The 52,982-nt window shown below is 65.6% G+C and carries 48 protein-coding genes (1 of these 48 cut by a window edge); 24 read left to right on the forward strand and 24 right to left on the reverse strand.

Translation table 11 applies throughout. The features are described 5' to 3' along the window. The 7 genes from pcaG to mdlC all read right to left on the reverse strand — a co-directional run. A protein-coding gene (gene pcaG / locus AC0Z35_RS27945; protein ID WP_104144173.1) for a protocatechuate 3,4-dioxygenase subunit alpha crosses the window boundary here: on the reverse strand, nt 1–217 show its beginning. 392 nt of this gene lie to the left of the window's left edge; 217 of the gene's 609 nt are visible here — the first part of the coding sequence; it begins with the start codon at nt 215–217; the stop codon falls past the left edge of the window. Nucleotides 218–226: 9 nt separating this feature from the next. After that, a complete protein-coding gene (pcaH, locus tag AC0Z35_RS27950; RefSeq protein WP_082134649.1) occupies nt 227–1,012 on the reverse strand; it encodes a protocatechuate 3,4-dioxygenase subunit beta in 786 nt (261 codons plus the stop codon). Continuing rightward, nucleotides 1,009–1,980, reverse strand: coding sequence for a ketopantoate reductase family protein (locus AC0Z35_RS27955; RefSeq protein WP_485133057.1), 972 nt, complete (start codon nt 1,978–1,980; stop codon nt 1,009–1,011). The genes pcaH and AC0Z35_RS27955 overlap by 4 nt, the downstream gene beginning before the upstream one ends. After that, nucleotides 1,977–3,434 (reverse strand): MFS transporter, encoded by a 1,458-nt coding sequence (locus tag AC0Z35_RS27960; RefSeq protein WP_104144176.1) that lies wholly within the window; start codon nt 3,432–3,434, stop codon nt 1,977–1,979. The genes AC0Z35_RS27955 and AC0Z35_RS27960 overlap by 4 nt, the downstream gene beginning before the upstream one ends. A gap of 31 nt (nt 3,435–3,465) precedes the next feature. Next, nucleotides 3,466–4,695 carry a 4-hydroxybenzoate 3-monooxygenase gene (locus tag AC0Z35_RS27965; RefSeq protein ID WP_485133056.1) on the reverse strand — a complete coding sequence of 410 codons (1,230 nt, stop codon included), beginning with the start codon at nt 4,693–4,695 and terminating at the stop codon, nt 3,466–3,468. A gap of 95 nt (nt 4,696–4,790) precedes the next feature. Continuing rightward, the gene (locus AC0Z35_RS27970) at nt 4,791–6,323 is read right to left on the reverse strand and encodes an aldehyde dehydrogenase family protein (protein WP_485133055.1); all 1,533 of its coding nucleotides are present in this window, start codon (nt 6,321–6,323) and stop codon (nt 4,791–4,793) included. A gap of 66 nt (nt 6,324–6,389) precedes the next feature. Beyond that, nucleotides 6,390–8,036 carry a benzoylformate decarboxylase gene (gene mdlC / locus AC0Z35_RS27975; RefSeq protein ID WP_223264861.1) on the reverse strand — a complete coding sequence of 549 codons (1,647 nt, stop codon included), beginning with the start codon at nt 8,034–8,036 and terminating at the stop codon, nt 6,390–6,392. Nucleotides 8,037–8,177: 141 nt separating this feature from the next. Here mdlC and AC0Z35_RS27980 point away from each other — a divergent pair, with 141 nt between their 5' ends. After that, nucleotides 8,178–9,092 (forward strand): LysR family transcriptional regulator, encoded by a 915-nt coding sequence (locus AC0Z35_RS27980; RefSeq protein WP_046807282.1) that lies wholly within the window; start codon nt 8,178–8,180, stop codon nt 9,090–9,092. A gap of 35 nt (nt 9,093–9,127) precedes the next feature. Here AC0Z35_RS27980 and AC0Z35_RS27985 read toward each other — a convergent pair whose 3' ends face one another. The 5 genes from AC0Z35_RS27985 to AC0Z35_RS28005 form a co-directional block, all read right to left on the reverse strand. After that, nucleotides 9,128–10,822 carry a long-chain-fatty-acid--CoA ligase gene (locus AC0Z35_RS27985; protein WP_485133054.1) on the reverse strand — a complete coding sequence of 565 codons (1,695 nt, stop codon included), beginning with the start codon at nt 10,820–10,822 and terminating at the stop codon, nt 9,128–9,130. 40 nt (nt 10,823–10,862) lie between these two features. Then, the gene (locus AC0Z35_RS27990; protein WP_319304795.1) at nt 10,863–12,038 is read right to left on the reverse strand and encodes an acyl-CoA dehydrogenase family protein; all 1,176 of its coding nucleotides are present in this window, start codon (nt 12,036–12,038) and stop codon (nt 10,863–10,865) included. Continuing rightward, nucleotides 12,035–12,859, reverse strand: a complete 825-nt coding sequence (locus AC0Z35_RS27995) for an SDR family NAD(P)-dependent oxidoreductase (protein ID WP_046807280.1) — start codon at nt 12,857–12,859, stop codon at nt 12,035–12,037. Before AC0Z35_RS27995 ends, AC0Z35_RS27990 begins: the two co-directional genes overlap by 4 nt. 88 nt (nt 12,860–12,947) lie before the next feature. Continuing rightward, nucleotides 12,948–14,132 carry a lipid-transfer protein gene (locus AC0Z35_RS28000; protein WP_485133053.1) on the reverse strand — a complete coding sequence of 395 codons (1,185 nt, stop codon included), beginning with the start codon at nt 14,130–14,132 and terminating at the stop codon, nt 12,948–12,950. A gap of 195 nt (nt 14,133–14,327) precedes the next feature. Continuing rightward, the gene (locus tag AC0Z35_RS28005; protein WP_485133052.1) at nt 14,328–15,392 is read right to left on the reverse strand and encodes an AraC family transcriptional regulator; all 1,065 of its coding nucleotides are present in this window, start codon (nt 15,390–15,392) and stop codon (nt 14,328–14,330) included. A gap of 193 nt (nt 15,393–15,585) precedes the next feature. On the opposite strand from AC0Z35_RS28005, the gene AC0Z35_RS28010 reads away from it, so the two are divergent. Both AC0Z35_RS28010 and AC0Z35_RS28015 read left to right on the forward strand, forming a co-directional pair. Then, a complete protein-coding gene (locus tag AC0Z35_RS28010; protein WP_485133051.1) occupies nt 15,586–16,755 on the forward strand; it encodes a CaiB/BaiF CoA transferase family protein in 1,170 nt (389 codons plus the stop codon). A gap of 111 nt (nt 16,756–16,866) precedes the next feature. Continuing rightward, entirely contained in the window at nt 16,867–17,865 is a 999-nt protein-coding gene (locus AC0Z35_RS28015; RefSeq protein WP_485133050.1) for a tripartite tricarboxylate transporter substrate binding protein, read from the forward strand. A gap of 57 nt (nt 17,866–17,922) precedes the next feature. On the opposite strand, the gene AC0Z35_RS28020 is transcribed toward AC0Z35_RS28015, so the two are convergent. From AC0Z35_RS28020 to AC0Z35_RS28040, 5 genes are all read right to left on the reverse strand, one after another. Next, on the reverse strand, nt 17,923–18,297 hold the full coding sequence (locus AC0Z35_RS28020) for a tautomerase family protein (RefSeq protein ID WP_006220931.1): 375 nt from the start codon (nt 18,295–18,297) through the stop codon (nt 17,923–17,925). Nucleotides 18,298–18,442: 145 nt separating this feature from the next. Next, complete coding sequence (locus tag AC0Z35_RS28025) at nt 18,443–19,696, reverse strand: quaternary amine ABC transporter ATP-binding protein (protein ID WP_120156559.1); 1,254 nt, start codon at nt 19,694–19,696, stop codon at nt 18,443–18,445. Next, nucleotides 19,693–20,550, reverse strand: a complete 858-nt coding sequence (locus tag AC0Z35_RS28030; protein ID WP_046807274.1) for an ABC transporter permease — start codon at nt 20,548–20,550, stop codon at nt 19,693–19,695. The genes AC0Z35_RS28025 and AC0Z35_RS28030 overlap by 4 nt, the downstream gene beginning before the upstream one ends. A gap of 273 nt (nt 20,551–20,823) precedes the next feature. Next, nucleotides 20,824–21,825: an ABC transporter substrate-binding protein gene (locus AC0Z35_RS28035; RefSeq protein ID WP_046807273.1), complete on the reverse strand. Its 1,002-nt coding sequence runs from the start codon at nt 21,823–21,825 to the stop codon at nt 20,824–20,826. A 477-nt stretch (nt 21,826–22,302) separates the two neighbouring features. Beyond that, nucleotides 22,303–23,598, reverse strand: a complete 1,296-nt coding sequence (locus AC0Z35_RS28040) for a class I SAM-dependent methyltransferase (protein WP_485133049.1) — start codon at nt 23,596–23,598, stop codon at nt 22,303–22,305. Between the two features lie 206 nt (nt 23,599–23,804). Here AC0Z35_RS28040 and AC0Z35_RS28045 point away from each other — a divergent pair, with 206 nt between their 5' ends. The 6 genes from AC0Z35_RS28045 to AC0Z35_RS28070 all read left to right on the forward strand — a co-directional run bounded on the left by AC0Z35_RS28045 (nt 23,805) and on the right by AC0Z35_RS28070 (nt 29,744). After that, a complete protein-coding gene (locus tag AC0Z35_RS28045; protein WP_104144188.1) occupies nt 23,805–24,953 on the forward strand; it encodes a Bcr/CflA family multidrug efflux MFS transporter in 1,149 nt (382 codons plus the stop codon). Between the two features lie 337 nt (nt 24,954–25,290). After that, complete coding sequence (gene rpmB / locus AC0Z35_RS28050; protein WP_006385639.1) at nt 25,291–25,527, forward strand: 50S ribosomal protein L28; 237 nt, start codon at nt 25,291–25,293, stop codon at nt 25,525–25,527. A 37-nt stretch (nt 25,528–25,564) separates the two neighbouring features. Beyond that, nucleotides 25,565–25,732, forward strand: coding sequence for a 50S ribosomal protein L33 (gene rpmG / locus AC0Z35_RS28055; protein WP_003810296.1), 168 nt, complete (start codon nt 25,565–25,567; stop codon nt 25,730–25,732). Nucleotides 25,733–25,879: 147 nt separating this feature from the next. Further along, on the forward strand, nt 25,880–27,109 hold the full coding sequence (locus AC0Z35_RS28060; RefSeq protein WP_120157585.1) for an ABC transporter substrate-binding protein: 1,230 nt from the start codon (nt 25,880–25,882) through the stop codon (nt 27,107–27,109). Continuing rightward, nucleotides 27,109–28,986: an ABC transporter permease gene (locus AC0Z35_RS28065; RefSeq protein ID WP_120156561.1), complete on the forward strand. Its 1,878-nt coding sequence runs from the start codon at nt 27,109–27,111 to the stop codon at nt 28,984–28,986. The genes AC0Z35_RS28060 and AC0Z35_RS28065 overlap by 1 nt, the downstream gene beginning before the upstream one ends. Next, on the forward strand, nt 28,983–29,744 hold the full coding sequence (locus AC0Z35_RS28070; RefSeq protein ID WP_485133048.1) for an ABC transporter ATP-binding protein: 762 nt from the start codon (nt 28,983–28,985) through the stop codon (nt 29,742–29,744). Before AC0Z35_RS28065 ends, AC0Z35_RS28070 begins: the two co-directional genes overlap by 4 nt. On the opposite strand, the gene AC0Z35_RS28075 is transcribed toward AC0Z35_RS28070, so the two are convergent. The 4 genes from AC0Z35_RS28075 to AC0Z35_RS28090 all read right to left on the reverse strand — a co-directional run bounded on the left by AC0Z35_RS28075 (nt 29,720) and on the right by AC0Z35_RS28090 (nt 34,456). Then, on the reverse strand, nt 29,720–31,525 hold the full coding sequence (locus tag AC0Z35_RS28075; RefSeq protein WP_485133047.1) for a SulP family inorganic anion transporter: 1,806 nt from the start codon (nt 31,523–31,525) through the stop codon (nt 29,720–29,722). The two genes, AC0Z35_RS28070 and AC0Z35_RS28075, sit on opposite strands and share 25 nt — an antisense overlap. 205 nt (nt 31,526–31,730) lie before the next feature. Further along, complete coding sequence (locus tag AC0Z35_RS28080) at nt 31,731–32,603, reverse strand: phosphonopyruvate hydrolase (protein WP_485133046.1); 873 nt, start codon at nt 32,601–32,603, stop codon at nt 31,731–31,733. A 115-nt stretch (nt 32,604–32,718) separates the two neighbouring features. Further along, a complete protein-coding gene (locus tag AC0Z35_RS28085) occupies nt 32,719–33,267 on the reverse strand; it encodes a hemerythrin domain-containing protein (protein ID WP_485133045.1) in 549 nt (182 codons plus the stop codon). Nucleotides 33,268–33,295: 28 nt separating this feature from the next. Then, nucleotides 33,296–34,456, reverse strand: a complete 1,161-nt coding sequence (locus tag AC0Z35_RS28090) for a D-alanyl-D-alanine carboxypeptidase family protein (RefSeq protein WP_082134647.1) — start codon at nt 34,454–34,456, stop codon at nt 33,296–33,298. A 288-nt stretch (nt 34,457–34,744) separates the two neighbouring features. Between AC0Z35_RS28090 and AC0Z35_RS28095 the strand changes: the two genes are divergently transcribed. From AC0Z35_RS28095 to AC0Z35_RS28135, 9 genes are all read left to right on the forward strand, one after another. Next, a complete protein-coding gene (locus AC0Z35_RS28095; RefSeq protein ID WP_046807265.1) occupies nt 34,745–35,203 on the forward strand; it encodes an HU family DNA-binding protein in 459 nt (152 codons plus the stop codon). A gap of 144 nt (nt 35,204–35,347) precedes the next feature. Then, a complete protein-coding gene (locus AC0Z35_RS28100; protein ID WP_046807264.1) occupies nt 35,348–35,866 on the forward strand; it encodes a MarR family winged helix-turn-helix transcriptional regulator in 519 nt (172 codons plus the stop codon). 132 nt (nt 35,867–35,998) lie between these two features. After that, a complete protein-coding gene (locus AC0Z35_RS28105) occupies nt 35,999–37,231 on the forward strand; it encodes an MFS transporter (RefSeq protein ID WP_485133044.1) in 1,233 nt (410 codons plus the stop codon). Nucleotides 37,232–37,331: 100 nt separating this feature from the next. Next, a complete protein-coding gene (gene leuS, locus AC0Z35_RS28110; protein ID WP_485133043.1) occupies nt 37,332–39,989 on the forward strand; it encodes a leucine--tRNA ligase in 2,658 nt (885 codons plus the stop codon). A gap of 11 nt (nt 39,990–40,000) precedes the next feature. Further along, on the forward strand, nt 40,001–40,663 hold the full coding sequence (locus tag AC0Z35_RS28115; protein ID WP_485133042.1) for an LPS-assembly lipoprotein LptE: 663 nt from the start codon (nt 40,001–40,003) through the stop codon (nt 40,661–40,663). Nucleotides 40,664–40,666: 3 nt separating this feature from the next. Further along, a complete protein-coding gene (gene holA / locus AC0Z35_RS28120) occupies nt 40,667–41,722 on the forward strand; it encodes a DNA polymerase III subunit delta (RefSeq protein WP_485133041.1) in 1,056 nt (351 codons plus the stop codon). A gap of 106 nt (nt 41,723–41,828) precedes the next feature. Beyond that, a complete protein-coding gene (locus AC0Z35_RS28125) occupies nt 41,829–43,109 on the forward strand; it encodes a glutamate-5-semialdehyde dehydrogenase (protein WP_485133040.1) in 1,281 nt (426 codons plus the stop codon). 159 nt (nt 43,110–43,268) lie between these two features. After that, a complete protein-coding gene (locus AC0Z35_RS28130) occupies nt 43,269–43,649 on the forward strand; it encodes a hypothetical protein (RefSeq protein WP_185975433.1) in 381 nt (126 codons plus the stop codon). Nucleotides 43,650–43,653: 4 nt separating this feature from the next. Then, nucleotides 43,654–44,439 (forward strand): 2-keto-4-pentenoate hydratase, encoded by a 786-nt coding sequence (locus tag AC0Z35_RS28135; RefSeq protein WP_485133039.1) that lies wholly within the window; start codon nt 43,654–43,656, stop codon nt 44,437–44,439. A gap of 30 nt (nt 44,440–44,469) precedes the next feature. Here AC0Z35_RS28135 and AC0Z35_RS28140 read toward each other — a convergent pair whose 3' ends face one another. Together AC0Z35_RS28140 and AC0Z35_RS28145 are read right to left on the reverse strand one after the other, a co-directional pair. Then, complete coding sequence (locus AC0Z35_RS28140) at nt 44,470–45,897, reverse strand: amidase family protein (protein WP_485133038.1); 1,428 nt, start codon at nt 45,895–45,897, stop codon at nt 44,470–44,472. Nucleotides 45,898–45,991: 94 nt separating this feature from the next. Beyond that, a complete protein-coding gene (locus AC0Z35_RS28145; protein WP_046807806.1) occupies nt 45,992–46,861 on the reverse strand; it encodes a LysR family transcriptional regulator in 870 nt (289 codons plus the stop codon). A gap of 165 nt (nt 46,862–47,026) precedes the next feature. On the opposite strand from AC0Z35_RS28145, the gene AC0Z35_RS28150 reads away from it, so the two are divergent. The 4 genes from AC0Z35_RS28150 (at nt 47,027) to AC0Z35_RS28165 (ending at nt 50,261) form a co-directional block, all read left to right on the forward strand. Beyond that, a complete protein-coding gene (locus tag AC0Z35_RS28150) occupies nt 47,027–48,424 on the forward strand; it encodes an MFS transporter (protein WP_485133037.1) in 1,398 nt (465 codons plus the stop codon). 67 nt (nt 48,425–48,491) lie between these two features. Next, nucleotides 48,492–49,439, forward strand: coding sequence for a 3-hydroxyacyl-CoA dehydrogenase NAD-binding domain-containing protein (locus AC0Z35_RS28155; protein ID WP_046807807.1), 948 nt, complete (start codon nt 48,492–48,494; stop codon nt 49,437–49,439). 128 nt (nt 49,440–49,567) lie between these two features. Beyond that, nucleotides 49,568–49,840 carry a GNAT family N-acetyltransferase gene (locus AC0Z35_RS28160; protein ID WP_046807808.1) on the forward strand — a complete coding sequence of 91 codons (273 nt, stop codon included), beginning with the start codon at nt 49,568–49,570 and terminating at the stop codon, nt 49,838–49,840. Nucleotides 49,841–49,859: 19 nt separating this feature from the next. Continuing rightward, entirely contained in the window at nt 49,860–50,261 is a 402-nt protein-coding gene (locus AC0Z35_RS28165; RefSeq protein WP_319304839.1) for a YchJ family protein, read from the forward strand. A gap of 10 nt (nt 50,262–50,271) precedes the next feature. Here the strand turns inward: AC0Z35_RS28165 and AC0Z35_RS28170 are convergent, their stop codons facing one another. After that, complete coding sequence (locus tag AC0Z35_RS28170; protein WP_485133036.1) at nt 50,272–51,150, reverse strand: LysR substrate-binding domain-containing protein; 879 nt, start codon at nt 51,148–51,150, stop codon at nt 50,272–50,274. A gap of 110 nt (nt 51,151–51,260) precedes the next feature. Between AC0Z35_RS28170 and AC0Z35_RS28175 the strand changes: the two genes are divergently transcribed. Together AC0Z35_RS28175 and AC0Z35_RS28180 are read left to right on the forward strand one after the other, a co-directional pair. Continuing rightward, entirely contained in the window at nt 51,261–51,974 is a 714-nt protein-coding gene (locus AC0Z35_RS28175) for a haloacid dehalogenase type II (RefSeq protein WP_485133035.1), read from the forward strand. 70 nt (nt 51,975–52,044) lie between these two features. Then, nucleotides 52,045–52,785 (forward strand): aldolase, encoded by a 741-nt coding sequence (locus AC0Z35_RS28180; protein ID WP_485133034.1) that lies wholly within the window; start codon nt 52,045–52,047, stop codon nt 52,783–52,785. Nucleotides 52,786–52,982: the final 197 nt, after the last annotated feature.

The raw sequence follows: 52,982 nt of genomic DNA on the forward strand, positions 1-52,982 counted from the left end.
CCACCAGTGCGTCCGACACCGGCATGCCATCGCCGTCCAGCACACGGCCTTCCAGGCGCATGCGCGTACCGCGCGCCTCGTCATCCGCCAGCACGGTGTCAAAGGGCTGATCGAAGTCGTAGCCGTACTGCGCCGCCGTCAAGCCGTACGCGAAATACGGGCCGACCGTCTGCGATGGCGTCTGCCCAAAATTGTCTTGCAAGCCTTGCATCAACATGACCCCTCCTTAGCCGTTTTCAAACGGCGTGCAACGCGCCCCGCGCAGCACGATGTCGAACTGATATCCCAACGCAAAACCTTCTTCGGTCAGGCCCACGCTGAAGTCCGCGATCAGCCGGCTGCGCGCCGCTTCCGGCGTACCGTTCAGCATCGGGTCGAAGGCATGCAACGGGTCGCCCGGAAAGTACATTTGCGTGACCAGCCGTGTACCGAAGTGCTGGCCGAAAAGGGATAGATGAATATGCTGCGGGCGCCAGGCGTTGGGATGGTTGCCCCAGGGATAGGCGCCCGGCTTGATCGTCAAGAAGCGGTATCGCCCGTCCGCATCGGTCAGGCAGCGGCCCGCGCCCAGGAAGTTCGGGTCCAGCGGCGCGTCGTGGCGGTCGGCCTTGTGCACATAGCGGCCGGCCGCATTGGCCTGCCAGATTTCGATCAGCGTGTGCGACACGGGCCGCCCAAGATCGTCAACTACCCGGCCGGCCAACACCATGCGTTCGCCGATGGGTTCACCATTGCGGCGCGCATTGCGCGTCAGGTCGTGGTCCAGCTTGCCCACACTGTCGTCGCCAAAGACCGGCCGGCGCATTTCGCCCAACGCCGCGGCCAGGGGCACGAGCGGCAGTGTCGGGCCGCGCAATTGCGTCGAACGATAGTCCTCGTAGAGATAGGCCGGATGGCTGGCCCAGTCGCGCGGCGACAGGCCCGCGGGTGGGCGCGAGCTTGACGCCAATGAGGGTCGCGATGACGGGCGCCGCGGCTGCGGCGGGACAGGAGCGGTTTCGGATGAGGTCATGGGTGTCTCTCGGTCGGAATATCAGATTGGCGTGCCTGGATCAGGCGCACCAGGCCCAGCAACAGGGCGGTGTGTGGCACCGGCACGCCCGCCGCGCGCGCCCGCGCCACCACTTCGCCGTTGATTGTTTCAATTTCGGTAGGCCTGCCCGCCAGCACGTCCTGCAACATCGACGGCTTGTGGCCGCGATGATGCGCAATGGCGTGCGCGACGCTGGCATGGCAGGCGGCCGCGTCGGCGTCGACGCCACTTGCGCGCGCCACGGCGACCACCTCGGACACCACGGTGCGCGCCAGCATCGGGCCGTCAGCCACGTTGGCCAACTGACCGACCGCGCAGCCCGAGACGGCGCACAAGCTGTTAAGCGCGGCGTTGAAGGCCACCTTTTCCCAGATCGCCTTCCAGACGTTGGGGTCGACTTCGCATTGCAAGCCGGCGTCATTGAGCACTGTCGCGATGTGCATGACGTCGGTGTCTACGTTGCCGTCGCCTTCACCATCCCCGCCGCTACCGCGCGCCGGCCACATGCGGATCACGCCGCCGCCATGCGATCTGACGTGGCCGGGCCCCGCCAGATCGGCCGGCCACGTTGTCATGCCGACCAGGATGCGCGCCGGGTCCACATGGCGCGAAACCGCCTCCAGGTTGCCCAACCCGTTCTGCAAGGTCAGCACCCGCGCAGGTGCGCGCAGCAGCGGCGCCACGCTGCGTAGCGCGGCGTCGGTATGCAGGCTTTTGGTGAAGAGGATCAACAGGTCCGGCGGCTGCCGGTGGTGCTCGGGCCGCGCCACCGTCATGCCGTGGATGCGCCTGTCGCCCTGGTCGGTCTCCAGCCGCAAACCGCTGCGGCGTATCGCCTCCAGATGGGCATCGTCGATATCCAGCAACGTCACCTGCCGGCCGCTCTCGGCCAGCAACCCGCCAAACAGGCAACCCATGGCGCCCGCGCCCAGCATCGCGATATTCATCGTGTGCCCCCCACGACGGCAACGGTGCGCAGCGGCGGCGCCGCGCGCCTGCCGGGGATATGCCGGCGCACCATCAGCAACGCAATCAGCGCAAACACCATGACCGTGCCCAGCAACAGCAGGTAGCCCTGCGCGCCGCCCAGCGTGATGACGGTTGCGCCGACGAAGGCGCTAAGGATGGCGCCAAGACGCCCGAAAGCCAGCGCCCCCGCCGTGCCGGTGGCGCGCACGCCGGTGGCGTAGACGTACGCGCACAGCGCATACATGGTGGATTGCACGGCGTTGACGAACAGCCCATGCACGCCGAACCCAAACACCAGCAAGGAAGAGCTTTGCCGCACGTCGACCATCAGCATCAGGAAGGCGCTGCCCAGCGCGCCCACGCAGCAGATAGCAAGCGGCCAACGCGAGCCCCAGCGCGTCATGGCGACGGCGCACACCAGCGCCCCGATCACGCCGCCCAGGTTGTAGGCGGTCAGCCCGGACGCGGCCACCGCCAGCGGCAAGCCTTCCGAGGTCAGCATCGTGGGCAACCAGCTGAACGCGCTGTACACCGCCGTCAGGCACATGAAGAAGGCCACCCAGATGGCGATGGTGTCGGCGCCGTAGCCCTTCGAGAACAAGGCCCGCACGCCACGCTGCGGCTGGGCGCCCGGCTGTTCAAGCGCCTGCTCGACGGCGTCGGTGTAATGCACGCCTTGCGGCATGGGCCGGCCCATGCGGCCCAGCAACGCGCCCAACTCGTTCCAGCGCTCGGGTCGGCGCGCCAGGAATCGGGGCGATTCGGGCAACGTGGCCATCAAGGCAAAGCCCAGGGCGATGGGCAGCGATCCGCCGATGAAGAACGAAGCGCGCCACCCATACAAAGGTAGGACATACGCCGAGAACAGGCCCGCCAGCATCCCGCCCAAAGGCACGCAGACGATGGTGGCCGTGACTGCCAGCGTGCGGCGACGCGCGGGCGTGAATTCGGCGGTAACCGTCGTGGAACTGGGCAGCGCGCCACCGATGCCCAAGCCGGCAATGAAGCGCAGCACGGCCACGGTCAGGGCATCGGGCGCCAGCCCGATGGCGCACGTGGCCGTGCCAAACACAAACACGCTGACGATGACGGCCATGCGGCGGCCGTAGCGGTCGGCGAACAGGCCGGCGCACGCGCTGCCGATCCCCATGCCGATCAGGCCGGACGCCACGGCGGGCGCGAAAGCCTCGCGCGTGATGCCCCATTCCTGGATCATCATCGGAATCGCAAAGCCGATCAGTTGGCCATCAAACCCGTCCATGACGATGGACAAGGCGGCAAGCATCACCACAAACTTCTGCATGGACGTGAAGGGACCGTTGTCCAGCAGGTCGCCGACGTCGGCGCTACCGGGGTCGGCGCTACCGGGGTCGACGTTACGGCGGTCGGGCGGCGCGGCGCGAACCGCCGCGTTCTGGGCACTACGAGTCATGCTGGTTCTCCTTTGCGGAAATAGCCCGCGTTCAGTCCCAGGGCGGCGCCATGGGCAGCCCCACATAGTTTTCCGCCAGCGTGGTGCACGCGGCGCGTGATTGCGTCAGGTAGTCGAGTTCGGCGTCTTGTAGCTTGCGGTCAAAGGCGTCCGCGTGGGGATAACGGTGCAGCAACGCCGTCATCCATTTTGAAAACCGCTGCGCGCGCCAAACGCGGCGCAAGGCGTCAGCGCTGTAGGTGTCCAGCAGGTCGTCTTTGCCATGCCGATAGAAACGAGTTAGCGCGCGCGACAGCAGGCACACGTCGGACACGGCCAGGTTCAAGCCCTTGGCGCCGGTTGGCGGCACCACATGGGCGGCGTCGCCCGCCAGGAACAGGCGGCCGTGCCGCATGGGCTCGGTCACCCTGCTGCGCATGCCGATGACGGTCTTGTCGAAGATGGGGCCTTCCTTGGGCGCCCAGCCGTCTGGCGTGGCCAGGCGGGCGCGCAGCGTGGCCCAGATGCGGTCATCGGACCAGTCGCAGGGGGCGTCGCGCGGGTCGCATTGCAGGTACATGCGTTGCACCTCGCGCGACCGGGTGCTGACCAGCGCAAAGCCGTCGGCGCCCAAGGCGTAGATCAGCTCGTCGGAAGATGGCGGCGCCTGGCACAAGATGCCCAGCCAGCCGAACGGGTAGCGGTGCTCAAGGGTGTGCAAGGCATGGGGGGCGATGGCGGCGCGGCTGACGCCGTGCGTGCCGTCGCAGCCCACGACAAAATCCGCGCGCAGCGAGACGGGGACGCCGCCGTCATCGCGGAACCGAACCACGGGTCCGGATGACGCCGTGGTGTGTGGGCCGCGGGGCACATCGTTGGCATGGGTGACGTCGTGCAGCGTGACGTCGGTGACGTTGAAGCGCACGTCGCCCCCCGCCGCCAACCGCGCATCGAGCAAGTCGTTGATGACTTCGTGCTGCGCGTAAACCATTACCGCGCGCCCGCCCGTCAGGTCGACAAAGTCGATACGGCGGTCAACGCCGCCAACCCGCAACACCGTGCCTTCGTGCCGAAAGCCTTCGCTGCGCAGCCGCCCGCCCAAGCCGACTTCGGTCAACACGTCGACCGTGCCCTGCTCCAGCACCCCCGCGCGCACGGTGGCGCGGATGGTTTCCTGGCCACGGCATTCCAGCACCACGGAATCGACGCCCTGCAAGTGCAACAACTGCGACAGCATCAGCCCGGCCGGGCCGGCCCCGATGATCGCTACCTGAGTACGCATACATGGTCCTTTGGCAAAGGGAAGGCGGAAAGGAAGGTGAAGTGGAAGGCGAAGTGGAAGGCGAAGCCAACGCCGAGAGCAACGCCCGCCCCGCGTTAAAACGCGTAGTCACGTGGCGTGGTTTGCACCGTGAGCCAGCGCAGGTCGGTAAAGGCGTCGATGCCGGCCTTGCCGCCAAAGCGCCCCATGCCGCTTTCCTTCATGCCGCCGAACGGCATCTGGGCCTCGTCGTGGACGGTGGCCCCGTTGACGTGGCAAATGCCGGATTCAATCCGACGCGCCACGGCGATGGCGCGCCCCACGTCGCGTCCGAACACCGCCGACGCCAGACCGTATTCGTTGTCGTTGGCGCAGGCCACGGCTTCTTCCACGCCGCTGACGCGCACGATGCCCGTCACCGGCCCGAAGGCCTCTTCGCGGTACAGCCGCATGCTGGGCGTCACGTGGTCGATCAGGGTGGCCGGCATCAAGGTGGTGTTGGACTTGCCGCCCGCCACCAAGCGGCCGCCTTGCGCCAGCGCGTCGTCGATCAGGGCATTGCAGAGCTTGACCGCGTTCATGTCGACCACGGCGCCCAGCGCCACGGCGGCTTCGCGCGGATCCCCCAGCGGCAGCCCGGCTGCGCGGTCGGCCAGCTTTTGCACGAAGGCGTCGGCCACCGTGCGGTCGACGATGATGCGTTCGGTGGCCATGCAGGTCTGCCCGGAATTGGCAAAGGCGCCGAACACGGCGGCACGCGCGGCCGCGTCCAGGTCGGCGTCATCGAGCACCACGAAAGGCGCCTTGCCGCCAAGCTCAAGAACGACAGGTTTCAGATGATTTGCGCACGCCGAAGCGATACGCCTGCCTACCTGCGTGGACCCCATGAAGCTGACGCGCCGCACCGACGGGTGCGCCACCATGGCCTCGACGACGGTAGCCGCGTCGGCCGGCGCGTTTGTGATGAAGTTCAGCACGCCTCGCGGAAAGCCCACCGCTTGCAGCGTGTGCATGACCAGCCCATGCGTGGCCGGGCACAAGCCGCTGCCCTTGAGCACAACGGTATTGCCGCAAGCCAGCGGCGTGGCGATGGCGCGCACGGCAAGAATGACCGGCGCGTTCCAGGCCGCGATGCCCAGCACCACGCCCGCCGGCTGGCGCACGGCCAGCGCCAGGTTGCCCGGCACATCGGACGGGATGACCTCGCCGCTGACCTGGGTGGTCAGCGCGGCCGCCTCCAGCAGCACGCTGACGGCAAGTTGGACATTGAACCGTGCCCAGCCGGCCGAGGCGCCGGTTTCAAGTGCCATGATGTCGGCAAACGATTGCGCCCGGGCCTGGATGGCTTCTGCCGCGCGCATGAGCAGTTGGCGCCGTTCACCGGGGCCGGTGGCCGACCAGGACGGAAATGCGGCCGACGCGGCTTGCACGGCGGCCACGGCGTCCTGCACGCTGGCCGCGGGCGCCAGCGAGGCAATGCTGCCGTCCAGCGGACTGTGGCGCTTGAACGTCAGGCCGCCGCGCGCGCCGGTGGCGTCGCCGTTGATCAATAGGGACACCTGCGCGGGTTCACCCTGCACGGGGACCTGCACGGGGACCTGCACGGGGGAAAGCTGCACTGGGGAAACCTGCACTGGAAATACCTGCATGGCGCTGTGGCCTCCTTGGGGATACGACTTGCCGCGAGCCCGGGTGACGGGCATCCAGGGATAGGGTCAGGACACCCGCACTTCAACCAGCGTGGGGCTGCCGCTGGCCATGGCGTCGGCCAGTACCGCACCCAGACGCGCGGCGTCCGACACGCGCACGCCGCCGCAGCCCAGGCCCCGGGCCAGCGCAACGAAGTCAATGCCGGGCAGTTCGGTGCCCATGACCTTGTCGTGCGGCCCGAAGCCGAATGCCGGCGCAAAGTCTTGCAGCGCGGCATAGCGGCGGTTGTTGAGAATGACGAAGGTGATCGGCAGCTTGTGCTGCGCGGCGCTCCAGAGCGCTTGTATCGAGTACAGGCTGGAACCGTCGCCGATCAGCGCGATGACACGCCGGTCGGGCTTGCCCAGCGCTACGCCCACCGCTGCGGGCATGCCATAACCCAGGCCGCCGCTGTCCATGGTGTAGAAGGTTTGCGAGCGCACGTGCGGCAGATAGTGCTGCATGACGGGTCGGGCACTGGGGGCTTCTTCCACGACGATGTCGGACGGGTCGCGCATGGCGGCCAGCGTCTGCAGCACGAAGGCGGTGGACATCGGCGAAGACGGGCCGGGCGCGGGGCTGGCGGCGCGCCGCGCGGGCAAGGGCCGCATGATGGGCGCGGGCCGCGCCAGCAAATCGCGCAGGCACAGGCGGATACTGCCCACGGCCGCCAGCCCCGCCGGCGCCCACGCCGCCGTGTCCGGGTCGTCGGTCAGCAGGCAAAGCTCGGCGCCGTCGGGCACATGCGGCCCGGCGCCGTCGACGTGATAGGTAAAGGCGGGCGCCCCCACCACCAGGATCAGATCGTGCCCTTGCAGGCGGGCGACGATGCCCTCGCGCGCGGCCGGCAAAAACCCGGCGAAGAGGCGGTGGCGTTCCGGGAAGCTGCAACGGCCCGACATGGGCGCGGCCCACACGCGCGCGCTGTGCAGTTCGGCCAGCGCCACGATTTCGTTCCAGGCGCCGTCGCGGTCCACGGCAGCGCCCACGACCATGGCGGGGCGTCGGCAGGCGTCCAGCAAGGCGCCGATGCGCCCGATGGCCTCGGGCTGCGGGCGCAGTTCAGTGCTGACGCCGCGATGCGCCAACGGCGGCGAAGGCGCGTCCCAGTCGTCTACGGGCACGGACACCAGCACGGGCCCACGCGGCGGCATCATGGCCAGGTAGTAGGCGCGCGCGATGGCCAGTGGCACGTCTTGCGCGCGGGCGGGCTCGGTGCTCCATTTGACGTAAGGCCGGGGCAACTCGGTGGCATTGCTGGAAGACAGGAAGGGGTCGAAGGGCAGGATGCCGCGCGCCTGCTGGCCGGCGACCACCACCATGGGCGTACGGTTCTTGTATGCCGTGAACAGGTTGCCCATGGCGTTGCCGACCCCGGCCGCCGAATGCAGGTTGACCATCGACGCGTTGCGCGTGGCTTGCGCATAACCGTCGGCCATGCCTACCACCGTGGCTTCCTGCAAGCCCAGCACATAGCGGAAATCATCGGGAAACCCGCGAAACATGGGCAGCTCGGTTGACCCCGGGTTGGCGAATACCGACGTCATGCCGACGCGGCGCATCAGGTCGTAGACGGCGTCGCGCACGGTGGGCGGCTGCGGGGGCGGGACCAGGTCGGACTCGCTACCAGAGGCGTTCAGCGCGCCTAAAAGGCCAAAAACGGGTCCGTTCATAGCTTGGGTCCTTGTGGTGAGGTGGCGGGGTTGACGAGGCGCCGGGCTGGGCCTGGGCACGGTCAACAGCGATGGCAGAGTGTCGCCCCCCCTAGCAGACTTGAGAATTGATATATCGAGACAAAGTCATTACGCTTTGGCATGCCATTCGACCTACACCAATTGGCGGCATTCAACGCGGTCGTAGCCGCCGGCAGCCTCGGACGTGCCGCCGACGCCATGCATGTCACGCAGTCCGCACTAAGCCGCATCGTGCGCCGCCTGGAAGGCCAGGTCGGCGCTCCACTATTCGAACGTCATTCCAAGGGCATGCAGCTGACCGATATCGGGCTGACGCTGTTGCCGCATTCCACCGCGCTGCTGCGCGATGCCGAAAGCGCCAAAGAGGAAATCCGTGCGCTGCTGGGGCTGGCCAAGGGCACCATCCGGGTCGGCACGGTGGGCAGCATTGCGTGCCTGATTCTTCCCACCGCGCTGACCCGAACCTGCAATCGCTGGCCCACGTTGCAGGTGCAGGTGGTGGAAGGCGTATGGGATCGCCTGGCCAGCGCGCTGCTGTCGCGCGAGATCGACCTGGCGCTGGGCGCGCATACCGACGACACGGACGAAATTGTCTCGGTGCCGGACTGCCGTTGGGAAGACACGAGCTACGTGGTGGCCAGCACCAGCCACCCGCTGCGCTCCCGCCCCGGTCTCAGCCTGGCCGATACGCTGGCGTACAAGTGGGCGATCCTGCCGCGCGGCACCGAGCCCTTCGAACACATGAACCAGCTATTCACGCGGCACCGCCTGTCCATGCCGGACGTCACGGTTGAAACGCGTTCCATCACGGTGCTGAAGAATCTGATTGCGCATTCGGAATTTTTGGGATGGATGCCAGAACCGATGTATCACGCCGAACTGCGCGCGGGCCTGCTTGACCGGCTGCCGATTCCCGGCGCGTCCGACACGCGCATGCTGACGGCGTTTCGGCGCACGCAAGGGCTGCTGCCCCTGCCCGCCGCGAAGCTGCTGAACGAACTGCGTCAATTGACCAACGGCGTGCCGCTGCGGTAAGCGGCCGGGCGATACCGCCGCGCCACGCTGTTGCGCTAGCGGCCCGCCCGCCCCGCTTCCTGCAATTGCCGCCACAGGATCTTGCCCGTGCTGGACTTGGGCAGCGCGTCCACGAATTCAACGATGCGCGGCGCCTTGTAGGCGGCCATGCGGGCGCGGGCCCACGCGATCACCTCGTCTTCGCGCGCGCTGCCCTGGGCCTCGGGCCGCAGCACCAGCAGCGCCTTGACGGTTTCGCCCCGGCACGGGTCGGGCACGCCGATGACGCAGGCCTCGTGCACGGCGGGATGCTCGTACAAGGTGTTCTCGACCTCGGCCGGCCACACCTTGTAGCCCGACGCATTGATCATGCGCTTGAGCCGATCGGTGATGAAGAAATAGCCGTCCTCGTCCACCCGCCCCAGGTCACCGGTGCGAAAGTAGCGTTCGCCTTCCAACATGAAAAACGCCTCGTCATCGGCGGCCGCGTTGTTCCAGTAACCCAGCATCAGCTGCGCACCGCGTGTGACCAGTTCGCCCACTTGCCCGGCCGGCAATTCTTCAAGCGTAGCCGGGTCCACCACGCGCGTATCGACGCCGAAAGTCGGCACGCCAATGCACTGGCGCTTGTTGCGGTGCATGGGATTGCAGTGCAGGAACGACGCGGTCTCGGTCAGCCCATAGGCTTCGTTGAAGACGATGCCGTAGCGCTCGGCCAGCATGGCCGATACCGCCTCGGGCATGGGCGCGCCGCCGCCGCACAACAAGGCCAGGCGCGACAGGTCATACGATTCGATGTCGGGCTGCGCAAAGAAGTCCACCACCATCGCCGGGGGCGCGGCCCACACGCTGACGCGATGCCGCGCCATCAATTGCGCGGCCACCTGCCGGTCCCAGCGCGGCAGCAGCACGACGGTGGCGCCCAGCAGGATGGGCAGGTTCATGCAATTCTGCATGCCCAGCAGGTGAAACAGCGGCGCCACGCCCATGATGACGGCTTCGGACGTCAGCCCACGCCACAGCGCCGACCCCGTCACCGCCGCGCCCAGCGTGCCGTGCGTGTGGCGGCAGCCCTTGGGCCGCCCGGTGGTGCCGGACGTATAGGGCAGCAGGCACAGATCGCCCGCGTGCGCCCGGTGCGGTTTGGGCGGCGCGTTGACCGCCAAGGCGCCGTACCAGGGCACGCCGCCCGGCATGTCTACCTTGTCGCGCGGCGCGGCGATCCAGTCGGGCGGCGGCGTCTGGCCATCGCCGCCCTCGCCCAGGTAGTCGGAATAGGCATGGACGATGACGCGTTCCAGCTGGCCGTCTTCGACAAAGCCCGCCAGCCGTGGCGCCAGTTCCTGCGCGGCAAACGCCACGCGCGCACCGCTGTCCTTCAGATAGTGATCCAGCTCATCTTCCGTGCTCATCGCGTTCACCGGCACCACGACCGCATCGGCGCGCAGCACGGCGTAGTAGGCGATGATGAATTGCGGGCAGTTCTGGCTCAGCAGCAGCACGCGGTCGCCGGCTGCAACGCCCGCGCTGTGTTGCAGATAGCCGGCCATGGCGTCGACCTCGCGCTTCAGGCGCGCATAGTCCAGCACCGTGTCGTAGAACACGATGGCGGGCTTGTCGGGATAGCGGGTGGCCGACGCCTCCAGATTGAAGACGAGGCTGGAGCGGGGCTGGTTGATGTGGGCCGGCAAGCCCTTGGGCCATACCCGGGGCAGTACCTTGGGCTCCAACCGAAAATGCGCTTGCTGCATGCGTGTCTCTCTCCGAGTCCCGCGCAAGGTGCCGGCCGCTTTACGCGGCCATGCCCCGCGCGATGATTTCTTTCATGATTTCATTCGAACCGCCGTAGATCTTGCCCACGCGCGCATCCGCGTACATCCGGGCAATGGGCGTTTCCAGCATGTAGCCGTAGCCGCCGTGCAATTGCAGGCATTCGTCGATGACCTGGCAATTCATCTGGGTGGTCCACCACTTGGCCATCGCGGCGGTGGGCAGGTCCAGCGTGCCCTGCAACTGGCGCGCGATGCAGTCGTCGACAAAGCGCGCGGCGATGGTCGCAACGGTTTCGCATTCGGCCAGTTTGAAGCGCGTGTTCTGCATGTCGATCAGCGCCTGGCCGAAGACCTGCCGCGTCTTGGTATAGGCCACGGTGTCGTCGATGGCGCGCCGCATGGTGGCCACCGCGCCCACCGCGATCAGCAGCCGTTCGCGCGGCAATTGCTGCATCAGCTGCGTAAAGCCCTGCCCTTCGACCTCGCCCAGCAGGTTGGCGACGGGCACGCGCACGTCGTCAAAAAACAGTTCGGCCGTATCGCCGCTTTTCTGACCCAGCTTTTCCAGCAGGCGTCCGCGCCGAAAGCCCGGCAGGTCATCCGTTTGCACCATGATGAGCGACACGCCGCGCGATCCGGCGTGCGGGTCGGTCTTGGCCACCACGCAGATCAGGTCGGCGTGCAGGCCGTTCGTGATGAAGGTCTTGGAACCATTGAGGACGTAGGTGTCGCCGTCGCGCCGGGCCGTGGTGCGCACGCTTTTCAGGTCGGACCCGGCGCCCGGCTCGCTCATCGCGATGGCGCCTACGTGCTCGCCGGTGGCCATGCCCGGCAGCCAGCGCTGCCGCTGCGCTTCGGTGCCGTAGTTCAGGATGTAGTGCGCCAGGATGGCGCTGTGCACGTTGTTGCTAAAGCCATGGACCATGGCGCGCGCCTGCTCGGCCGCCACGATGGCTTCGTGCGCGAAGCTGCCCGCGCCGCCGCCATAGGCCTCGGGCATGCTGACGCACAGCAGGCCCAGGCGTCCGGCCCGTGTCCAGATGTCGCGATCGGCGTGCTGCTGCTTGCGCCACCGTTCTTCGTCCGGCGCGAATTCCTTTTCGAAGATGCGGCGCGTCGCATCCTGGAACAACGCCAGGTCGGCGTCCATCCACGCGGCGCGTGGCGGTTCCATCGGATTAGGCAGGCGCGTCATGGGCGGCCGCCACCCACGACCAGCACCTGCCCGCTGACGTAGTTCGATTCAGGCAGGCAGAACAGATAGACCGCGCCCGCCGCCTCGGCGGGCGTGCCGGCGCGGCCCAGCGGGATCAGGCTTTCGGCGTTCTTGAGCACCTGCGGGTTGACGCCCACCTTGATCTGACGCCCCTGGATGTCCAGCGTGGTGTCGCCGTCGGCCACGGCGTCGGTCAGCCGCGTCTTGATCAGGCCGAACGCCACGCTATTCACGTTGACTTTGTAGCGGCCCCATTCCTTGGCCAGCGCGCGCGTCAGGCCGTTGATGCCGGCCTTGGCGGCGGCGTAATTGGCCTGGCCGGCATTGCCCATCACGCCCGAGGTGGACGAGATATTGACCACCTTGCGGAACACTTCGCGCCCTTCGGCGGCCTCGGCCTTGGCGGCTTCGCGGATGAAGCTGGACGCGGCGCGCAGGATGCGGAAAGGGGCGGATAGATGCACGGCCAGGATTTCATCCCATTGCTCGTCCGTCATTTTCTGAATGACGTTGTCCCAGGTGTAGCCGGCGTTGTTCACGATGATGTCCAGGCCGCCGTAGGTATCGATTGCCGCGTTGACGAAACGGTCGGCAAAGCCCGGCGCGGTGACGCTGCCCGGGCATGCCTGGGCCTGGCCGCCCGCTTGGCGGATGCGCGTCACCGTGTCTTGCGCCGGTCCGTCGTCCAGGTCGTTGACGACAACCCTTGCGCCTTCGCGCGCCAGTTTCAGCGCGATCTCCTGGCCGATGCCACGGCCCGAGCCGGACACCAGCGCTACCTTGCCTTCAAGTGTTCCCATCGTTGTTGTCTCCTGACTGGGTGCGGGGCGGCGAGTATCGGGTATCGATCCGCCGCCAGATGTTGGATGCGTGTGGCGCTGGCCGCCGTCACGCGGCCTGGTACAGCGTGACGACGCAAGCGCCGCCCAGCCCCAGGTTGTGCTGCAACGCCAGCCGCGCGCCCTCGACTTGCCGCAAGTCGGCCTGCCCACGCAACTGCCAGACCAGTTCGGCGCACTGCGCCAGGCCCGTCGCACCCAGCGGATGGCCCTTGGACAGCAGGCCGCCGGATGGATTCGTCACCACGCGGCCGCCGTAGGTATTGTCGCCATCGACAATGAATTTTTCGGCTGTGCCCTCGGGCGTCAGGCGCAGGCCCTCGTAGGTGATCAATTCGTTTGCCGTGAAGCAGTCATGCAGTTCGACGACGTCAAGGTCGGCGGGGTCCACGCCCGCGGCCTCGTACACGCGGTCGGCGGCGGCGCGCGTCATGTCCAGACCGACCAGCCGGCGCATGTCGGCGGAGTCGAACGTGGACGGCGTGTCGGTCGTCATGGCCTGCGCGGCGATGCTGACGCCGGGCCGCAAGCCGTGGCGCCGCGCAAACGCGTCCGAACACAGAATGGCCGCCGCCGCGCCGCAGGTGGGCGGGCAGCATTGCAGGCGCGTCAGCGGATCGAAGATCATGGGCGCGTCCATCACTTCGGGCAGCGTGACGGTCTTGCGGAATACGGCGTACGGATTGCGGGCCGCGTGCTGGCGCGCCTTGACCGAGATGCGCGCGAACGTATCGGCGCGTATGTCGTGCTGCTTGATGTAGTCGCGCGCGGCGCCGCCGAAAAATTGCGCGGCGCGCGGCGTGGCGGCGTCATAGCCCTGCGCGTCGGTCATGGCCGACACGAAGCCGGCAAGTGGCGACGGCCGGTCTTCGTACACGCCTTTCAGCGCGCCGGGCACCATTTGTTCAAACCCCACGGCCAGCGCACATTCCACCGCGCCGCTTTCCACGGCCTGCCGCGCCAGGAACAGCGCCGACGAACCGCTGGCGCAATTGTTATTGACGTTGAAGACGGGAATGCCGGTCAGGCCCACGCCATACACCACGGCCTGACCCGAGGTGGAATCGCCATAGACGTAGCCGGCATAGGCTTGCTGCACGGCGTCGTAAGGCACGCCCGCATCGGCCAGGGCTTCTTGCACGGCGCGCATCCCCATCACGGAATAAGGGTCGCTGGCGCCGGGTTTGCAGAACGGAATCATGCCGACGCCGGCCGCCCATACTTTTCGATTCATGCGGGGTTCTCCTGAAGTGTGTCGCGGTGGCGGGCTGCGGGTCGGCGGATCGGCGGATCGGCGTGTTTGCAGATTTTGGATTGCGGATTGCGGATTGCGGATTGCGGATTGCAGATTGCGGATTGCCATCGTCACCGACCTTGCCCAGCCCGTAGCTTGGCGGCTTGGCGCGGCGCGCGGCAATGGCCGCAGGCGTCAAACGGATTGGCGGAAAGTGTCAGGGGCCGACGGCGCGCGGCCAGGCATCGATGCCGGTGCGCAGGCCAGCTGGGTGCGGCGGTATTCGCCGGGAGACACGCCGGTCCATTTCTTGAACGCGCGATGAAAGGTGCTGGGTTCGGAAAAGCCCAGCCGCGCGGCGATGTCCACCAGCGACAGATCCTGACGGCCCAGGTATTCAACGGCGGCATCGCGCCGCAGATCGTCCTTCAGTACCTGAAAGCCCTGCCCCTCGTCGCGCAGATGGCGCCTGAGCGTTTGCGGCGTCATCGACAGCTGCGCGCTGACCTGCGCCAGCGATGGAAGGTCCCCCGACAAGTCGTTGCGCAGCAGGCGGCGGATGCGATCGGTAAGCGTGGCGCGGTCTTGATACTTCACCAGCAGGTCGAACGGCGCGTTCGCCAGAAAGGCGTGCAGCGCCTGCGCGTCCTGCACCACGGGCAGGGCCAGCCACCGGGCATCAAGCCACAGGCCGGTGTCGGGCCGGCCGTACCGTACCGGCGCGTGAAAGACTTTTTGCGCGTCGGCGCTACGCGCGCCGGCTTTGTAATCCACGCCCAGGATGGGCAGGCGGCGCCCCGCCAGCCAGTTGGCCACGCCCAGCGTGAAGAACAGAAACGTGCGCTCGCCGTACCACTGCGTGCAGTCCGGCGCGCCGCGGGCGTCCAGCACGATGCGCGCGGTATCGCCACTGACGCACAGCCGCGCGGTGAAGTCGCGCAGCACGCCATGGTAGTAGCGAAACGCCACGCGCAGCGCCTGGCCCACGGTGCCTTCCTGCAAGGCCAGCCGGCAGGCGTGGGCAAAGGCGCCCAGCGGCACCGGATGGCGCCCCATGCCCAAAAAATCGTCACGCGTGGCGCGCCGCAACATCCGCAGGATCTGTGCGAACTGGGCCTGCGATACGCGCGCCAGTGGCGCCTGCAACAAGGCGGGCGGCACCTGGGCGCGCCGCAGCACGCGTTCCACGTCCACGCCGCGCGCGCGGGCGCCTTGCAGGATCTGGGCGATGTGCCCCACGGCGATGGTGTGATGCGTCATGGCGGATTCCTACGGCGGGGGCGCGAACCGAGTCGGGTCGATGGTAGCGAAAGCCATGCGGCCAAGGAATGCCCGGCGTGAGCATTCCCGCCAAGCGGAATCATCCATTTCGCCATTGGATCGGCGCAAAGCCGCGCCTAGACTGGCTTTTGCCGCTGGCTGGCTGCCTCTTCGTATTTACCGGAGTCCCTCTTTGGATACGCCGAACACCGCCCCGCTTGCGGGCATCAAGGTGCTGGACCTGTCGCGATTGCTGCCCGGCCCGCTGGGCGCGCAGTACCTGGCCGACCTGGGCGCCGACGTCATCAAGATCGAGGACACGCAAGCGGGCGACTACGCGCCGCCCGCGTTGCGCGCCGTGTGCAACCGCAACAAGCGCGGGCTGCGGCTGGACCTGAAGCATCCCGAAGGGCAGGCGGCGCTGGCACGGTTGGCGCGCGACGCCGATGTGGTGATCGAGAGTTTCCGGCCTGGCGTGACGGCGCGGCTGAAGGCCGACTACGCAACGCTGTCGCGACACAATCCCCGGCTGGTGTATTGCAGCATCACGGGCTACGGGCAGGATGGCCCGCTATGCGATGACGCGGGGCATGACCTGAACTATGCGGCGGTTGCGGGCGTGGCGGACCAGATGGGGTGTGGGCCGGATCAGCCGGCCTTGTCGAACCTGCCGGTGGCCGACATTCTGGGCGGCTCGCTGACGGCGGTGATGGGCATCCTGGCGGCGCTGGTCGATGCGCAGCGCACGGGGCGCGGACGCTATGTGGATATCGCCATCGCCGACGGCTTGCTGGCGGCCGCGGTGGTGCCGCTGGCCACGCTGAACGCGCAAGGCGCGACGCGGCCCGCCGGCGGCGACACCTTGTCGGGTGCGCTGGCGTGCTATGGCCAATACCGAACGCAAGACGGCCGCTATCTGGCCGTCGCGGCATTGGAACCGAAGTTCTGGGACACGCTGTGCCGCAGGCTTGAGCGGCCGGATCTGCTGGCCTGGCATCGGGATGAAGACGCGAGACGGCAAGCGTGGGTGCGGTCGGAATTGCAGCAACGGTTTGGATCGCAACCGCTGGCGCATTGGCTGCAATTGCTGGACGGCGCCGACTGCTGCGTCGCGCCGGTGCTGAAGCTGGCCGAAAGCCTGGCGCATCCGCACTACGCCGCGCGCGGCATGGTGCACGCGGCGCGGCACACGGAATACGGGGCCGGCGCGCAGGTGGCCAGCCCGGTAAAGATGTCCGGCTTTCAATTCGCCATCCGACGCCAGGCGCCGCTGCCGGGCGAACACACCCACCAGATCCTGCGCGACGCCGGCTATGACGACGCCGCCATCGCCAGCCTGTCCACGCGCGGCATTGCGCGTTGAGGCGGGCGGGAAGCCGTTGCCGTGCCCCTTGCTGTGACACTTGCCGCGCCTTGCGGTGCCTGTCGCTGTGCCCCTTGCTGTGCCCCATAACAAATCAGGATGGAGACAACCATGACGGATTCCTCTCGCAGCAGCATCGCCTTGCCCCGACGCCGCAGCCTGCTCAAGCTGGGCCTGATCTTGCCGGCCACGTTGGGCCTTTGGCGCGGCGCCCAAGCCGCCACGTTTCCGGCACGCCCGATCACGTTGATCGTGCCGTTTCCGGCGGGTGGCGCCACCGATACGCAGATGCGCGCGCTGGCCGTGGCGGCTTCCAAAGAAATGGGCCAAACCGTCGTCATCGCGAACCGCCCCGGCGCGGGCGGCACGCTGGGGCCGGCCGCGATGGCGCAGACGGCGTCGCCGGACGGCTACACGATCTCGGTGGTGGTGGGCACGCTGTTTCGCTACCCGTTCCTGCAACAGGTGAACTACGACCCGGTCAAGGACTTCACCTACATCGCCTGCATGACGGCCTATTCCTACGGCATCGTGGTGCGCCAGGACGCGCCCTGGAAAACGCTGGACGAACTGATCGCGCACGCGCGCGCCAACCCCGAGAAGATCAGCTACGGCGGCACGGGCGCGGGGGGCTCGGGCCGCATTGCCATCGAACGCCTGTCGCGCTTGACCGGGGCACGGTTCAACTTCATTCCGTACAAGGGCGCGGCCGAAGAAACGACGGCACTGCTGGGCGGCCACATCCAGATGGTGTCGGACGCGGGCTGGGGGCCGATGATCGACACGGGCCGCGCGCGGTTGTTGGCCATCGTCGGCGACGCGCGCGCCAAGCGCGTGCCCGACGTGCCGACGCTGACCGAACTGGGCTACCCCATCGTGGCGACCAACCCAGTCGGTATCGCCGGCCCCAAGGGCATGGACCCGAAGATCGTCGCCGTGCTGCAAAAGGCCTTCCACCGCGCCTCGCGCGACCCCGAGTACAACCGCGCGCTGGACAATGCCGACCAGCCGCACATGCTGATGGACAGCGCCGCGTACACGGAATTTGCAGTCAAGCAGGTGGCCGAGGAAAAACACTTCGTGGCCGAACTGGGCTTGAAGATGCAATAAGGCCGGGCGCAAAAAAGCCGCGCGGGATCTTCGCGCGGCGGATGCGGCAACGGCAGCTTAGCGGCCGGCGGCCTTGGCGCTGATGCCGTTGGCCACGCCCATGTCGACCTTGGGCACGTCGCGGATCAGCACCCGCACGTCTTCGCCCGAGATATCGATACTGCTGCACACGGCCTGGTTCAGCGCGGCGATCAGCGCGGCCTTTTTGGCTTCGTCGCGCCCTTCGATCAGCGCCACGTCGACGCGCACCATGCGCTTGCCGATTTCACCGGCCACGATCACGTTTTCAGCGGGCACTTCCTGCAAGACGATGCGCACGCTGGGCAGCGGCGCGGCAATGCTCTGGACGACCGCGTCGGACGCGGCGCGCAACAAGGCGGCCTTCTGGGCGGCCGAGTGGCCTTGCAGGATCTGGACATTCAAAATGGGCATGACGGCTTCCGGTGATTCGAACGGGGAACGCCGGACGCGTGGCCGGCCAGCCATCATAAAACGACTTTGCCCGGCTGCAAGCGGATTGCAGCCGGGCAAAGTCGATACGCCCTAAAACAGCGGGGCGCGGGGGTGCGAACGAGGGTCAGGCGGCCTGGTCGCGGGGCTCGTGCACGGGTTCGCTTGCCAGATCCATCGCGGCGGGTTCCGCCGTGGCGTTTTCCGTGAGCGCCGGCGTCACCAGTTCAACGACCTTCTTGCGCGACAGCATGCCCAGGAATTCGTCGTCTTCGCCGGTAACGGCAACCGGTTGGTCGCTGTGCACCAGTTGGGCCAGCACTTCGCCCAGGCCGGCGGTGGCCGGCACGGACGCCAGGTCTTCCACGAAACGCGACACATCGCGCACGCCTTCCTGGATGGCCTGCTCGGCCGCCTTGGCGGTCAGCACGCCGGCCAGGCGCTTGCCGTCCAGCACCGGCGCGTATTCGTAGTCCATGGCGCGCATGCGGTCCAGCGCGTGCGCCGGACGCGAACGCATCGTCAAGGTCAGGCGCGCGGGGTTGACGGCGTGCGTGGCGTTCAGCACCTTGGTGCGGTTCACGTCTTGCAGGAAGGACTGCACGTAGTCATTGGCCGGATTCAGCAGGATGTCTTCCGGCGTGCCTTCCTGCACCAGTTCGCCGTCCTTCAGGATGGCGATGCGGTTGCCCAGGCGCAGCGCTTCGTCCAGATCGTGCGTGATGAACACGATGGTCTTGTTCAGCTTGGCTTGCAGTTGCAGCAGCTGGTCCTGCATTTCGCGTCGAATAAGCGGGTCCAGCGCCGAGAACGCTTCATCCATCAGCAGGATTTCGGCGTCGGTGGCCAGCGCCCGCGCCAGGCCCACCCGCTGCTGCATGCCGCCGGACAGCTGGTGCGGATACTGGTTTTCGAAGCCGGCCAGGCCCACCTGCTCAAGCCAGTCGCGGGCGCGCTTCTCGCGTTCAGCCTTGCCCACGCCCTGCACCGTCAGGCCGTATGCGGCGTTGTCCAGCACGGTGCGGTGCGGGAACAGGCCAAAGCGCTGGAACACCATGCTCATCTTCTTTTGACGGAAGATTTCGAGGTCTCGCTTGTTCAGGCTGACGACGTCCACGCCATCGACCAGGATGTGGCCGGCGCTGGGTTCGATCAGGCGGTTGAAGTGGCGGATCAGCGTCGACTTGCCGGACCCGGACAGGCCCATGATGACGTAGATGCTGCCCTCTTCAATCGACAGGCTGATGTCGCGCAGGCCCAGCGTGTGGCCGCTTTCGGCCAACAGCTGTTCCTTGCTCATGCCGCCCTGGGCGGCCGCCAGCCATTTCTTCGGATGCGATCCAAAGACCTTGTAGATGTTCTTGACTTCGATCTTGCTCATCGCTGGCCTCCCATGCGCATGCGCTGTCCATACGATTGCGTGATCCGGTCGAACAGCACGGCCAGCACCACGATACCCAGGCCCGCCAGCAGGCCACGGCCCACTTCCAGGCGGTTGATGCCCAGCAACACTTCATAGCCCAGGCCGCGCGCGCCGATCATCGATGCAATCACCACCATGGACAGCGCCATCATCGTGGTCTGGTTGATACCGGCCATGATGTTGGGCAACGCCAGCGGCAATTGCACGCCAAACAGTTGCTGGCGCGGGTTGGCGCCAAAGGCGCGCGACGCTTCCAGCACTTCGCGGTCGACCAGGCGGATACCCAGGTCGGTCAGGCGGATCAGCGGCGGCACGGCGTAGATCACGGTGGCGATGATGGCGGGGATCTTGCCCAGGCCAAACAGCATCACAACCGGAATCAGGTAGACGAAGCTGGGCATCGTCTGCATCACGTCCAGCACGGGCAGCATGATGGAACGCAGCCAGTTGATGCGTGCCATCAGCACGCCCAGCGGGATGCCGATCAGCACGGACAGGCCGGCGGCCATGATCATCAGCGCCAGCGTCTGCATGCCGGCGTCCCACAGACCCAGCACGCCGATGACGCACAGCAGCGCGCCCATGGCCAGGCTCAGGCCGATGCGGCGGCTGACGCCCCACGCGATCGCGATGGTGACGGCGACGACGGCCCACCAGGGCGAGTTGCGCAGCAACTGCTCCAGCCACACCAGGGCGTGCAGGACCGGCTGAGACAGGGTCTCTAGCGTGTCAGCGTAGTTGGTGACCAGGTGATCGACGAACCCGTCGATCGCCGCCCTGACCTGACGGGCGGGAATAATTTCAGGAAACATAGTTTCGACTCCATTCTTTGGCGCTTTCCGGCGGCCGGTGGCCACCACGCATTCCGGATTCCGGAGGGGCATGCGGCCGGGGCGCTTTCTTGACGAAAGCGGGCCACAAAGCAGGCCACATACGGTGCAACGCCTTTTGCTGGCGGCGGGGTAACAAACGCCCGGCCAGCGGCCATCTCAGGGGAAAAAGCCCGATGCAAAGACCGCAACGGGCTTTTTCCCTTAAGGCGGCCGGCCCGCGCCATGACAGCGCGAGGCCGACTTCCGATACGGTTACAGCGCGCTTTGGACGCGCGTGGCGACGTCGGCGGGAACCCACTTGGTCCAGACGTCGGGCTTGTTCTTCAAGAACCACTTGGCCACGGCGTTCGATTCATCACCGGACTCTTCCATGTGGGCCAGGGTTTCGTTGATGACCGGCAGCGGCACCGACACCTTGGACAGGAACTCGGTCAGCGTGGGCGCTTCTTCCGAGAACTTGGTGTTCACCGCCGTGAAGACGGGGTTGTCCGGGTAGGCGCTGGGCTCGGGCTTGGCGCACTTGGTCGACGTCAGGCACTTGTGCTTTTCGGCATCGTAAGGCGGCATGTCGAGCTTGACCAGATCCATCGCGCCCACCAGCGGCGTGGGGGACCAGTAATAGAACACCACGTTCTGCTTGCGCTTGTAGGCCGACATCAGCGCGGCTTTCTGCGCGGCGCCCGTGCCGGGCGAGTACAGGGTGTAGGTGTCGTCCAGCTTCAAGGCGTGGAACAGGTTGTTGCTGGTGACTTCGCAACCCCAGCCCGCCGGGCAGCCGTAGAAACGGCCCTTGCCGGGTTCTTCCGGATCCTTGAATTCGTCCTTGAACTTGGGCAGGTCGGCGGCGGACTTCAGTTCGGGCAGACGTTCAGCGGTGTAACGCGGGATGTACCAGCCTTCGGCGCCCATGTACAAGTCGCCGATGCGCTTGACCTTGCCGGTCTTTTGCGCGCGGTCCCAGGGGTCTGCCACGCTGTTCAGCCAGATTTCGGTATTGATATCCAGATCGCCGCGCTCGAGCGCGGCCAGGGCAGGCAGCGTTTCCGTCGGCAGGGTTTCGGTCTTGCAACCGTAGCCCTTTTCCATGATGAAACGTTCGACATCGACCAGAACCAGGTTGGATTCCCAGTTCATGGCGCCGAAATTGACCGGGCGCTTGATTTCACACTGCGGAGCGTCGGCGGCTTGGGCCGCGCCGGCAAATGCAAACATAACGGCCGCGGCGGCCAGGGTCTTGACAGGGGTAAAACGCATTGGCTTTTTGCCTCCATAGGTTCAAGGACACACGCCGGGTCTGGCCCGGAAGTGCCGTGGAGCTAAGGGGGTTGTGCGGAAGACGGGCAGAACCGCCAATACAAACCGACACTAGCGACAAGAACAACCGCAAAGGCGCGGGTTCTTGCAAGACAGGAGTTTCAAAAACATGGTTTTTGAAAACCCACAGAAATTGAACAAAACTGAACGAAGAAGGCAGCATCTTAAACGAAATTGCTGCGCTGCCCAAGTGCAAGCCTGAATAAGTCAGATACATTCCCGGCCGAAAAGCTACGGGATTACCCTTGTCGATCAGGGGTGGTTTATGAATTTCCCCTGGGGAATATTGGTATCAAATGGCCGATACATTCAGTTAATATTTTAATCTTATCAGTACATACAGCGCGTTCCAGCGGCCTGAAAAGCGCGTTCCGGTCCGCGGTCGAAGGCTTTTTATTGTCCTTTTTCGGCTTGTATTCAGCGGATATTCAACGACTGGTCAGCGGGCAGGACTTCGGAGTCGCCATACATGTAGTCGCGACGCCACGGATAGGCCAGGTCGGCCGGGTTGTCCAATTCGTCGGCGCGGCCCACGGCAGGCGTCTGGCCCAGGATCTGATGCAGCGCGATCCAGCCGTGCTCGAATGCCATGGCGCAGCCCGCCAGGTACAGGCGGTAGGCACGTAGCGACCGGGCGCCCTCTTCCCCGTGCAGCACCTGCGCCGCTTCGGGCAGCCGGGCTTCCAGCGCATCGCTCCATGCCCACAGCGTGCGGGCGTAATGCGGGCGCAGGTTTTCAACGTCCACCTCTTCCAGGCCGCCATTGGTCATCGCCTGCATGACCACGCTGATGTGCGTCAGCTCACCGCCCGGAAAGATGTACTTTTCGATGAACTCTCCCATGCCGTTGCCCAGTTCGGCGTTGTAGACGCCCGCCGCGGTGATGCCATGGTTCATGATCAGGCCGCCGGGACGCAACAGACGGCGCAGCTTGGCGAAATAGTCATCCAGCTGCGCGCGGCCCACGTGCTCGAACATGCCCACCGAGGCAATCTTGTCGAAGGGCGCGGTTTCATCCAGCTTGCGGTAGTCCAGCAGCGACATGCGGACCCGGCCCGACAGGCCCTTTTCCTCGATCAGCTTTGTCACATAGGCGTGCTGGTTGCGCGACAGCGTGATGCCGGTGGCGTCCACGCCATAGTGCTCGGCGGCCCACAACAGCAGCCCGCCCCAGCCCGCGCCCACATCCAGAAAGCGTTCGCCCGGGCGCAGCCGCAGTTTGCGGCAGATGTGATCCAGCTTGGCCTCCTGGGCCTGCGCCAGCGTCATGTCCGGCGTGCGGAAATAGGCGCAGGAATACACGCGGCGCGGGTCCAGCCACAGCGCATAGAAGTCATCCGACAGGTCGTAGTGGAATTCGATCTGCTTGGCGTCGCGCTCGATGGAATGGCGCCACACCGACATCACGCGACGCACCAGTTCGGTCAACCAGCCGCCGCGCGCGGCCTCCACGGGCGAGCCCGGCAGCAACGCCGAGGCGGCCGCCATGACGTCGCGCATATTGCCTTCGATATCGATGCGCCCTTCCACGTAGTCCTGCCCCAGCACGCCGACGGCGCCTTCGGCCAGGTGCACCAGCGCGGCCTTGTCGTGCGTGACGAATCGCACGCGCGGATCGGGCGGCCCGACCACCGCGCCATCGGGCAGCACCAGTTGCACCGGCACCGGCAGGGCTTGAAGTTTGCGTTCCACGACAGACAGCAAAGGATTCACGGCATCTCCACTGAACACGACAGGTCGTCGGCGACTTTATCGGAAAAGCGGTGACATTTCCCTGTCAGGTGGCGCGTGATAAAGTCGCTGGCTTGGCGCTGAACGGACGGGTAACCGAGACGCGCGCCCTGTCCCTGCGTTTTACCGCGATCACCATGTCCCCATCATCTGTTTCCCGCAGCGGCCTGCCCGGCTGGCTCATTCTCATGGGCGCGCTGACCGCGATCGGTCCGTTCGCCATCGATATGTATTTGCCGGCGTTCCCGACCATCGCGGCAAACCTGGGCGTGCCGCGCGGCGATGTCGAACGCACGCTGGCCGCCTACCTGATCGGCCTGGCGCTGGCGCAGGTGTTCTACGGCCCGATGGCCGACCGCTTCGGCCGCAAGCCGCCGCTGATGGTGGGCCTGGCGCTGTTCATGATTGCCTCGCTGGGCTGCGCGCTATCCGGCTCGGTCCAAGCGCTGACCGGCTGGCGCGTGGTGCAGGCCATGGGCGGCGCGGCCGGTATCGTGATCCCGCGCGCCGTCATTCGCGACCACTACGAAACCCACGAAGCCGCGCGCGCGATGTCGCTGCTGATGCTGATCATGGGGCTGGCCCCGATTCTTGCACCGCTGGCGGGCGGGCAGTTGCTGGCCATCGCGTCCTGGCGCAGCCTGTTCTGGATCATGCTGGCTGGCGGCGCAATGCTGATGGTGGCCGTGGCCCGCATCATGAAGGAATCGCTGGCGCCCGAACGCGTGGTGCCACTGCGCTGGAGCACCATCTTGCGCAACTATCGCGACCTGTTCCGGCATCGTGGCTTCATGGCGCACAGCCTGGCGGGCGGCTTCGGCCAGGCCGGCATGTTTGCCTACATCATTGGATCGCCGCGTGTCTTTATCGAGCTCTACGGCGTGCAGCCGCAGTACTACGGGCTGCTGTTCGGCACGAATGCGCTGTCGCTGATCGTCTGTTCGCAGATCAGCGCGCGACTGCTGCGCACCTATCAGCCCCGCCAGTTGCAGCGTTACGCGCTGACGTCGCTGGCCATTGCCAGCCTGGTCGCGGTGGGCTTGACGCTGGCCGGTTGGATGACGTTGCCTCTCTTGATGGTGTGCTTGATCTGCTACATGGGCAGCCAGGGCTTCGTGAACCCGAATTCGGCCGCGCTGGCGCTGTCGGACCAAGGCAAGCGCCTGGGCGCGGCGTCGGCGCTATTGGGGACGCTGCAATTGTCCTGCGGCGCGTTGGCCGGCTTTGCCGTCAGCGCCTGGCAGACCGACAGCGCCCTGCCCCTGACCACCACGCTGGCCACGTGCGCGTGCCTGTCCTGGATCTCGGGGCGTGTGGCGCGTTCGCACACCGCCTGACGCACTGCCGCTTGATCTGCCTGCGTTTTTCGTATTAGAATCTACGTCTTCACATGAAGTTTCCCGTGCGGGACTACTATGCTTTGTAGTTCAGCACTCTGACCCCAACCGCGCATTTCGGTACTTTGGCAACAACCCAGGTACACGGCGGATGGCAGGCAGCGGGTATAAGCACGGGGCAGGTTCCACTTGCCCCTCATCCACTAAGACTGGGTGGCCGGCAGCGCAACACAGTGCGCACCAAAAGTGCACTACAGCGCACTACAGCCCGGCGGCTAAAACCCTGTCTACCTCCCCCAAGCGATGCGCGACAAGAACGACATAAAGAGGTGCATCCATGGCACGCGTATGCCAAGTGACCGGCAAAGGCCCGATGGTGGGCAACAATGTTTCGCACGCGAACAACAAGACCAAGCGTCGCTTCCTGCCCAACCTGCAATCGCGCCGGTTCTGGGTTGAAAGCGAAAACCGCTGGGTTCGCCTGCGTGTTTCGGCCAAGGCCATCCGCACGATCGACAAGAACGGCATCGACGCCGTGCTGGCCGAAATGCGTGCCCGCGGCGAACTGGCCTAATCGGCCTCCCCGCCAATCTACATACTAGGAGCACGACATGGCCAAAGGTATCCGCGAAAAGATCAAGCTCGAGTCGACTGCCGGCACGGGTCATTTCTACACGACGACCAAGAACAAGCGCAACATGCCCGAGAAGATGCTGATCAAGAAATTTGATCCGGTCGCTCGCAAGCACGTTGACTACAAGGAAACCAAGCTGAAGTAATTCAGCCGGTTTTCCAGGTAGTGAAAAGCCCCGCCTCGCGGGGCTTTTTTTGTTGGCGCGGAGCGTTTTTTATTATTGCCGCGCGGCAAAGGGGCGTGCTTCAATTGGCCGCTACCCTGCCCCGACCCCTTGCCTGCGATGACCGCCATGCTTCGTCCCTGCCTTACTTTGCTGCGCCGCGCGCTCGCGCCCGCACTCCTGGCCCTGGCACTGACGCCTGTTGGCGCCGCCACCACCAAGGACAAGGAACCGCCCATACGCATCGGCGAGATCAACAGCTACAAGGCCATTCCCGCCTTTCTTGGCCCCTACAAAAAGGGCTGGCAACTGGCGGTGGAAGAGGTCAACGCCGGTGGTGGCGTGTTGGGCCGGAAGCTGGAAGTGATTTCGCGCGATGACAACGGCAACCCGGGCGATTCGGTACGCGCCGCCCAGGAGCTCATTGCCCGCGAAAAAGTAGAGCTGATCTTCGGCGGCTTTCTGTCCAACACCGGCCTGGCGCTGACCGACTTCGCCAAGCAGCAGCAGGTGTTTTTCCTGGCCGCCGAGCCGCTGACCGACAAGATCACCTGGCAAGAGGGCAACCGCTACACCTGGCGCCTGCGCCCGTCCACCTGGATGCACGTGGCGGCGCTTGCGCCCAAGGCCCTGGCCTTGCGCAAGAAGCGCTGGGCCATCGTCTACCCCAATTACGAATACGGGCAGTCCGCCGTGGCCACCTTCAAGGCCATGATGAAGTCGTTCCAGTCGGATGTGGAATTCGTGGCGGAACAGGCCGTGCCGCTGGGCAAGGTAGACGCGGGCGCCGTGGTGCAGGCCCTGGCCGACGCCAAGCCCGATGCCATCTTCAACGTGCTGTTCGCCGCCGACCTGACGCGGTTTGTGCGCGAGGGCAACACGCGCGGCTTGTTCGAGAACATGCCGGTGGTGTCCGTGCTGTCGGGCGAACCGGAATACCTGGAACCGCTGGGCGCCGACACGCCCAGCGGCTGGATCGTGACCGGCTACCCCTGGTACGCCATCGACACCCCCGCCAATACCGCCTTCGTGGACGCCTACAAGAAGCGCTACAACGAAACGCCCAAGGTGGGCTCGGTGGTGGGCTATGCGTCCCTGATGTCGATCGCCCAGGGGCTGAAAGCCGCCGGCGCCGTGGATACGGAAAAGCTGGTGGACGCGTTTGGCGGCCTCAAGGTGGACACACCCTACGGCCCGATCCAATACCGCAAGATCGACCACCAATCGACGATGGGCGTCTACGTGGGCGTCACGGCGGTGGAAGACGGCAAGGGCGTCATGAAAGACTTCGCCTACATCGACGGCGCGCGCTTGCAGCCGCCCGATGAGCAGGTGCGCAAGATGCGTCCCGCCAACTGATGAGCCTGTCGGGGCTGCTGTCGCAGCTGCTTAACGGCCTGGCGGACGCCAGCGCCTTGTTCCTGGTGGCCGCGGGCTTATCGCTGATCTTCGGCGTGACCCGCGTGGTGAATTTCGCCCACGGCTCGTTCTACATGCTGGGCGTGTACCTGGCCTGGACCTTCACCAACTGGTTCGGCACCGGCCCCGCTTATTGGCTGGGCTTGCTGCTGGCCGCGCTGGTGACCGGGCTGGTCGGCCTGGCCGCCGAATGGTTGGTGCTGAAGCGGCTGTACCGCGCGCCCGAACTGTTTCAACTACTGGCCACCTTTGCACTGGTGCTGATCATCGGTGATGCGGCACTGGCCATCTGGGGCCCCGAGGACCTGTTCGCCGCGCGCGCGCCGGGCCTGTCCGGCGCCGTGCAGATTCTGGGCCGGCGCTATCCGCAATATGACCTGCTGCTGATCGCCGCCGGCCCCGTCGTGCTGGGGCTGCTGTGGCTGCTGCTGATGCGCACGCGCTGGGGCCGTTTGCTGCGCGCCGCCTCCGAAAACCGCAACATGCTGGCCGCCCTGGGCGTGAACCAGGCGTGGCTGTTTACGTCGGCCTTCACGCTGGGGGCGTTTCTGGCCGGGCTGGGCGGCGCGCTGGCCGCACCGCGCGTGCCGGCCACGCTGGGCCTGGACCTGGAAATCATCGCCAGCGCTTTTGTCGTGGTGGTGGTGGGCGGGCTGGGCTCCATTCCCGGCGCGTTCCTGGCCGCGGTGCTGATCTGCTCGGTCAAGGCTGTCTTCGTATTCCTGGGCCAGGTCGCCATCGGCCCCTGGGTGTTCAACCTGTCCAAACTGACCTTGCTGGCGGAATTTGCCGTGATGGCGGTCGTGCTGGTGGTGCGCCCCTGGGGATTGCTGGGCCAGCCGCCTGCCCCCGCGTCGCACGCCGGCGCGCCGGAACGGCCCATTACCCCCGCCGGCCCGCGTACGCGCTACGCCTATGGCGCGCTGCTGGTGCTGCTGGCCCTGGTGCCCGTCGCCACGCTGCAATGGCCGTATCTGGGCATCCTGATGACCGAGATCCTGATCGCCGCCCTGTTCGCCGCCAGCCTGCATTTTCTGACCGGCCTGGCGGGCATGACGTCGTTCGGCCACGCTGCCTGGTTTGGCCTGGGCGCGTATGGGGCCGCCCTGCTGCTGAAGCTGGCCGCCATCCCCATGGAAGCCGCGCTGTTGCTGGGCCCCTTCGCCGCGGCGTTCGGGGCGCTGCTGTTCGGCTGGTTCTGCGTGCGCCTGTCCGGCGTGTATCTGGCCATGTTGACGCTGGCCGTGGCGCAGATTCTGTGGGCAATGGCCTATCAGTGGGACGACGTCACCGGTGGCAGCAACGGCCTGATCGGGCTATGGCCGTCGGCGTGGCTGTCGCAAGGCCCGTGGTTCTATTACGTGACGCTGGCGCTGTGCGCGGCAGGCATCGCGTGGCTGCGCCGGCTGGCGTTTGCGCCGCTGGGCTACGCGCTGCGCGGCGTGCGCGATTCGCCGCTGCGCGCCGAGGCGCTGGGCATGGACACCCGCCGCGTGCAGTGGGCGGGCTTTGTCGCGGCGTCCTTCGCGGCGGGGCTGGCCGGGTCGTTGTACGCCTTTTCCAAGGGCAGCATCGCACCGGACGTGCTGGCGGTCAGCCGGTCGGTAGACGGGCTGGTGATGGTGTTGCTGGGCGGCCTGCAAACGCTGGCCGGGCCGCTGGTTGGCGCGGCCGCCTACACCTGGCTGCAAGACGTTGCCGCGCGCAGCACCGAGTACTGGCACGCGGTGCTGGGCCTGGCCATCCTGGTGCTCGTCATGGCATTTCCCGATGGCCTGGCGGGCGCCGCCGCGCGCCTGAACCGGAGGCGCGCATGACCTCGCCCACCTCCCCCTTGTTGCAGGTGCAGGGCCTGCGCAAGTCCTTTGGCGGAATCGACGCCTTGGCGGGCGTGTCGTTCACGCTGGACGCCGGTCAGATGCTGGCGCTGATCGGGCCAAACGGCGCGGGCAAGTCCACCTGCTTTAACGCGCTGGGCGGCCAGTTGCGGCCCGATGCCGGATCCGTGCGGCTGGGTGGCCGCGAGCTGGTCGGCTTGTCGGCGGGCAGGATCTGCCGGCTGGGCGTGGGCCGCACCTTCCAGACCGCAGCCACGTTTCGTTCGATGACGGTGTGCGAAAACGTGCAGACCGCGCTGCTGGCGCGCGACCGCCTGCTGTTTCGCGCCTGGCGCCGCGCCGGCCGCCACGCGCTGGACGAGGCCATGAGCCTGCTGGCGCAGGTCCACATGGCGGACAAGGCCCACGCGCATTGCGGCACGCTGGCCTATGGCGACGTCAAGCGGGTGGAGCTTGCCATGGCCTTGGCGCACCAACCACGGCTGCTGCTGATGGATGAACCCACCGCGGGCATGGCCACCAACGAGCGGCACGCCCTGATGCAGCTGACGCGACAGTTGGCCGACAGCCGGCGCATCGCCGTGCTGTTCACGGAACACAGCCTGGACGTGGTGTTCAAACACGCGGACCGCATCGCGGTACTGGTGCGCGGGGCTCTGCTGGCCGAAGGCGCCCCCGCCGTCATCGCGGCGGATGAGCGCGTGCGGGCCGCCTACCTGGGTACGGAAACACCCTGATCCGGCGAGGCTTGCGCGGGGGTCTGGCATTCCCAGAATATCCGCGCCTGGCAGCCCGCACAGATACCGCGATCCAGCCTGGCGTAGATGTCGCGCAGCGCGGTCGCCTTGTCGGGGTAGATATGGTCCGCCCCCAACCGATCCAGGAATCCCGTACGGCGCCACATGTCCAGCACTTCGGGCCGGGGGCGGTGGAAATACAGGTCGCCGCCCATCGCGCGCCGCGCAACAAGTTCGTCTTCCCATACCTCGGCGCCGGCCAGATCGATGAAGTTCATGCTCTTGGCCATCACCAGCAGATGGCGCGGCGCCTCGGGCGCTTCGCGCAGCTCGTGCAGCCGCTGCGCCACGTGCGCCGCCGCGCCGAAGTAGATGGACCCTTCCATGCGCAGCAATTTCAGCTGCGGGCATTCCGGCAGCGCGTCGGCTTGGTGTGCCAGCACCACGAAGCGCCGATCCGGCCCGCGTGAATCAAAGCCCATCGTGCGCATGGCGGGGCGCGAGGTGCGGTGCAGGTAGGCCATCAGCGACAGCACGGTGCCCAGCAAAATGGCCACTTCCATGCGGATCGTGACGGTGGCGGCCAGCGTGGCGGCGGCAATGGCGCATTCGCCCGGCTGCATCCGGATCAACTGGCGCCAACGCGGGATGTCCAGCAACGTCCATGCCACCAGCAACAACAGCCCCGAGATGGCGGCGTTGGGAATCATGGCCAGCAGCGGGGCGGACAGGGCCACCAGCACCACCAGCAACACCGCCGAAAATACCGCCGCCAGCGGCGTCTTGGCGCCCGCTTCAAAATTGGGAATCGACCGGTTCAACGAACCGCAGGACAAGTAGCAGGAAAAGAAGCCGCCCACGATGTTCGACAGGCCCTGCCCCACGAATTCGCGGTTGGCGTCGATACGCTGACCCGACCGGGTAGCCACTGCCTTGGCAATGGATATCGATTGCGCCAGGGCCACGATGGTCAGCGCGAAGGCCAGGCTCATCAGGTCGGGCAAGGCGCGCCAGTCGACGCTGGGCACGTGGAACGGCGGCCACGGCTGCGCGATGGCGCCCACCACCGATACCGCATCCCCACCCGCCTTGGCCACCCAAGAATTGAACGCCGCTGCCGCCACAGAACCGGCCACCAGCCCCAGCAACATGTAGGGCTTGCGCTTGTCCAGCCGCCGCACCAGCAGCGCCACGCCCAGCGTGGTCAGCGTGACCAGGACGGCGCCGGGATGCACTTGATCCAGATGCGTGCCCACACTGACAAGCAAGGCGCCCGCCCCGTGCGACGCGGGCGACGGCACACCCAGCCCCTCTTTCAAGGCATGCACGGCGATCAGCAGCGCGGCACCGCTGGTGAAACCGAACAGCGCCGACGGCGAAATGAAATGTGCCAACGACCCCAGGCGCAGCGCGCCCACCAGCCACTGCATCACCCCCACCAGCACCGTGACGGCCAGCGCCAGTTCGATATAGCCGGGGCTGCCCGCGACCGCCAGCGGTGTCAGCACCGCGAACAAGGCCAGCGAATTGGCATTGGTCGGACCCGACATCACGTGGCGGCTCGACCCGAACAAGGCCGCGACGATACAGGGCACGATCGCCGAATACAGCCCGTATTCAGCAGGCAGCCCGGCCAGTGTGGCGAAGGCGACGCCTTGCGGCAGCACCAGCAGCGCGCCCAGCAGGCCGGCGAACAGGTCCGCCCGCAACGTGACGCGGCTGACCTCGTTCACCCATGAACCGAACAGGCGGCTCGCCAGTTTGCTTGCCGCTTGCGTCATCGTGTCGCCTGCTCCATCGTGCCTCCGGGGCGCCAAAAGCCGTCTAGCGTAATCCCTCGCTGGGGTGCGCGCAACGGCCTATGCGCGCAAAAGAGGCATGCGGGAGATTGCCGCGGATAGGTGGCTTTGGTGGGGTGGCTTTGGTGGGGTGGCCTCGGATGGGCCGCGACAACGTGCATGGTCAGCGTTGCCGCCTTCGGGCAGACTACTTCAGATATCGCTGCTCAAGTTCGCGCATGGCGGCATCGCCCTGCAACGCGATGATGTCCTTGACCGAAGGCAGATCGGCATCCACGGCGTGTATGCCGCCGTCGCGCCGGATGCGCGCGAACACATCGCGCATCGCGCCCACCGCCGCGCGGATGGCATGGTTGCCGTAGATCACCAAGCCCACCTTGCCCAACGCCTGGATGTCGGCTTCGCGCAGTTGCGGATATGCGGTCGGCACCAGCACCAGCGGCACGCGGCCGGGCCAGGCGGCTATGAACGCCAGGACCTCGTCGGGCGTGCTTTGCTTGGAATGAATCAGGATGGCGTCGGCGCCCGCAGCCTCGTAGGCCAGGGCGCGGGACAGCGCTTCCTGCTGGCCCAAGCCGGCGATCAGCGCCTCGGTGCGGGCGATGACGCAAAAATCCGCGTCCCGCCGCGCGGCGCAGGCGGCCTCGATCTTGCCCTGGAATTCTTCTGTCCGAACCAGTTCCTGCCGGCCGCCGGCGCGCAAGCTGGTGTCCTTGGGAAAGGTCTTGTCTTCCATCACCACGGCCGACACGCCCGCCGCTTCGTACTGCGGCACCACATACGACACGTTGATCGCGTTGCCAAAACCGGTGTCGATGTCGGCAATGACGGGCACGTCCACCGTCGCGGCGATGGCGCGCATCATGTCCAGATGCACCGACGAGGAAAGAATGCTGGCGTCGGGCACCGCGTAGCTGGCGGACAACTCAAAGCCGCTGCCCCAGATGGCGTCAAAGCCGGCGTCGGCGGCCAGCCGCGCCGCCATCGGGTTGTGCGCCGACATGGCGTGCATCAATGCGGAATCTTGCAGTATCTGGCGAAAACGAAGGTTGCGGTTCATGGCATGGCGTCGTCAGGGCGGCGCCCAGCGCGCCGGTTTGACGCATCGTAGCGTCATTTTTCTGAACGGCAATTCAGGGCGCAAGGGCTGAAAGACAGTCGAACCCCGTCGCCGCTCAGCCCGCGTCGCCGCCCCGGCGCACCGCCATGGCGTGCCCGATGGCCGCCAGCGCCTCGTCCGAAATCAGCCGCGACGCCATCGGCAGCAACTCGTCTTCCTCGCGCTGGATATGCGCGGCATAGGCCTGCGTGAATTCGCGGACCTGCTCCGCCGGCAAGGTCGTCGGCAGGCCCGCCGCGATATCGGATAAGGCCTGGCGCAGCGGCGCCCAGAACGTCGCCAGGCGGCGATGGTCGTCCCTCAGGCCCTCTACCAACGCATGCAGGCAGCCTGCATCCGAACCCGCCATGGAATCGATCAAGGCGGGGAACAGGTCTTCTTCTTCGTCTTCGTGATGGTGCACCGCCGCAGTGTCGAAATACCGGCGCACGCTGGCGGCGGCGGTTTGCGCGGCCTCGTCGCTGCCGTGCACGGGCAGGTGCGCGGCCAGCCGTTCAAGCGTGGCGCACTGGCGGGCGATGCGTCCGTGGCAGGCGGACAGCAGGGCCAATGGGTCATCCGATCCGGGCGCGGGCGCCGGGCCTGCGGGAAAGCTCACCACCATCGCACACCTCCTGCATGTTGCTGCGCCATCAACCAGAATGGCCGCGCCACCACAGTCGAACGCTGTCCCAGGCGCGGCCGGCAAAACCTGCCTCGGCCACCGGTTCCAGCGCCACCACGGGAAACTGCATGGCGGGCTTGCCGTCCACCAGCACGCGCAACGCGCCCACCGTGTCCTGCGCCGCAATCGGCGCTACCAGCGGCAACGTCGGCGTCCACACCGGCTCGACCTTGGCGCCGGCCGGCACGGTCACATAGGCGTCGCGCGCAAAACCGACTTTCAGGCTGTCGCTTTCGCCCTTCCAGACTTCCGGCGTGGCCACGGCCTGGCCGCGCGCGTACAGCTTGATCGTATTGAAACCCTGAAAACCCCACTCCAGCAACTGCCGGCTTTCCTGCGTGCGCAGCTTGTCGGAGGCCGTGCCCACCACCACCGTAATCAGGCGGCGCTGGTCGGTGCCATTGGGCCGCCGCGCGGTGGCCACAATGCAGTAACCGGCGGAATCGGTGTGGCCGGTTTTCAAGCCATCCACGCTGGGGTCCAGCCACAGCAGCCGGTTGCGATTGGGCTGCGTGATCTTGTTGAAGGTGAATTGCTTGGCGGAATCGTACGTCTTGTACAGCTGCGGGTAGTCGCGGATGAAGCGCGTGGCCAGGATGGACAAGTCGCTGGCCGTTGAATACGTGCCCGGATCGGGCAAGCCGTGCGGGCTGGCAAAGTGCGTGGCATGCAGGCCAAGCTTTGCCGCCGTGTCGTTCATGCGCGCCACGAAGGCTTCCACGCTGCCCGAGACCGCCTCGGCCAGCGCAATGGCCGCATCATTGCCCGACTGGACCATCAAGCCGCGCAGCAGGTCGTCCACGCTCACTTTCGAGCCCGGCTCCAGGAACATCTTGGAGCTGCCTGCCGGCACTTTCCAGGCGCGCGTGGAAATGACTACCGTTTGGCTCGACGTGATTTCTTTCTTGTTCAGAGCGTCAAACACGACGTAGGCCGTCATGATCTTGGTCAGGGACGCCGGCTCGATGCGCGTGGTGGCCGCGTGCGACGCGATCACCTGCCCGCTGGTTTCATCCAACAACAGCCAGGCCTTTGCCGACAACACAGGTTCGGGCATCGGCTGCGCCAGCGCGCTGGACAGGCATGCGGTTGCGACGAGCAGGCTCGCCGCCAATTTCTTCATCAACATATCGGTGCTTGAAATCCATGCTTTTGTTTTTCGCGACGCAATTGGAACACGGGATGCGCGGAAGGTTCAGTGATGCGCGAGGCCACGTCCGCGAGCCATTGCGCGATGGCATTTTTTTGAAGAAACCCTTGCAGGAAGCACTTTTCTGCGTGGAAAACAACAAACAACGGCTGAAATCCCGGCGGAAAACCGCTAGAACGGCTAGTCTTCCGCTATCATCGGGCGCGTGGCGTTAATTGCCGATACCCGGCGCGCGCTGCCCCATGTCCTCAACTACGGATTTTGACCATGGCCACGAAAGCAAAAGCTCCTGCCAAGAAAGTCACCAAGACCGCCGTCAAGGCACCTGCAAAGAAGGCAACCGCCGCCAAGACCGCTGTGAAGCCCGCAGCCAAGAAGGCCGTCGCCGCCAAGAAGGTCGCTGCTGCACCCAAGGCCATCAAGGCTGCAATGAACAAGACCCAGCTGGTCGCTTACATCGTTGAGCAATCGGGCGTTGAAGCCAAGGCCGTCAAGGCCGTGTTGGCCAGCCTGGAAACCTCGGTGCTGGGTTCCGTGGACAAGAAGGGCGCCGGCGAATTCACGCTGCCCGGCCTGTTCAAGGTTGCCGTGCAGAAGGTTCCCGCCAAGGCCAAGCGCTTCGGCAAGGACCCGTTCACTGGCGTTGAGCGCTGGTTCCCCGCCAAGCCGGCTTCGGTCAAGGTGAAGGTTCGCCCGCTCAAGAAGCTGAAGGACGCCGCGCAGTAATTCGCGCGACCATCCGGTCAAGCCGGAAAGGCCCGCCTCGAAAGAGGCGGGCCTTTCTTTTTGTCGCGCGATTTGCGCGAGCCGGGTTCAGGGGACTAGAATTTATCTTTACGTGAAGAAACTTCACATCAAATAAATTCGATCATGCCCACGTCCGACCTTGTCGATCTCGTCATCTCGCAATGGACCACCGAATGCCCCAACCAGGACTTCGCGGCCATGGCGGTTGTGACCCGGGTGTTCCGCCTGAACGCCTTTGCGACCCGAAACGTCAATCGCAGCTTTCGCCGCCATCACCTGCACCAGGGCGAATTCGACGTCCTGGCGACGCTTTACCGCACCGGCGCGCCGCACGCCTTGAACCCGCAGAAGTTGGTCGAAGCCTTGTTGCTGACATCAGGGGCGATGACGAACCGGCTTGACCGGCTGGAACAGGCGGGGCTGCTGGTGCGCAATCCGAACCCCGACGACCGGCGCGGCATCATCGTGTCACTAACCCCTGACGGCCTGCGCGTCATCAAGCAGGTGCTGAAGGACTACCTGAAGGATCTGGGCGAACTGCTGGATCCGCTCTCGGCCGCCGAACGCAAACAATTGGCCGGCCTGCTGAAAAAGCTGCTGATCAAGCACGATCAGGAAACGCCAGGAGGGATCGGCGTCTGACGCGCTGCCGCCCATGGCGCGGTTGCCGTAGACGTGGACGTTGATGTCGCCATAGCCCTCGTTGCCACCGTTGCCGCCTCCCCTCTCCCTTCGCTTTCTCCCGCCATTTTCGAACCGCCTTCGCTCCGCTTCATGACAGCTTCCCCCGCCTCCGCGCCCCCCGCCCCGCCCACCCCGACGCTGACCGCGCCGATCGTCCTGTTGATGTCGATCGCGACCGGCCTGGCCGTCGCCAGCAACTATTACGCGCAACCGCTGCTGCATACGATCGGCCAGCAATTCGGGCTGTCCAACGCCGCGGCGGGGGCCATCGTCACCACGGCCCAATTGAGCTACGCGCTGGGTTTGATGCTGCTGGTGCCGCTGGGCGATCTCTTTGAACGCCGCCGTCTGATCGTGCTGATGACCTTGCTGTCAGCGGGCGGCCTGTTGATTTCTTCCTTCGCCACCCACATCGCGGTGCTGCTGCTGGGTACGGCGCTGACGGGGCTGTTGTCCGTGGTGGCCCAGATTCTGGTGCCGTTCGCGGCCACCCTTGCCGCCCCGCACGAGCGCGGCAAGGCGGTGGGCACGGTCATGAGCGGCCTGCTGCTGGGCATTCTGCTGGCTCGCACCGTGGCAGGCGTGCTGGCGGACGTGGGCAGTTGGCGCACCGTGTACTGGGTGGCCGCCGTGCTGATGCTGGGCATGTCCGCCGCCCTGTGGCGTGTGCTGCCGCGCTACCAGAGCCCCACCACGATGAGCTATCCGCGCCTGTTGGGCTCGATCCTGCGCATGTTTGTCCAAGAGCCGCTGTTTCGCGCGCGGTCGCTGCTGGGCTTTTTGCTGTTCGCTGCATTCAGCATGCTGTGGACGCCGTTGACCTTCCTGCTGGCCAGCCCGCCCTATCAATACAGCAACACCACCATCGGCCTGTTCGGCCTGGCCGGGGCGGCGGGTGCCTATGCCGCGAACCGCTTCGGCCGTCTGGCGGACCGGGGCCTGGGCAACCTGGCCACGCGCGTGGGCCTGTTGCTGCTGCTGGGGTCCTGGGGCCTGATGGCCTTTGGCCAGGTCTCGGTATTTGCCCTGTTGGCGGGCATTCTGGTGCAGGACCTGGCCATCCAGGGCGTTCATGTCACCAATAGCAGTTCGCTCTATCGCCTGCGTCCCGAAGCACGCAGCCGCCTTACCGCGGGCTACATGACCAGCTACTTCCTCGGCGGCGCCTCCGGTTCACTGGTATCGTCCTGGCTTTACGCCCATTTCGGCTGGCCCGGCGTGGTCATCGCGGGCGCTGTTCTGGGCGTGGTTACATTGGCATACGGCGTCTTGGCGCCCAGTGCGCGCATCCCCGAAACAGCCCCGCTCCCTAGCCGCGTCTAGCACCTCCTATAATCAGGGGTTTTGACCGCCACCGCGTCAGGCCGCCCCCGCGTCCACGCGGCAGGGCGGCTAGCCCTTTTTTGCCACCGTGCCCGAGCCCATGCAGGAACGTTACCTCCCCACTACCGTCGAAGCGGCCGCCCATCAAGACTGGCAGGCCCGCGACGCCTATCTGGTCCACGAACACGCGAAGAACGCCGACGGCTCCGAAAAGCCGAAGTTCTACGCCTGCTCGATGCTGCCCTACCCCAGTGGCAAGCTGCATATGGGCCACGTGCGCAACTACACCATCAACGACATGATGGCGCGTCAGTTGCGCATGCGCGGCTATAACGTCCTGATGCCCATGGGCTGGGATGCCTTCGGCATGCCGGCGGAAAACGCCGCCATCAAGTCCAAGGTGCCGCCTGCCAAGTGGACCTACGACAACATCGCCTACATGAAGAAGCAGATGAAGGCGATGGGTCTGGCAATCGACTGGACGCGCGAAATGTGCGCCTGCGATCCGCAATACTACAAATGGAACCAGTGGCTGTTCCTGAAGATGCTGGAAAAGGGCGTGGCCTACCGCAAGACCCAGGTCGTGAACTGGGACCCGGTCGACCAGACCGTGCTGGCCAACGAACAGGTCATCGACGGCCGTGGCTGGCGTTCAGGCGCGCTGGTTGAAAAGCGCGAGATCCCGGGCTACTACCTGCGCATCACCGACTACGCCGACGAACTGTTGGGCGCTGTCCAGAACGACCTGCCTGGCTGGCCAGAGCGCGTTCGCCTGATGCAGGAAAACTGGATCGGCAAGTCCGAAGGCCTGCGCTTTGCCTTCCCGCACAAGATCGCCGGCCAGGATGGCCAGCTGATCCAGGACGGCAAGCTGTACGTTTTCACCACCCGCGCCGACACGATCATGGGCGTGACCTTCTGCGCCGTGGCGCCGGAACACCCGCTGGCCACGCATGCCGCGCAAAACAACCCCGGGCTGGGCGCGTTCATCGAACAGTGCAAGCTGGGCGGCACGACCGAGGCCGAAATGGCCACGCGCGAAAAAGAAGGCATGCGCACGGGCCTGACCGTCACGCACCCTGTCACGGGCGCGGACGTCGAAGTGTGGGTCGGCAACTACGTGCTGATGACCTACGGCGACGGCGCCGTCATGGGCGTGCCCGCCCACGACGAACGCGACTTCGCCTTCGCCAAGAAATACGACTTGCCCATCGTGCAAGTCGTGGACGTGCCCGGCAAGGAATACTCCGCCGCCGCCTGGCAGGAATGGTATGGCGACAAGCAGTCTGGCCGCACCATCAATTCCGGCAAGTACGACGGCCTCTCGCACAAGGACGCCGTGGACGCCATCGCGGCCGACCTGGGCGCGCAAGGCCTGGGCGAAAAGCAAACCACGTGGCGCCTGCGCGACTGGGGCATCTCGCGCCAGCGCTACTGGGGCACCCCGATCCCGATCATCCACTGCGCCGACTGCGGCCCGGTGCCGGTTCCCGAAAAAGACCTGCCCGTCGTCCTGCCCGACGACCTGATCCCGGACGGCAGCGGCAACCCGCTGGCCAAGAACGAAGCCTTCCTGTCCTGCGCCTGCCCCAGCTGCGGCAAGCCCGCGCGCCGCGAAACGGACACGATGGACACGTTTGTGGACTCGTCCTGGTACTTCATGCGCTACACCTCGCCGGGCAACGACAACGCCATGGTCGACGCGCGCAATGACTACTGGATGCCGATGGACCAGTACATCGGCGGCATCGAGCACGCCGTGCTGCACCTGCTGTACGCCCGCTTCTGGACCAAGGTCATGCGCGACATGGGCCTGCTCAATTTCGACGAGCCCTTCACCAAGCTGCTGTGCCAGGGCATGGTGCTGAACCATATCTATTCGCGCAAGACGCCCCAGGGCGGCATTGAATACTTCTGGCCCGAAGACGTTGAAAACGTCTACGACGACCGTGGCGCCATCACCGGCGCCAAGCTCAAGTCGGACGGCTCCGCCATCAATTACGGCGGCGTGGGCACGATGTCCAAGTCCAAGAACAACGGTGTCGATCCGCAATCGCTGATCGACACGCTGGGCGCCGACACGGCACGCCTGTTCGTCATGTTCGCCAGCCCGCCCGAGCAGACGCTTGAATGGTCGGATTCGGGCGTGGAAGGTTCCAACCGCTTCCTGCGTCGCCTGTGGTCCATCAGCTACGCGCGCCGCGATGCCGTGGCGCGTGGCCTGGCCAATGGCGCTGACTGGTCGCAAGCCACCGCCGCCGTCAAGGATCTGCGCCGCGAGGTCTACACGCTGCTCAAGCAAGCCGACTACGACTACCAGCGCATCCAGTACAACACCGTCGTGTCCGCCTGCATGAAGATGCTGAACGCCATCGACGACGCCAAGCTGCCCGAGGACGCCGCGGCCGATGCCGCCTACGCCGAAACGCTGGGCGTGCTGCTGCGCGTGCTGTACCCGGTGGTCCCGCACATCACCTGGCACCTGTGGCAAGACCTGGGCTACGCGAAAGAGCTGGGCGACCTGCTGGACGCGCCGTGGCCGCATGTGGACGAGGCCGCCCTGATCGCGGACGAAATCGAGCTGATGCTCCAGGTCAACGGCAAGCTGCGCGGCTCGATCCGCGTGGCCGCCGGCGCCGCCAAGGAAGACATCGAAAAGCTCGCTGCCAGCCAGGAAGAGGTCTCGCGCTTCCTGGAAGGCCGCCCGCCCAAGCGCGTCATCGTGGTGCCGGGCAAACTGGTCAACGTCGTAGGCTGATGAGGTCAAGCATGTACTTCGCCGGGCAACTCTCGCACTCCCCCCGCCAATCGTGGCTGCTGCGCGGCGCCTGCCTGGCGCTGTTCATGCTGCTGTCCGCTTGCGGCTTCGCACTGCGCGGCGTTACGCCGATGCCGTTCGACACGCTTTATGTCGGCATGCCCGATACCACTCAGTTCGGGGCGGACGTGCGCCGCGCGCTGCGCGCGGCCTCGCCCAATACCAAGCTGGTCGATTCGCCCAAGGAAGCGCAGGCCATTCTGCAGCAGATCAGCGATACCCGCACGCTGCGCGAGGTGTCGCTGAACGCCCAGGGCCGGGTTGAAGAATACGAGCTGGGCATCAACTACACCTTCCGTCTCATCGACAACAAGGGTCGTGCGTTGATCCCGGACACCACCTTGTCCATCTATCGCGAAATGCCATATGACGACCAAGTCATGCAGGCCAAGCAGGGTCAGATCGAAACGCTATATAAGGCGATGCAACGCGACCTCGTAACGCGCGTCCTACGCCGCATGACGGCACCGGAAGTGCGTCACGCATTCGAGACTGCTGAAGAACGCGGGGAAACCGGCGAGATTCCGCTGTACGACCCGAACGCACCGCAGCAAAAGCGCACGCCCACGCCGTGGCAGACGCCGCAAACCACCGACCCGGCGATCTTGCGCTAGCCCATGGCACAGCCTTTGGACGCGGATCGGCTTGCCGAACACCTGCAGCGCCCGGGCAACCGGCTCGCGCCGCTATACACGGTGTCCGGCGACGAGCCTTTGCTGGTCACCGAAGCCGTGGATACGTTGCGCGCCTCGGCGCGCAACGCCGGCTACACCGACCGGCTTTCGATGGTGATGGACGCCCGCAGCGACTGGAGCGCCGTCACTGCCGCAACGCAAAGCGTGTCGCTGTTCGGCGACCGCCGCATCCTTGAAATCAAGATCCCCACCGGCAAGCCCGGCAAGTCCGGCGCCGACACGCTGGCCAAGCTGGCCGAGCAGGCTGAAAAGCAGCCTGATGCCGACACGCTGATCCTCATTGCGCTTCCCCGGCTGGACAAAGCCACCCGCGAAAGCCGCTGGGTGCAGGCGCTGAACCGGGGCGGCGTGATGGTCGACATCGCCAACATCGAGCGCGGCCGGCTGCCTGCCTGGGTGGGCATGCGGCTGGCTCGGCAAAACCAGCGTGCCGACGCCGCCACGTTGCAATGGATGGCTGACAAGGTCGAAGGCAACCTGCTGGCTGCGCACCAGGAAATCCAGAAGCTGGGCTTGCTGTATCCCGAAGGCCAACTGGCGGCCGAGGACGTAGAGCGCGCGGTACTGAACGTTGCGCGCTACGATGTTTTCGGCCTGCGCGACGCCATGCTGGCGGGCGACATCGCTCGCACCATCCGCATGATCGACGGCCTGCGCGCCGAAGGCGAAGCGCTGCCGCTGGTGCTCTGGGCGGTCGGCGAAGAAATCCGCCTGCTTGCCCGCATCGCGGAAGCGCGTGTGCTGGGCCAGGACGCCAACGGGCTGATGCGTCGGTTGCGCATCTTCGGCGCGCACGAGCGCCTGGCATTACAGGCGCTGAACCGGGTGCAGCCCGCCGTCTGGCCCGCAGCCGTGCAGCACGCCCACGACGTGGATCGTCTGATCAAGGGCTTGTCCGTCGCCGGACGGCTTTCGGACCCCTGGGAAGAAATGACCCGGCTGGCGCTGCGCGTGGCCGCCGCCGGCGGGCGACCGTGAAGGCCGCCCCGCGCACGCCGTCCTTTGTCCGGATATAAACTGAATCTTCAGACGGCGCTTAGGGTTACGCCCACGGGCTCCGCCGTCTCTTCCGTTGCACTCATTCATGATTGACACTGCCATGTCCTCGTCTTCCATCGAACACGCCATGCTGACCTTGGGCGAAAACGCCCGGCGCGCCTCGCGCGCGATGATGCGCGCCAACAGCGCCGCCAAGAACAAGGCGTTGCTGGCCATGGCCGACGCCCTGGCCGCCAGCCACGATGAGCTCAAGGCCGCCAACGAAAAGGATGTGTCCGCCGCCCGCGCCAACGGGCTGGAACCGGCACTGCTGGACCGCCTGACCCTGTCCGACAAAACGTTGGCGCACATGGCCGAGGGCTTGCGCCAGATTGCCGCCCTGCCCGATCCTATCGGCAGCATCACGGCCACCACGGTGCGTCCTAACGGCATGCGCGTGGCGCAAATGCGGGTCCCGCTTGGGGTCATCGGCATCATTTACGAGTCCCGGCCCAACGTCACGATCGACGCGGCAGCGCTGTGCTTGAAGTCCGGCAACGCCACAATCCTGCGGGGCGGCAGCGAAGCTTTGCACTCCAATATCGCGTTAGGCCGGGTCGTGCAAACCGGTCTGGCCGCGGCCGGCTTGCCGCCGGACGCCGTGCAGGTCGTCGCCACCGCGGACCGGGCCGCCGTGGGCAAACTCATCACCATGACGGAACATATCGACGTCATCGTTCCGCGCGGCGGCAAGGGCTTGATTGCGCGGCTGGCGCAAGAAGCCCGTGTGCCATTGATCAAGCACCTGGACGGCAACTGCCACATCTACATTGACGCGGCGGCCGATCCGGACAAGGCGCACACCATTGCCTTTAACGCCAAGACCTACCGCTATGGCATCTGCGGCGCCATGGAAACGTTGCTGGTCGATGCCGTGGCCTCCGTTTCCATTCTGCCCACCCTGGCGGCAGCCCTGATCGAGCATGGCGTCGAACTGCGCGGCTGCCCGCGCACGATGGCCTTGCTGCCCCACATCACCCCTGCCACGGAAGAAGACTGGGGCACGGAATACCTGGGCCCGATCCTTGCCGTTCGTATCGTTGACACGCTGGATGACGCCATCGAGCACATCGCGCGCTGGGGCTCGGGCCACACCGACGCCATCGTCACCGAAGACCTGTCGGCGGCGCAGCGCTTTCAGCGTGAAGTGGATTCCAGCTCGGTCTACGTCAACCTGCCGACCTGCTTTGCGGACGGTTTCGAATACGGCCTGGGCGCTGAAATCGGCATCTCGACGAACCGTCTGCATGCGCGCGGCCCGGTCGGCCTGGAAGGCCTGACCACGCTGAAGTGGGTGTTGAACGGTGAAGGCCAGGTTCGCGGCTGAACCACATCAGCCCTGGGCGGCCTGGCCGCCCGACATCGCTGACGCTGCCCTGAACACGGGGCGGCGCCAAGCCTTCTACAATACGGGCAGATTTTTTCCCCGCTTTCGTTCTGCCCTTTTTTCATCTAACGCGGCACGCCGCGCAATCTTGAGATCCCCATGCATTCACCTGTCATGGCCATGGCCTTCAGCCTTTTCGTGCTTTGCTTCATCACCTGCACGCTGAGCGGCATTGTCCTGTTTTTCCTGAAAAACAAAGAGATCAACGCCGCGTTCAAGCATCCCTATTTGCAACACCGCCCGTGGAAACAGTATCCCCTGTCGATCCAGGCGGCCATCATGCTGGACTATTTTTTCCGCCTGATGTTTCCCGGCACGCGGTTCTGGTTGATCGGCAATGCCAACGATTTGCTGGGTCACGTCGACCCCAAGAAAACGCCGCTTTCGCTGAAATGGCCCATCGTTGGCTTTTGGGGCTCGTGCTGGCTGGGCCTGATCGCCATGATCGTCCTGTGGGTGATGCTGTACCTGGGAGCCTGAGCCCATGCAGATCCGAATCGAAGACTATCCCGGCAGCATCGACGCCGCCCGCACGTTGATCGCCGCGCGCGAATCCGGCGTGGCCGGCTCGCGCTTGCCGGCGGAATGCCGCCCGCAATCAATGGGACAGGCATTCGCGGTTCAACAGCGCACCGCACAGCTATTGCAGGAAACGCGCCGGGACCGCATCGCGGCCTGGAAAAGCGCGCTGCCCTCGCCCGAGAAAATGGTTGTGGCGCCGATTTACGCATCGGGCACCGTCTATGCCGAGGCTGGCCCCGTTGCCACGCGCACGCAAGTGGTGCGCATTGAGCCGGAAATTGCGTTCGAGCTGGCGCAAGACCTGCCCGCCCGCGACACGCCCTACACCGACGCCGAGATTGACGCGGCCGTGGGCGGCGCTCGGCTGGCGCTGGAAGTGCTGGGCTGCCGCTACGCGTCGCCCGAACATGCCAGCCTGCCAGAGCTGCTTGCCGACCACATGTTCAACGAAGGCCTGGTGCTGGGGGCGCGCATCGCCAGCGCCGACGCGGTTCCTTCAAGCATGACGCTGACCTTGTCGGTCGGCGGACGCGAAGTTGAACAACATCCTGGCTTTCACCCTAACGATCGCCCAAAGGCCGGCTTGTACTGGTTGGCCAATTTCCTGCGCGAACAAGGCTTGGGGCTGCATGCCGGGCAGCACGTCATCACCGGTTCTTATGCCGGGTTCCTGGACGTGCCGGCGCATCAAGACATCGAGCTCGTCTACGGCGAGCTCGGCGTGCTGCGCGTGCGGTTTGGCAGCTAGGGCGTCGGGCTAACGCAAGGCCGCACGCCGTCAACGCGGTTCGGGTTTGAAGTCCGGTTCGGCGATGGTGACGGCGGCATCGCCCGCCTCGATAATTTCGCCAGCGGCCAGACATAGATCTTCGCGATAGCGTCCCGCAACGATCTGCACCCCGACGGGGCTTGGCCCGACGCTGCTCATGGCGTTGCCCATCGCTACCGACAGCCCGGGCAAGCCCATGAAGGGCACGCCGATCTGCGTCATTTGCGCACGCCACACGCGCGCGTAAGCCGCGTCGCCCTGCAAATCCAGATTGTCGGGAAAGGGCAATTCCGCGGATACCGGCAGCAACAGCACCGGATATTCGGAAACGAAGATTTCCCACAAGCGGGTCAACGTAGCCCGACGCGTCAGCACTGCGGAAAAATTGTTCAGGTTTGCGTCGGCGGCCTTGTCGCGCTGGCCGCGCAGGGCCACCAAAGCCCCTGGGTCGCCTTCCTTTTCGGCCGCCGCCAACATGGCCTCATAGCCGTCCGCCATCCACATGCGGATCTGCAAGTCGGCCGCCTCTTGCATGGGTGGCACGGCGTCCAGTGTGTCTACCGTCCAGCCCGCGTCGCTAAGCCTGCGCGCGGCTTCCTGCAATGCCTTGACGACAGCGGGCTCGGGGTTCATGCCATCCGGGTTCACGCACAGCGCGGCGCGGCGGGGAACGTCGGGGCCCACAAGCGGCGCCGGCACCCACCAAGGGTCGCGAGGGTCACGCGCGGACATGGCCGCCAGCCCCAAGCGCACGTCGGCAATGGTGCGCCCCAATGGCCCCGACACGGCCGTCAATTGGCCGCCGATGGAACGTTCCGGCAAGGCCGCGTTGTACGCGGGCACGCGGCCCAGCGATGGCCGCAACCCGTGCACGCCGCAGGCGTAGGCGGGGTAGCGGATGGACCCGGCGATATCGGTGCCATGGGCCAGATGGCCGATGCCCGCCGCCACCGCCGATGCCGCGCCACCCGACGAGCCACCTGGCGTCAATGCCTTGTTGCGCGGGTTGTGCGTGTCCCCGTGCAGGCCGTTACCCGTGAACCAGCGCAACGAAAACGCGGGCGTGTTCGTGCGGCCAAGAATCACCGCGCCGGCGCGCAGCAGGTTGTCGACGACGGGGCTGTTCTGCGCGGCGATCACGTCTTTTTGCAGGCTGACGCCGTTGGTCGTGGCGTAGCCTGCCTGGTCGACGTTGACCTTGACCGTAACGGGCACACCGGCCAGCAAGCCGGGATCTTCGCCGCGTGCCAGCTGCGCATCGACCTCGCGTGCCCGGGCCAGGACCTCGTCAGGGCGATGATCGACCACGGCATTAAGCGCGGGGTTGACGGCATCGAGCCGGTCCAATGCGCTTTGCGCGGCCTGGACAGCCGATACGTCGCGCTGTCGGATTAGAGAGGCAAGCTCAACTGCGGATAAACGCCAAAGATCGGACACGCGTCACTCCTGATTCGTGGTTTTCCTGCGGGGCACGCAAACCTTAGCGCCTGTCGCGCGGCTCGACAAGCCACGGCTTACCGCAGTTGCGCGGCTATTTGTCTTCTTCGAACACCTGGACGATGGCGTCGGCCACGGCGCGCACGCGCGCGGTGCGGTTCAGGTCCCCGTGCATGACCAGCCACAAATCATACGGTTCGCTGCGACCCGGCCAGATACGGACCAGGTCGGGATAATCCGGCGCCATGTGGGTGGGCAGCTCGCCGATGCCCAGGCCGGCCACCACGGCGGCAAGTATCATCATCCCGGAATTGAGCTCGATCGCGATGCGCCCGTTGCCCGTCGGCTCGCCGCAAAACGTGTCCGACCAGCCGGGCAAGACCGCCTGCTGGTACGTCACCAAGGTATGCCCGGCGAAGGCCGTACCCGGTTTGGGCTCACCGTGCGCGGCAAGATATTCGCGCGAGGCATACAGACCGACTTCCTTGCGGGCCAGGTGGCGCTGGATCAAATCGGGGCTGTCAGGCTTGACGTTGCGGATGGCCAAATCCGCCTCGCGACGGGTCAAGTTGCTGATCTGTATCGACGCCGACAGCACCACGCGTATGTCCGGATGCTGGACATGCACGCGGCGCACCGCCTCCATGATGAAGTAGCTGGCCACGGTTTCGGATGCCGCCACGCGCACCACGCCCGACAGGCGATGGTCCAGCCCCTGCATCTGCCGCTGCAGCTGGTCGGCGGCCGACTCCATACGCTCCGCCGCGGCGAACGCCAATTCGCCCGCCGGCGTGGGCACGTACCCGCCAGGGGTGCGCAGAAACAGGCGCGCGTCCAGCGATGACTCCAGCGCGGCCAGGCGCCGGCCCGCCGTTGCCTGGTCGATCTGCAGCAATGCCGCCGCCCCACGCAGCGTTCCCACGCGATAAATCGCCAGGAAGATCCTGGCATTGTCCCAATCCATAGCGCTGACCCTCGCTTCAGTCCATTGGTATCCCGAACGCGTTTCAACCCTGCCACCCTGGGAACCGCGATGCATTTATGCATCACTATAAAGCAGTATTTCGGCTTTTTTGCATACCTGAAAACTTCTAAGCTTCAGTCCTTGGAATCCCGCCGTCTGCCTCTCATGAACACCGCCTGCCCATCACACCCCGCGCCCTCCCTCGACGCCAAGCCGGCCACTGCCTGGCTGCCGCTAGTCACCCTGGCCATCGGTTTCGTCATGGCCATGCTGGACGTGACCGTGGTCAACGTGGCGCTGCGCAGCATTGCCGTGCAGTTTGTCGTTCCCTTGACGGATCTGGTCTGGATCGTCGACGGTTACACGCTGACGTTTGCCGCGCTGCTGTTGGTGGCCGGCGCGCTGGCCGACCGCTATGGGGCCAAAACGGTTTATCTTGCCGGCCTGGCCGTGTTTACGTTGGCATCATTGCTGTGCGGCCTGGCGCCCGACGCCAACACGTTGATCGCGGCCCGCATGCTGCAAGGCCTGGGCGCCGCGCTGTTCATGCCCAGCTCGCTAAGCTTGCTGACGCACGCCTACGACGACGACCACGTGCGCAACCGCATGCTGGCCGCCTGGTCGGCGATCGTCGCGGTGGCGGGCGCCACCGGCCCCTTGCTGGGCGGTGTGTTGATCCATCAATTCGGTTGGCGCGGCATCTTTCTCATCAACCTGCCGTTGGGCGTGGTCGGGCTGTGGCTTGCCCGCCGCCGCATCCAGGCGGCCCCGCGCCGGCCGCGCGCGCTGAACCCGATCAGCCACCTGCTGGGCGTAATCGCGTTGTCGTCGTTGTGCTTCGTGCTGATCCAGGGCAACGCCTACGGCTGGACGTCGCCGCGCATTGCCGGCGTCACCGCCTTGTGTGCCCTGGCCATCGTATTGCTGGTGCGGCGCGAACGCCGCCACGCCGAACCGATACTGCCCCGCGTCCTGTTCCAGACGCCGCACTTTGCGGCGGCCAACGCGGTGGGCTTCCTGATCAATCTGGCTTCGTACGGGCAGTTGTTCCTGCTTAGCTTGTTCCTGCAACATGCGCGCGGCGCCGACGCCCTTCAGACCGGTATCCAGCTGGTGCCGATGCTGGCGGTTTTTTCAATCGGCAATTTGATTTCGGGGCGTGTATCCGCGCGCTGGAATGTGTCGGCAGCGCTATTGGGGGGCATGTCGCTGGCCGCCACCATGAGCGCCTTGGGGATCGTCGCCTTCACGCCCACGATCGCCTACTGGCCCTTCGCCATCCTGGTTGCGCTGGGCAATCTGGGCGTGGGAATCGCCGTGCCCGCGATGACCGGCATTGTGATGCAGAGTTCGGGCAAGCACCACGCCAACAGCGCGGCGGCGGCATTGAACGCGAATCGGCAGTCCGGCGCATTGGTCGGGGTGGCATTGATGGGCACCATCATGCATGTGCTGCCCGACTGGAACGCGACCCTGCCCGTCGCCTACGGCGTGATCGCCGCAAGCTACGCGGCGGGGGTCGGGCTGGTCTGGCGTCACTTGCGTCGCGCGCATAACGCATAAGGCGGGCATGCAAGCGCGGGGCGTTTGCATCACAATATGGGCCGATCCCTGCCACTCGGAGAGCCCTATGCCGCACCCTGCCACGCCCACGCCAGCCATCCGCCGCATCGCCATCGTTGGCGCCGGCACCATCGGGGCCAGTTGGGCAGCACTGTTCCTGGCGCATGGGCTGACGGTGGTGGTCAGCGACCCCGCCGCCGACGCCGAAGCACAAACGCGCGCGCGCGTTCAGGCCGCCTGGCCCGTGCTGAAGGAATTGGGCCGCGTCGTGGAAGGCGCGTCGCCGGACGCCCTGCTGTTCGAGCCGGACTTGGCGACGGCCTTGGTGGATGTGGACTTCGTGCAGGAAAACGCGCCCGAACGCGAGGACTTCAAGATCGAACTCTTTGCGCGGATGGACGCCCTACTGCCGCCTCGCGTGATCGTGGCCTCAAGTTCGTCGGGCCTGATCATGAGCCGTCTGCAATCGCGCTGCCAACACCCGGAGCGCTTCGTCATCGGGCATCCATTCAACCCGCCGCATCTGATTCCGCTTGTAGAAGTGGTGGGGGGCGACAAGACGTCGGTTGAAGTCATCGAGCAAAGCATCGCGTTCTACCGGGCCATGGGCAAATACCCGATCCGGCTGAACAAGGAAGTGCCGGGTCATATCGCCAACCGTCTGCAAGCGGCCGTTTGGCGCGAGGCCATCCATCTGGCCGCCGAAAACGTCGCCAGCGTGGCCGATATCGACGCCGCGGTGTCGCAAGGGCCGGGGTTGCGCTGGGCATTGTTCGGACCCCACATGACGTTCAACCTGGGCGGTGGCGCGGGCGGCCTGGCGCATTTCATGGACCACCTGCTGGGCCCGGTGCAAACCTGGTGGGACGACCTGGGCACACCCGAGGTCACTCCGGAACTACAGCGCAAACTTATCGAAGGCGTCAACGCCGAGGCGGGCCGGCGCAGCATCGCCGACATGGTGCAAACGCGCGACGCCCAACTGACGGCGTTGATCAAGGTGTTGCACCGATAAGTCGACGGTGCAGCCCTCTGCCCCCGGGCGCTGACGCGTTAAGCTGTTTGCTTACGACTGCCGATTACCGATTACCGATCATCGGGTGAATGCCGGCTGACCCACCGGTGCATCCAAGGAGCCTTCGAATGACTGTTGTCACCCAGGACCCCCGTCAATCCCGCTTCACCGCCACCGTCGACGGCGTGCTTTGCGTGTTGGACTACCAGTTGCAAGGCGACACGATGGCCATCGTGCACACCGGCGTCCCCAGCCAGGTCGGCGGGCGCGGCATCGCTGCGGAACTGACCCGGTCAGCGCTGGATACCGCGCGCGCCAATGGCTGGAAAGTCCGCCCATTGTGCTCGTATGCCGAGGTCTATATGCGCCGCCATCCCGAATACAACGACCTGCGAGCCTGATACGCGCCGCTGCCAAACCGTGACCAAGAAATCTGCTTCCCTGGCCGCTCCGTGCCCTTGCGGCGGCGCGGCCTACGACCGCTGCTGCGGCCGCTGGCATGAAGGCCCCCTGGCCATGCAGGCGCCCACCGCCGAGGCGCTGATGCGATCGCGATACAGCGCTTTCGTCCTGGACAAACTGCCTTACCTGCTAGCCAGTTGGCATCCCGGGACGCGGCCCGCAACGCTGGACCCGAATCCGCCGGACTTGAAATGGCTGGGGCTGTCCATCAAACAAGCGCGCGAACAGGACGCCGATCACGCCACCGTGGAATTCGTGGCCCGCAGCCGCCAGGCAGGCCGCGCGCATCGCATGCACGAAGTCAGTCGCTTCGTGCGTGAAGACGGGCAGTGGTACTACGTGGACGGCGATGTGACTTGAACGCCGGCGTTCACGCCATCGCCGGGTCGCGCGTGTCGGCTTCTATGGCCTGCTGCAACGCGCACACGAGTTGTTGCTCGATGCTGCCTGGCACGCGGCGATTGCTGACGATAGCCAACTCGGTCGACGGCACCGGATCGAACCCGTCGCGTGCCACCAGCACCTGATGCGATTCCAGGGTGGCGAACGCAGGCAGCAAGCTCACGCCCAGCCCCGCCGCCACGGCCGCCTGCACGCCAGCAAGGCTATGGCTGTGATAAGCGCCGTACCAGGCGCGACCGGCGCTCTCCAACGCGTAAATCATCCGCTTGCGATAGATGCAGCCGTGCGGAAACATCACCAACGGCACGGGGCAATGTGGCGCCAGCGCAGCGTGTCGCTTGGCGCCGATCCAGACCAGACGCTCGGACCATGCCGCCAGGCATGGGCCGTCGTCGGGCTCGCGTTTGATCAGGGCCAGGTCCAAGTCGCCGGAACCCAGTTTGGCGCGTAGCTCGGTGCTCATACCACTGGCGGTTTCCAGCCGGACGCCGGGATGGCTGGCCGCGAATCGCGCCAACAGCAACGTCAGCCGCGCCACGTCGAAGTCTTCAGGAATGCCCAGGCGCAAAACACGCGCTGCCTGGGGCGCCATCAAGGCATGTTCGGCCTCGTCGGCAATGGCTAACAGGCGGCGGGCGTACGCAAGCATCACTTCGCCATCCTCGGTCGCAGACACATTGCTGCCGGTTCGGTCGCGCAGCAGCAATGTCTTGCCCACCGTCTGCTCCAACTTTCGAACCTGCTGGCTGACGGTGGATTGTGTGCGATGCACGCGCTGGGCAGCGCGGGTGAAGCTGCCTTCATCGGCAACGCAAACCAGCGTTCTCAAGAGTTCCAGGTCAAGCATGGCGGCCTTGATATTCGTTTATCAACTGAGAGGAGTTCGATTATTAATTTTACGACTTGATGTGGGACGTCCTACGCTGAGGATTCTTCTATTTTTCTTAGGGATCCACCATGCCGTTGAATTCGCTTCCCCGCCCGCAGTGGCTGACGTTTGACTGTTACGGCACGCTGATTCAGTGGGACGAAGGGCTACAGGCGGCGGTTGCCCGCATCCTGGCTGGCAAGCCGCCGGCGCATTCAGCGCCCACAGCCGATGAGTTCCTGCACGCGTACGACCAACACGAGCATCGCCTGGAACGCACCCCTCCCCATCGCCGCTTTGCCGACATCTCGCGCGAGTCGCTACGGTCGACGATGCAGGACTTTGGGCTGCCATATCGGCCAGAAGATGCCGACATGTTGATAGGCAGCATATCCGCCATGCCACCGTTTCCGGAAGTCGTGGACACGTTGGCCGCGCTGAAACAGGCGGGCTTCCGCCTTTGCATCATTTCGAATACCGATGAAGACATCATTGCCGGCAACGTCGCGCAGCTGGGCGGGCATATCGACCGGGTGATCACGGCCGAATCCGCGGGCGCCTATAAGCCGTCTCGCAAAATCTTCGCGCATGCTCACCAGAGCCTTGGCGTCACGCCAGACGACATCGTGCATATTTGCGCCAGTCCACATCTTGACCATGCCGCTGCCCGCGACATCGGCTTCCGATGCGTCTGGATCGATCGAGGAACAGGCCGTCAGCTATTGCCTGACTATCGTCCTGACGCTACCGTACCGACATTGGACCGGGTGCCAGGAGTTTTTCGCAGCGCCGGTTGGTTATAACGCCGCAGCCTGGCCCTCTATAGTCGGATCAGGCGCGTTCCCTTACCCCTCCCTAAGCCTTAAGGCAGACATGAATCAAGAACCCCATTTCGCAGACGCCCTATATCACGCGGAACCCGTGGCTGCGCTTCGCGCCGACTTGGCCTTGGCCTTGCGGGCGGCTGCGGCTCATGGCCTGGGCGAAGGCGTCTGCAATCACTTCAGCGTGGCGTTGCCTGGTGACCCCGACCACTTTCTGCTGAATCCCCGCGGTCTCATGTGGAATGAAGTTCAAGCCGACGACATCGTCCTGATCGATGCGCATGGAAACAAACTGGCCGGTCGACATGCCGTTGAACCCACGGCGATGTTTATTCACGCTGCCATCCACCGTATCGCGGGCAAGGCCTGTGTCCTGCACACGCATATGCCTTATGCCACGGCACTGACACTTACCGCAGACCGAGGTCTGGACACGACGCTGTCGCAAAACGCAATGCGGTTCCACGGCAGGCTTGCCATCGACGAAAACTACAACGGCCTGGCCCTGGACGTCACCGAGGGCGAACGCATTGCGCATGCCATGCAAGGCGCGGACATCGTCTTCCTTGGCAATCACGGCGTTGTGGTTTGCGGCGAACGGCTGGACTACGCTTACGACGATTTGTTTTTCCTGGAACGCGCTTGCGCAGCGCAGGTCCTTGCTCAATCTACTGGCCGTCCGCTCAAACCGGTAAACGCCGACATCGCCACCAAAGTCGCCGCGCAGATTCAAAGCGAACGTCTTCAGTCAGAATTGTTCTTCGAAGCATTGCGCCGCCAACTGCCATAAACAGTCGTCGTTTGTTTCGCGCAAAATTAAAAACAAAACCCCCTCGCAGCGCGAGCTACGAGGGGGTTTAACTAATCTGTACTTGCAAAGTCTGGGACGCGCAAAAAACAAAACCCCACAGGATTACCTGTGGGGTTTTGCGCAATAAAAGCCTGACGATGACCTACTTTCACAGACGTCCGTCCACTATCATCGGC

Source organism: Achromobacter sp. 1L-A-4-B-C2 (genome assembly GCF_057291955.1).

Coding starts and splice junctions, on each gene's coding strand:
- pcaH (WP_082134649.1), bottom strand. CDS start 1,012: ATGACCTCATCCGAAACCGCTCCTGTCCCGCCGCAGCCGCGGCGCCCG.
- AC0Z35_RS27955 (WP_485133057.1), bottom strand. CDS start 1,980: ATGAATATCGCGATGCTGGGCGCGGGCGCCATGGGTTGCCTGTTTGGC.
- AC0Z35_RS27960 (WP_104144176.1), bottom strand. CDS start 3,434: ATGACTCGTAGTGCCCAGAACGCGGCGGTTCGCGCCGCGCCGCCCGAC.
- AC0Z35_RS27965 (WP_485133056.1), bottom strand. CDS start 4,695: ATGCGTACTCAGGTAGCGATCATCGGGGCCGGCCCGGCCGGGCTGATG.
- AC0Z35_RS27970 (WP_485133055.1), bottom strand. CDS start 6,323: ATGCAGGTATTTCCAGTGCAGGTTTCCCCAGTGCAGCTTTCCCCCGTG.
- mdlC (WP_223264861.1), bottom strand. CDS start 8,036: ATGAACGGACCCGTTTTTGGCCTTTTAGGCGCGCTGAACGCCTCTGGT.
- AC0Z35_RS27980 (WP_046807282.1), top strand. CDS start 8,178: ATGCCATTCGACCTACACCAATTGGCGGCATTCAACGCGGTCGTAGCC.
- AC0Z35_RS27985 (WP_485133054.1), bottom strand. CDS start 10,822: ATGCAGCAAGCGCATTTTCGGTTGGAGCCCAAGGTACTGCCCCGGGTA.
- AC0Z35_RS27990 (WP_319304795.1), bottom strand. CDS start 12,038: ATGACGCGCCTGCCTAATCCGATGGAACCGCCACGCGCCGCGTGGATG.
- AC0Z35_RS27995 (WP_046807280.1), bottom strand. CDS start 12,859: ATGGGAACACTTGAAGGCAAGGTAGCGCTGGTGTCCGGCTCGGGCCGT.
- AC0Z35_RS28000 (WP_485133053.1), bottom strand. CDS start 14,132: ATGAATCGAAAAGTATGGGCGGCCGGCGTCGGCATGATTCCGTTCTGC.
- AC0Z35_RS28005 (WP_485133052.1), bottom strand. CDS start 15,392: ATGACGCATCACACCATCGCCGTGGGGCACATCGCCCAGATCCTGCAA.
- AC0Z35_RS28015 (WP_485133050.1), top strand. CDS start 16,867: ATGACGGATTCCTCTCGCAGCAGCATCGCCTTGCCCCGACGCCGCAGC.
- AC0Z35_RS28020 (WP_006220931.1), bottom strand. CDS start 18,297: ATGCCCATTTTGAATGTCCAGATCCTGCAAGGCCACTCGGCCGCCCAG.
- AC0Z35_RS28025 (WP_120156559.1), bottom strand. CDS start 19,696: ATGAGCAAGATCGAAGTCAAGAACATCTACAAGGTCTTTGGATCGCAT.
- AC0Z35_RS28030 (WP_046807274.1), bottom strand. CDS start 20,550: ATGTTTCCTGAAATTATTCCCGCCCGTCAGGTCAGGGCGGCGATCGAC.
- AC0Z35_RS28035 (WP_046807273.1), bottom strand. CDS start 21,825: ATGCGTTTTACCCCTGTCAAGACCCTGGCCGCCGCGGCCGTTATGTTT.
- AC0Z35_RS28045 (WP_104144188.1), top strand. CDS start 23,805: ATGGGCGCGCTGACCGCGATCGGTCCGTTCGCCATCGATATGTATTTG.
- rpmB (WP_006385639.1), top strand. CDS start 25,291: ATGGCACGCGTATGCCAAGTGACCGGCAAAGGCCCGATGGTGGGCAAC.
- rpmG (WP_003810296.1), top strand. CDS start 25,565: ATGGCCAAAGGTATCCGCGAAAAGATCAAGCTCGAGTCGACTGCCGGC.
- AC0Z35_RS28060 (WP_120157585.1), top strand. CDS start 25,880: ATGCTTCGTCCCTGCCTTACTTTGCTGCGCCGCGCGCTCGCGCCCGCA.
- AC0Z35_RS28065 (WP_120156561.1), top strand. CDS start 27,109: ATGAGCCTGTCGGGGCTGCTGTCGCAGCTGCTTAACGGCCTGGCGGAC.
- AC0Z35_RS28070 (WP_485133048.1), top strand. CDS start 28,983: ATGACCTCGCCCACCTCCCCCTTGTTGCAGGTGCAGGGCCTGCGCAAG.
- AC0Z35_RS28075 (WP_485133047.1), bottom strand. CDS start 31,525: ATGACGCAAGCGGCAAGCAAACTGGCGAGCCGCCTGTTCGGTTCATGG.
- AC0Z35_RS28080 (WP_485133046.1), bottom strand. CDS start 32,603: ATGAACCGCAACCTTCGTTTTCGCCAGATACTGCAAGATTCCGCATTG.
- AC0Z35_RS28085 (WP_485133045.1), bottom strand. CDS start 33,267: ATGGTGGTGAGCTTTCCCGCAGGCCCGGCGCCCGCGCCCGGATCGGAT.
- AC0Z35_RS28090 (WP_082134647.1), bottom strand. CDS start 34,456: ATGTTGATGAAGAAATTGGCGGCGAGCCTGCTCGTCGCAACCGCATGC.
- AC0Z35_RS28095 (WP_046807265.1), top strand. CDS start 34,745: ATGGCCACGAAAGCAAAAGCTCCTGCCAAGAAAGTCACCAAGACCGCC.
- AC0Z35_RS28100 (WP_046807264.1), top strand. CDS start 35,348: ATGCCCACGTCCGACCTTGTCGATCTCGTCATCTCGCAATGGACCACC.
- AC0Z35_RS28105 (WP_485133044.1), top strand. CDS start 35,999: ATGACAGCTTCCCCCGCCTCCGCGCCCCCCGCCCCGCCCACCCCGACG.
- leuS (WP_485133043.1), top strand. CDS start 37,332: ATGCAGGAACGTTACCTCCCCACTACCGTCGAAGCGGCCGCCCATCAA.
- AC0Z35_RS28115 (WP_485133042.1), top strand. CDS start 40,001: ATGTACTTCGCCGGGCAACTCTCGCACTCCCCCCGCCAATCGTGGCTG.
- holA (WP_485133041.1), top strand. CDS start 40,667: ATGGCACAGCCTTTGGACGCGGATCGGCTTGCCGAACACCTGCAGCGC.
- AC0Z35_RS28125 (WP_485133040.1), top strand. CDS start 41,829: ATGATTGACACTGCCATGTCCTCGTCTTCCATCGAACACGCCATGCTG.
- AC0Z35_RS28130 (WP_185975433.1), top strand. CDS start 43,269: ATGCATTCACCTGTCATGGCCATGGCCTTCAGCCTTTTCGTGCTTTGC.
- AC0Z35_RS28135 (WP_485133039.1), top strand. CDS start 43,654: ATGCAGATCCGAATCGAAGACTATCCCGGCAGCATCGACGCCGCCCGC.
- AC0Z35_RS28145 (WP_046807806.1), bottom strand. CDS start 46,861: ATGGATTGGGACAATGCCAGGATCTTCCTGGCGATTTATCGCGTGGGA.
- AC0Z35_RS28150 (WP_485133037.1), top strand. CDS start 47,027: ATGAACACCGCCTGCCCATCACACCCCGCGCCCTCCCTCGACGCCAAG.
- AC0Z35_RS28155 (WP_046807807.1), top strand. CDS start 48,492: ATGCCGCACCCTGCCACGCCCACGCCAGCCATCCGCCGCATCGCCATC.
- AC0Z35_RS28160 (WP_046807808.1), top strand. CDS start 49,568: ATGACTGTTGTCACCCAGGACCCCCGTCAATCCCGCTTCACCGCCACC.
- AC0Z35_RS28170 (WP_485133036.1), bottom strand. CDS start 51,150: ATGCTTGACCTGGAACTCTTGAGAACGCTGGTTTGCGTTGCCGATGAA.
- AC0Z35_RS28175 (WP_485133035.1), top strand. CDS start 51,261: ATGCCGTTGAATTCGCTTCCCCGCCCGCAGTGGCTGACGTTTGACTGT.
- AC0Z35_RS28180 (WP_485133034.1), top strand. CDS start 52,045: ATGAATCAAGAACCCCATTTCGCAGACGCCCTATATCACGCGGAACCC.